This is a genomic window from Pediococcus parvulus, assembly GCF_007990205.1.
GTDB classification, from domain to species: domain Bacteria; phylum Bacillota; class Bacilli; order Lactobacillales; family Lactobacillaceae; genus Pediococcus; species Pediococcus parvulus.
In genome coordinates, this window is record NZ_BJWE01000010.1 from 1 (window position 1) to 50,046 (window position 50,046).

General features: G+C 38.9%; 45 protein-coding genes and 1 pseudogene. 14 read left to right on the top strand and 32 right to left on the bottom strand.

Annotation, left to right across the window (positions count from 1 at the left end; genetic code table 11):
• Window positions 1–93: 93 nt before the first annotated feature.
• A complete protein-coding gene (locus PPA04_RS09795; protein ID WP_260280944.1) occupies window positions 94–216 on the bottom strand; it encodes a hypothetical protein in 123 nt (40 codons plus the stop codon).
• Window positions 217–267: 51 nt separating this feature from the next.
• Window positions 268–366, bottom strand: a pseudogene (locus PPA04_RS03580) (galactose-6-phosphate isomerase subunit LacB); the annotation flags it as partial.
• Window positions 367–388: 22 nt separating this feature from the next.
• On the opposite strand from PPA04_RS03580, the gene PPA04_RS03585 reads away from it, so the two are divergent.
• Both PPA04_RS03585 and PPA04_RS03590 read left to right on the top strand, forming a co-directional pair.
• Complete coding sequence (locus PPA04_RS03585; protein ID WP_260280945.1) at window positions 389–1,372, top strand: LacI family DNA-binding transcriptional regulator; 984 nt, start codon at window positions 389–391, stop codon at window positions 1,370–1,372.
• A 188-nt stretch (window positions 1,373–1,560) separates the two neighbouring features.
• Window positions 1,561–4,353 (top strand): cation-translocating P-type ATPase, encoded by a 2,793-nt coding sequence (locus PPA04_RS03590; protein WP_186806943.1) that lies wholly within the window; start codon window positions 1,561–1,563, stop codon window positions 4,351–4,353.
• Window positions 4,354–4,405: 52 nt separating this feature from the next.
• Here PPA04_RS03590 and PPA04_RS03595 read toward each other — a convergent pair whose 3' ends face one another.
• The 7 genes from PPA04_RS03595 to PPA04_RS03625 all read right to left on the bottom strand — a co-directional run bounded on the left by PPA04_RS03595 (window position 4,406) and on the right by PPA04_RS03625 (window position 14,288).
• Entirely contained in the window at window positions 4,406–5,365 is a 960-nt protein-coding gene (locus PPA04_RS03595; protein ID WP_147206709.1) for an ABC transporter ATP-binding protein, read from the bottom strand.
• 9 nt (window positions 5,366–5,374) lie between these two features.
• Window positions 5,375–6,502: an ABC transporter ATP-binding protein gene (locus PPA04_RS03600; RefSeq protein ID WP_057784953.1), complete on the bottom strand. Its 1,128-nt coding sequence runs from the start codon at window positions 6,500–6,502 to the stop codon at window positions 5,375–5,377.
• 12 nt (window positions 6,503–6,514) lie between these two features.
• Window positions 6,515–7,537: an ABC transporter permease gene (locus PPA04_RS03605; protein WP_057784952.1), complete on the bottom strand. Its 1,023-nt coding sequence runs from the start codon at window positions 7,535–7,537 to the stop codon at window positions 6,515–6,517.
• Window positions 7,538–7,541: 4 nt separating this feature from the next.
• Window positions 7,542–8,471 (bottom strand): oligopeptide ABC transporter permease, encoded by a 930-nt coding sequence (gene opp3b, locus PPA04_RS03610; RefSeq protein WP_057784951.1) that lies wholly within the window; start codon window positions 8,469–8,471, stop codon window positions 7,542–7,544.
• A gap of 120 nt (window positions 8,472–8,591) precedes the next feature.
• On the bottom strand, window positions 8,592–10,220 hold the full coding sequence (locus tag PPA04_RS03615) for a peptide ABC transporter substrate-binding protein (RefSeq protein WP_147206710.1): 1,629 nt from the start codon (window positions 10,218–10,220) through the stop codon (window positions 8,592–8,594).
• 366 nt (window positions 10,221–10,586) lie between these two features.
• Entirely contained in the window at window positions 10,587–12,218 is a 1,632-nt protein-coding gene (locus PPA04_RS03620; RefSeq protein WP_147206711.1) for a peptide ABC transporter substrate-binding protein, read from the bottom strand.
• 441 nt (window positions 12,219–12,659) lie between these two features.
• Window positions 12,660–14,288: a peptide ABC transporter substrate-binding protein gene (locus PPA04_RS03625; protein WP_057783266.1), complete on the bottom strand. Its 1,629-nt coding sequence runs from the start codon at window positions 14,286–14,288 to the stop codon at window positions 12,660–12,662.
• A gap of 291 nt (window positions 14,289–14,579) precedes the next feature.
• Between PPA04_RS03625 and hflX the strand changes: the two genes are divergently transcribed.
• On the top strand, window positions 14,580–15,857 hold the full coding sequence (hflX, locus tag PPA04_RS03630) for a GTPase HflX (RefSeq protein WP_057783263.1): 1,278 nt from the start codon (window positions 14,580–14,582) through the stop codon (window positions 15,855–15,857).
• Between the two features lie 500 nt (window positions 15,858–16,357).
• Here hflX and PPA04_RS03635 read toward each other — a convergent pair whose 3' ends face one another.
• Complete coding sequence (locus PPA04_RS03635; protein ID WP_307723902.1) at window positions 16,358–17,878, bottom strand: peptide ABC transporter substrate-binding protein; 1,521 nt, start codon at window positions 17,876–17,878, stop codon at window positions 16,358–16,360.
• Between the two features lie 361 nt (window positions 17,879–18,239).
• On the opposite strand from PPA04_RS03635, the gene PPA04_RS03640 reads away from it, so the two are divergent.
• Both PPA04_RS03640 and PPA04_RS03645 read left to right on the top strand, forming a co-directional pair.
• Window positions 18,240–19,574 (top strand): APC family permease, encoded by a 1,335-nt coding sequence (locus tag PPA04_RS03640; RefSeq protein WP_057783261.1) that lies wholly within the window; start codon window positions 18,240–18,242, stop codon window positions 19,572–19,574.
• Window positions 19,575–19,591: 17 nt separating this feature from the next.
• The gene (locus PPA04_RS03645; RefSeq protein ID WP_057783259.1) at window positions 19,592–20,494 is read left to right on the top strand and encodes a magnesium transporter CorA family protein; all 903 of its coding nucleotides are present in this window, start codon (window positions 19,592–19,594) and stop codon (window positions 20,492–20,494) included.
• A gap of 106 nt (window positions 20,495–20,600) precedes the next feature.
• Here PPA04_RS03645 and PPA04_RS03650 read toward each other — a convergent pair whose 3' ends face one another.
• The 13 genes from PPA04_RS03650 to PPA04_RS03710 form a co-directional block, all read right to left on the bottom strand.
• Window positions 20,601–22,367: an oligopeptide ABC transporter substrate-binding protein gene (locus PPA04_RS03650; protein ID WP_057783256.1), complete on the bottom strand. Its 1,767-nt coding sequence runs from the start codon at window positions 22,365–22,367 to the stop codon at window positions 20,601–20,603.
• Between the two features lie 106 nt (window positions 22,368–22,473).
• Window positions 22,474–23,367: an ABC transporter permease gene (locus PPA04_RS03655; RefSeq protein ID WP_057783254.1), complete on the bottom strand. Its 894-nt coding sequence runs from the start codon at window positions 23,365–23,367 to the stop codon at window positions 22,474–22,476.
• A 12-nt stretch (window positions 23,368–23,379) separates the two neighbouring features.
• The gene (opp4B, locus tag PPA04_RS03660) at window positions 23,380–24,339 is read right to left on the bottom strand and encodes an oligopeptide ABC transporter permease (RefSeq protein WP_057783252.1); all 960 of its coding nucleotides are present in this window, start codon (window positions 24,337–24,339) and stop codon (window positions 23,380–23,382) included.
• Window positions 24,340–24,343: 4 nt separating this feature from the next.
• Window positions 24,344–25,291, bottom strand: coding sequence for an ATP-binding cassette domain-containing protein (locus PPA04_RS03665; protein WP_057783250.1), 948 nt, complete (start codon window positions 25,289–25,291; stop codon window positions 24,344–24,346).
• On the bottom strand, window positions 25,291–26,289 hold the full coding sequence (locus tag PPA04_RS03670) for an ABC transporter ATP-binding protein (RefSeq protein ID WP_057783248.1): 999 nt from the start codon (window positions 26,287–26,289) through the stop codon (window positions 25,291–25,293). The genes PPA04_RS03665 and PPA04_RS03670 overlap by 1 nt, the downstream gene beginning before the upstream one ends.
• 250 nt (window positions 26,290–26,539) lie before the next feature.
• Window positions 26,540–27,193, bottom strand: a complete 654-nt coding sequence (locus PPA04_RS03675) for an amino acid ABC transporter permease (protein ID WP_057783246.1) — start codon at window positions 27,191–27,193, stop codon at window positions 26,540–26,542.
• A gap of 13 nt (window positions 27,194–27,206) precedes the next feature.
• Window positions 27,207–27,845: an amino acid ABC transporter permease gene (locus tag PPA04_RS03680; protein WP_057783244.1), complete on the bottom strand. Its 639-nt coding sequence runs from the start codon at window positions 27,843–27,845 to the stop codon at window positions 27,207–27,209.
• The gene (locus tag PPA04_RS03685; RefSeq protein ID WP_057783242.1) at window positions 27,842–28,675 is read right to left on the bottom strand and encodes a transporter substrate-binding domain-containing protein; all 834 of its coding nucleotides are present in this window, start codon (window positions 28,673–28,675) and stop codon (window positions 27,842–27,844) included. Before PPA04_RS03685 ends, PPA04_RS03680 begins: the two co-directional genes overlap by 4 nt.
• Window positions 28,676–28,689: 14 nt before the next feature.
• On the bottom strand, window positions 28,690–29,430 hold the full coding sequence (locus PPA04_RS03690; protein WP_057783240.1) for an amino acid ABC transporter ATP-binding protein: 741 nt from the start codon (window positions 29,428–29,430) through the stop codon (window positions 28,690–28,692).
• Between the two features lie 198 nt (window positions 29,431–29,628).
• A complete protein-coding gene (locus tag PPA04_RS03695) occupies window positions 29,629–30,495 on the bottom strand; it encodes a DUF6681 family protein (protein ID WP_057783238.1) in 867 nt (288 codons plus the stop codon).
• A gap of 19 nt (window positions 30,496–30,514) precedes the next feature.
• On the bottom strand, window positions 30,515–30,997 hold the full coding sequence (locus PPA04_RS03700) for a hypothetical protein (protein ID WP_057783236.1): 483 nt from the start codon (window positions 30,995–30,997) through the stop codon (window positions 30,515–30,517).
• A 112-nt stretch (window positions 30,998–31,109) separates the two neighbouring features.
• A complete protein-coding gene (locus PPA04_RS03705; protein ID WP_057783234.1) occupies window positions 31,110–31,550 on the bottom strand; it encodes a Fur family transcriptional regulator in 441 nt (146 codons plus the stop codon).
• 74 nt (window positions 31,551–31,624) lie between these two features.
• Entirely contained in the window at window positions 31,625–32,197 is a 573-nt protein-coding gene (locus tag PPA04_RS03710; RefSeq protein WP_057783232.1) for a guanylate kinase, read from the bottom strand.
• 139 nt (window positions 32,198–32,336) lie between these two features.
• Here PPA04_RS03710 and PPA04_RS03715 point away from each other — a divergent pair, with 139 nt between their 5' ends.
• Complete coding sequence (locus PPA04_RS03715; RefSeq protein ID WP_057783230.1) at window positions 32,337–32,516, top strand: hypothetical protein; 180 nt, start codon at window positions 32,337–32,339, stop codon at window positions 32,514–32,516.
• A gap of 85 nt (window positions 32,517–32,601) precedes the next feature.
• On the opposite strand, the gene PPA04_RS03720 is transcribed toward PPA04_RS03715, so the two are convergent.
• Entirely contained in the window at window positions 32,602–33,153 is a 552-nt protein-coding gene (locus PPA04_RS03720) for an ECF transporter S component (RefSeq protein WP_057783227.1), read from the bottom strand.
• A gap of 4 nt (window positions 33,154–33,157) precedes the next feature.
• Window positions 33,158–33,919 carry a bifunctional hydroxymethylpyrimidine kinase/phosphomethylpyrimidine kinase gene (locus tag PPA04_RS03725; protein WP_147206712.1) on the bottom strand — a complete coding sequence of 254 codons (762 nt, stop codon included), beginning with the start codon at window positions 33,917–33,919 and terminating at the stop codon, window positions 33,158–33,160.
• A gap of 475 nt (window positions 33,920–34,394) precedes the next feature.
• Between PPA04_RS03725 and PPA04_RS03730 the strand changes: the two genes are divergently transcribed.
• From PPA04_RS03730 to PPA04_RS03740, 3 genes are all read left to right on the top strand, one after another.
• On the top strand, window positions 34,395–35,798 hold the full coding sequence (locus PPA04_RS03730) for an APC family permease (protein ID WP_057783223.1): 1,404 nt from the start codon (window positions 34,395–34,397) through the stop codon (window positions 35,796–35,798).
• A gap of 84 nt (window positions 35,799–35,882) precedes the next feature.
• Entirely contained in the window at window positions 35,883–36,542 is a 660-nt protein-coding gene (locus PPA04_RS03735) for a GNAT family N-acetyltransferase (RefSeq protein WP_057783221.1), read from the top strand.
• A 76-nt stretch (window positions 36,543–36,618) separates the two neighbouring features.
• Entirely contained in the window at window positions 36,619–39,057 is a 2,439-nt protein-coding gene (locus tag PPA04_RS03740) for a Xaa-Pro dipeptidyl-peptidase (protein ID WP_057783219.1), read from the top strand.
• Between the two features lie 100 nt (window positions 39,058–39,157).
• On the opposite strand, the gene PPA04_RS03745 is transcribed toward PPA04_RS03740, so the two are convergent.
• Window positions 39,158–40,051, bottom strand: coding sequence for a biotin--[acetyl-CoA-carboxylase] ligase (locus tag PPA04_RS03745; RefSeq protein ID WP_057783217.1), 894 nt, complete (start codon window positions 40,049–40,051; stop codon window positions 39,158–39,160).
• A 61-nt stretch (window positions 40,052–40,112) separates the two neighbouring features.
• Here PPA04_RS03745 and PPA04_RS03750 point away from each other — a divergent pair, with 61 nt between their 5' ends.
• The 4 genes from PPA04_RS03750 (at window position 40,113) to PPA04_RS03765 (ending at window position 42,993) form a co-directional block, all read left to right on the top strand.
• On the top strand, window positions 40,113–40,673 hold the full coding sequence (locus PPA04_RS03750) for a DUF5698 domain-containing protein (RefSeq protein ID WP_147206713.1): 561 nt from the start codon (window positions 40,113–40,115) through the stop codon (window positions 40,671–40,673).
• Window positions 40,674–40,726: 53 nt separating this feature from the next.
• A complete protein-coding gene (locus PPA04_RS03755) occupies window positions 40,727–41,635 on the top strand; it encodes a proline-specific peptidase family protein (RefSeq protein WP_057783213.1) in 909 nt (302 codons plus the stop codon).
• A 174-nt stretch (window positions 41,636–41,809) separates the two neighbouring features.
• Window positions 41,810–42,193, top strand: a complete 384-nt coding sequence (locus PPA04_RS03760) for a hypothetical protein (RefSeq protein ID WP_057783211.1) — start codon at window positions 41,810–41,812, stop codon at window positions 42,191–42,193.
• 188 nt (window positions 42,194–42,381) lie between these two features.
• Window positions 42,382–42,993, top strand: a complete 612-nt coding sequence (locus PPA04_RS03765) for a hypothetical protein (RefSeq protein ID WP_147206714.1) — start codon at window positions 42,382–42,384, stop codon at window positions 42,991–42,993.
• Here PPA04_RS03765 and PPA04_RS03770 read toward each other — a convergent pair.
• Window positions 42,936–44,483: an ABC-F family ATP-binding cassette domain-containing protein gene (locus PPA04_RS03770; protein WP_057783208.1), complete on the bottom strand. Its 1,548-nt coding sequence runs from the start codon at window positions 44,481–44,483 to the stop codon at window positions 42,936–42,938. The two genes, PPA04_RS03765 and PPA04_RS03770, sit on opposite strands and share 58 nt — an antisense overlap.
• A gap of 228 nt (window positions 44,484–44,711) precedes the next feature.
• Between PPA04_RS03770 and PPA04_RS03775 the strand changes: the two genes are divergently transcribed.
• The gene (locus PPA04_RS03775; protein ID WP_057783206.1) at window positions 44,712–45,089 is read left to right on the top strand and encodes a VOC family protein; all 378 of its coding nucleotides are present in this window, start codon (window positions 44,712–44,714) and stop codon (window positions 45,087–45,089) included.
• A gap of 59 nt (window positions 45,090–45,148) precedes the next feature.
• Here PPA04_RS03775 and PPA04_RS03780 read toward each other — a convergent pair whose 3' ends face one another.
• The 5 genes from PPA04_RS03780 to trxA form a co-directional block, all read right to left on the bottom strand.
• The gene (locus PPA04_RS03780; RefSeq protein ID WP_057783204.1) at window positions 45,149–46,345 is read right to left on the bottom strand and encodes a glutamate-5-semialdehyde dehydrogenase; all 1,197 of its coding nucleotides are present in this window, start codon (window positions 46,343–46,345) and stop codon (window positions 45,149–45,151) included.
• Complete coding sequence (proB, locus tag PPA04_RS03785; protein WP_057783202.1) at window positions 46,342–47,172, bottom strand: glutamate 5-kinase; 831 nt, start codon at window positions 47,170–47,172, stop codon at window positions 46,342–46,344. Before proB ends, PPA04_RS03780 begins: the two co-directional genes overlap by 4 nt.
• 545 nt (window positions 47,173–47,717) lie before the next feature.
• Window positions 47,718–48,536, bottom strand: a complete 819-nt coding sequence (map, locus tag PPA04_RS03790; RefSeq protein ID WP_057783197.1) for a type I methionyl aminopeptidase — start codon at window positions 48,534–48,536, stop codon at window positions 47,718–47,720.
• Window positions 48,537–48,634: 98 nt separating this feature from the next.
• Window positions 48,635–49,516 (bottom strand): DegV family protein, encoded by an 882-nt coding sequence (locus PPA04_RS03795; RefSeq protein WP_057783196.1) that lies wholly within the window; start codon window positions 49,514–49,516, stop codon window positions 48,635–48,637.
• Between the two features lie 4 nt (window positions 49,517–49,520).
• Window positions 49,521–49,841: a thioredoxin gene (gene trxA, locus PPA04_RS03800; RefSeq protein WP_057783194.1), complete on the bottom strand. Its 321-nt coding sequence runs from the start codon at window positions 49,839–49,841 to the stop codon at window positions 49,521–49,523.
• Window positions 49,842–50,046: the final 205 nt, after the last annotated feature.

Consider the following 50,046-nt stretch of genomic DNA (forward strand, 5'->3'; position numbering starts at 1 on the left):
AGCATTTTATCTAATTTTGCTGCCATGAACATTTTCGTATCAAGCAACAAGATAAGTTTTTGTAGTTTCAACCTTTAGCTTGTAACAGCTACATTAGGCTCTAGTAACTGGAAATTCGGCCAATTGCTCTTTGATCATTTGTTGGTGTAATTCTTCAGCTGTATCGATATCGTTCTTTTTTTCTGTGGATAATGTTTTCTTTTCTATATCAGCCATGTTATTTTCTCCTCGTTTCTATTAATCGTGATAAACGCCTTCCGCCCATTTTTAAGTTTCTTCATCAAAGAAATGAGGGTTATCTTTTTGATCTGGATTTGGTGTCGCGATATGATCAATTTTATCGATTAATTTTTTATTCTCAGGTGATCTTATCGCAACAATCAATGATATTGCTAGACTAGCTGGCGTTTCTAAATCTACTGTTTCAAGAGTTTTAAATGGCGATTCAACCTTGGCAGTCAGTCAAAACACCCGGAAAAATATTTTTGAAGCGGCCGAACAGTTATCCTACGATAAATATAAAACGAAACATAAAACAAACGGGACAATTGCCGTGGTTCTCTCTTACAAAGAATCCGAGGAACTTGATGATGCATATTTTATGTCCGTACGAATTGCAATTGATAATCGCTTAACGGACAGTAATTATCGATTTAAACATTTTTTTCAAGGTGATTATGAATCTAAGAATCTTGAATCCCAATCGTATATTGGTATCATTGCAGTGGGCTTTTTTGGAAAGAAAACCATTCAGGCTTTAAAAAACTTACAAAAACCAATTGTGTTTGTGAGCACTGATACCCTCTTAGATAATTTGGACTGTGTCGTCACCGATTTTACTTCTTCCGTAGCTAGAACAACCAACCACTTATTAGATAAGGGAATTAGTGAAATCGGTATTTTAGTGGCCAAACGTTCCCATCATCATTTGATCACCTATGAAAATGATCCCCAACGGTTCTTAGTAAAGAGTTTCCTAGAATGCGAAGAAGTCTTCAATCCGGATTACTTCTTTTTTGCCGAAGAATACACGGCTAAGTCCGGCTATCAGGCAATGCGAGAAATTATCCATACTTTAGGTTCAAAGTTGCCTAAGGCCTTTTTAATCGGCTCAGATGCGATTGCAATTGGTGCGATGCGGGCTTTATCTGAACAAAAAATTGCAGTTCCAGAGCAAGTATCAATTATTGGCTTTAATGATATTACATCTGCAAAATACGTAAATCCGAGTTTAAGTACGGTTCATATTTCTCGCTACGGCATGGCAAAGGCCGCTTTTGACCTTTTAAATGAACAATTTCAAAAACGTGATATGGTACCCCGTAAAGTGACCATTGGCACTTCACTAATTATCCGTGATAGTAGCGTTTAAAAATAAGTAAGAGTAGGAAAAAGCGCATTAGATTCTGAGCATAGCATGTTCAAAATCTAATGCGCTTTTTTACTCTCGTTTTTGCTAACCCGTTTCAGTTGACGAACCGTTCTTTTTCCTGGAATAATGGCAACAGGATAACCATTTCGTTACAGAACTGCACGCAGATACATTACCCAAGGAGGCATGTGCCCATGTATTCACAGAAACGCAAAGATGTTGTCAAACAGCTTGAAACTTCACGTCATGATGGTTTGACAACTGAATCGGTAGAGGCCAGATTAACTAAATATGGCCCCAACAAAATACAGCAAGAAAAACATGAGTCCGCTTTAAAAGTTTATTTACAGTCTTTAACAGAACCGATCATCATCATTCTTTGGATCGCAATTGGACTGACTTTAATCAGTGCAAGCTATGATTTTTTTGCGAAGAACGATCCTGCCCATGCACTTTCCTCAGTTTATGAAGGCATTGTTATTTTGGTCGTCATTTTAATCAATTCTGGTCTAACTTACTGGCAAAAGTTAAGTGCGAAAAAATCATTAGACGCTTTAAGTTCGGCTTCCCAACATCAAGCAAACGTCTTACGCGACCAAAGCTGGCAAAAAATTGACGCAAGCCAACTTGTCCCCGGCGACATTGTCGATGTTAAGATGGGAGACTTCATCGAAGCTGATCTACGGTGGCTTTCAGTAAATGAACTCCAAGTTAATGAATCGCATTTAACTGGTGAATCTGATGCCGTTGAAAAAGACTCCAAAGTCCTTCCTAAAAATACCGACCTCGCTGACCGAACTAACATGGGCTTTTCTGGATCAACCGTTGTTAACGGCAGTGGTCTGGGTGTCGTAACCGCAACCGGCACCCACACAGAACTCGGAAAAATTGCCGATCTGCTCCAACAAAACAAAACACAAAAAACGCCGATCGAACAAAATATTACTCAGTTGACCAAGCGTTTAATGATTGCCGCAATTGGTGTTGTGGTCATTGCGATCACCTATGATTTAGTAAAAGAATACCTTAATACCGGTACAATTCCTATTACAGCTTTGATGGATAGCGTTTCTGGGGCCATCGCGTTAGCCGTTGCAGCTATCCCAGATTCCATGCCGGTCGTCCTTTCTATTGTTTTAACAATCGGTGCACGGGTACTAGCTCGTAATCGGGGTTTAATAAAGTCTCTTAGTAGTGTTGAAACATTAGGAGCCACAACTTTTATAGCTTCTGATAAAACTGGTACCCTCACCAAAAATGAAATGACAGTTACCCGTTTCTTTGCAAATGGGATTAATTTCGCGGTGGATGGCAACGGCTATGATCCAGTTGGTGAAATCACCTCGATTGAAGATGGTGAAATAGGCCAAGAATCAGATTATATTTCTTTTATCAAAGGTGCCATTTTAGATAATGAATCTCAAATTCAACGTAATGAGAAAGGTCACTACGAACCATTAGGCAACCCAACCGATGTTTCCTTAGTTGTTCTGGGTCATAAAGCTAAAATTTTGCGTGCCAACCTGCTCAGTCAAATCGGCGACCAAGATTATGATATTCTGCGCGTTTTTCCGTTTGAAAGTGAACGTAAAATGATGAGCACAGTCGTTAAAATTGGCAATAACTATAAATTATTTACTAAAGGTGCTCCCGATGTCATTATGCAACACACAACCGACGTCATTTTGGACAGTAAATCTGTTCCAATCAAGGAAGCTCAAGCAACCTTAGAAGAACAGGTTTTAAACTATGCGAATGATGCGCTGCGCACCATTGCCGTGGCCGGTAGAACCTTGACCAAAGAAGAAGCGCTTAATGCCACACAAACGGAACTGGAAGATCAACTCACCTTTCTTGGGATTGCAGGTATTATTGATCCCCCAAGACCAGAAGCTCGAAAATCAATTGCGACCTTGCATAAAGCCTCTGTTGAAGTTGTTATGATTACCGGTGATCATCCAGCAACTGCTCGCGCTATTGCTTATCGTCTTGGCATTATTAAGGACAAACAAGCCCGCGTCATTGAAGGACAAGAAATAGAAAAAATGTCTGATGAGCAACTATTTGAAGTGGTCCCAAACATTCGGGTTTATGCGCGTGTTTCACCAGAACATAAACAACGAATTATTAAAGCTCTGCAAAAACACGATCAAGTTGTCGCTATGACTGGTGACGGAGTGAATGACGCACCTGCCTTACGTGCTGCAGACATTGGCATTGCGATGGGAATCAACGGTACCGAGGTCACTAAAGACTCCGCTGATCTCATTTTACTGGATGATCAATTTACCACAATTGAAAACTCAGTTGCTGCTGGACGGACTATTTTTGCAAACATTAAAAATTTCATGCGTCAGGAACTCACTACTAACGTTGCGGAAGTCCTGTCAATTTTGTTGGGCACGTTTTTCATAACCCATTCAATTGGCCACATTTCCGAATTAACTCCCACCCTAACTGCGATCATGGTGCTGTGGGTAAATATGATTAGTGATTCTCTGCCATCATTTGCACTGGGCTATGATGATTCTGAACATGATGTCATGGCTGTAAAACCACGTAATGTCCATGAATCCCTGTTGGCTAATCACCTGTTATCAAGAGTGATGATTCGCGGCGTGGTAATGGGGTTGTCCGTTTTTATTGCCTTCTATTGGGCCGCTAAATCTGGCATGCAGGTCAATGAAGCACAAACCGTGGCATTCTTAACCCTAGTTTTTGGTCAATTATGGCATGTGTTTGACGCTCGAAGTACCCACACATTATTCCGCCGAAATCCATTCAGTAACCCCTATTTATTGGCCGCTGTATTGTTTGCAGGAATCTCCTCACTGGCAATTACGATGCTTCCATTTTTCAACACATTTATGGGGACCAGTATGCTTAACTGGCAAATCTACATCGCGGTGATTTTCTTACCCGCGATCCCGACCCTAGTGCTGTCTGGTCTAAAAGAACTTTTTAAAATCAAAATATGGTAAAAAAAACGAGGTCAGGCAAAAATTATGTTTTTGCCTGACCTCGTATTTGTATTTAGATAAGTGGTTTCAACCCTGCATCTGTTGCTCGTTTGCGATAAGTATCTAACTCATCTTCACTAGCACGAACAAAATGTTCAGGGGTGATTTCTACCATTTGGCGCTTCTTACCATCAAACTCTGGTGTTGAATCGTAAACAACCTGACGGCGATTACGTTCAAACTCAGGATCTGGCTGAGGAACAGCCGAAACCAAACTCTCCGTGTAAAGATGAAGTGGATTGTTATAGACTTCTTCAGCAGGTCCAATTTCAAGTAATTTACCATAATGCATAACACCAATTCGATCACTGATATATTTAACCATTGATAAATCATGTGCAATGAACAAGTAAGTTAACCCTTTTTGTTCTTGCAATTCCTTCATCAAGTTAACAACCTGAGCCTGAATGGAAACATCCAAAGCAGAGATTGGTTCATCAGCAATGATGAAATCAGGTTGAACCGCTAACGCTCGGGCAATTCCGATCCGTTGACGCTGACCACCAGAAAACTCATTTGGATAACGACTAGAGTGATCCCGGTTCAAACCAACAGTTTCAAGCAAATCTTCTACCTGGTTAGTTCGGTCTTTATCATTTTTAGCTAAATGATGAATATCAATTCCTTCTGCCACAATATCCTTAACCTTCATACGAGGATTTAAGGAAGCATATGGATCTTGGAAAATCATTTGCATTTCACGACGAAAGGCCATCATATCAGATTTACTCTTCAATGAAGCCACATCACGACCATTAAATAAGACCTGACCATCAGTAGGATCCAACAAACGGATAATGGCACGACCAGTAGTGGTTTTACCTGAACCAGATTCACCAACCAACCCGAAAGTTTCACCTTTGTAGATATCAAAGGAAACATCATCAACGGCACGTACTTCATCTTTTTTTCCAACATTAAAGTATTGCTTTAAATGTTTTACTTCTAGAATTTTTTCTCGTGTATCCATGATTAGCCTCCTTTACTCGCCAATTGCGTCATCATCATCGGTTCCAAAAGTTGTATTACCTGTGGAATGAATATGACCTTGGTTGATCGTACCTTCCTGTAATCGCTCCTTGTAAACCTCTTGACGACGTTTAATTTCTACTGGAGGCTCAACATGTGGTGCATCTGGATGCAAGAGCCAAGTTGCTGCATAATGCGTATCCGAAACTTTGAAAAATGGTGGTTCTTTTTCTTCATCAATTTTCATAGCATAAGGATTACGAGCAGCAAATGGGTCACCTGCTGGTGGATCCAACAAATCTGGAGGTGTTCCTGGAATAGATTCCAGTTTTCCTTTGGCAGTATCCAAGGTAGGCATTGAGTTTAGTAGGCCCCATGTATATGGATGTTGGGGATTATAGAAGATTTCATCAACCGTCCCATATTCCACAATTTTTCCAGCATACATAACAGCTACACGATCAGCCATACCGGCAACAACCCCTAAATCATGGGTAATAAAGATAATTGAAGTCGAAATTTTTTCCTGCAATTCCTTCATTAAATCCAAGATTTGAGCCTGAATCGTCACATCCAAAGCAGTAGTAGGTTCATCAGCAATCAGAATTTCTGGGTAACAGACAAGCGCAATCGCAATCACGATTCGCTGACGCATACCACCTGAAAATTGATGCGGATAATCATTAATTCGTTCTTCAGCATTAGTGATCCCAACTAACTTAAGCATTTCAAGAGCTTGTTTGTTAGCTTTTTCACGACTATAGCCTTTATGAATACGTAATGGTTCGGCAATCTGCTTACCGATTCTCATTGTGGGATCCAATGAAGTCATGGGGTCCTGGAAAATTTCCGCAATATCTTTCCCACGAATATCTTCCAATTCTTTTTGGGACATTTTTAAAATGTCTTTCCCACGAAACTTCACAGTACCTTCAACCACTTCAGCATTGTTGGCTAGTAATCCCATAACTGTTTTGGTGGTAACTGTTTTACCAGAACCAGACTCGCCAACGATCGCTAAAGTCTCTCCTTTTTTTAAATGGAAAGAAACGTCACGAATCGCCTTAACCGTACCTGCATAGGTATGGAAGTCAATGGTTAAGTCTTTTACTTCCAGAATATTTTCATCTGCATTTTCCATTGTATCTTCCTCCTATCTACGAGCTGTCCGAGGGTCAAACGCATCACGCAAACCATCGGCGAGAATATTAAACGCAATCATAATAATTGAAAGCATAATCGCGGGGTACCACATTTGATATGGTAAGAACTGGAAGTTCTTTTGACCATCACTAATCAACGTTCCTAGCGAAGCAGTTGGAGCTTGAATACCAATCCCAATATAACTTAGGAAAGCTTCGAAGAAAATAGCTGATGGAATGGTGAACATTGTTTGAATAATAATGACACTTGAAAGGTTGGGCAATAAATGTTTGACCGCAATTTTAAAGGTTGATTCACCTAGCGTTCGTGCCGCTAACACATACTCTTGTGACTTTAACTGTAGCGTTTGTGCACGTGTGAGTCGGGCCATTGTGGTCCACCCATTAAAGGCGATTGCCAAAATAATTGGTAACATACCACCCTTTAAAACAAGCATTAACAAGACCATGATAACAATATTTGGTACAGATGAAATAACTTCAATAATCCGTTGCAGGATAATATCCGTTATCCCACCTTTCCAGGCCGAGACAACCCCGTACCCAACACCCACAATCAAATCAATTAGGGTAGCAAATAAACCGATTAATAATGAAACCAAAGTCCCTCGTAAAATACGTTCTGCAAGAGAACGACCTAAGTAGTCAGTTCCCAAAGTATAATGAATTTTACTTGGCACATTATTTTGTTTGTAGGCATCAACTCGCTTACCGGCAACCATTGTCGTTCCGTTCAAACCGTTAATATTCACACCAGGAATCTTAGGTGGTAAATTAGCGTAGTTTGGATGAGACACATTTGGGTGTGAAGCTGTAATCGGTGAAGTAAAGGCAATTAACCCAATTACAACAAGGATCCATAAACAAACGTAAGAAGCCTTATTTTGACGAAGACGCCGCCAAGCATCCTGAATAAAAGTCCGAGAAGGGGCAACAATTTTTTCATCATCTAGTTCATCTTTTTTGGAAACCGGCTCAAATGCGTCCGGTGCTAAGTTCATTTTTTCTTCCATTTATTTATTCCCCTTTCCCAGTAATTCGGATTCGTGGATCAATAATTCCATAAACCAAATCAGTTAAAAGCAAGATCGCACATAGCAATGCTGAATAGAGCAATGTCACACCCATGATGGTTGGATAATCATTAACCAAGATAGACTTAACAAACTGTTCACCAATACCAGGTACAGAGAAGATGTTTTCAACAACCATGGAACCAGTCATGATAGCAGCTGTCAAAGGACCGATAACTGTAACCAATGGAATTAAACTGTTTCGTAACGCATGGTGCCAAACAATTCCCATTCGACTGAGACCTTTTGCACGAGCAAGTTCAATATAGTCGCTCCCCAAAACATCGACCATTTCTGTTCGAACAAATCGTGAAGTTTCAGCAAATGGTGAAGCCGCAAGGGCTAACGTTGGTAATACCGTGTATGAGAAACCGCCCCAATCGGCAATTGGAAAAAGCTGTAATTTCAGTCCTAAATAGTACTGAAGTAAAATAGCTAACACGAAACTTGGGATTGAAATTCCTAAAATAGAAATGAATGTTGAAGTTCCATCAATCCATGTGTTTTTACGGATAGCACTCAATGAGCCAACCACGATTCCGACAACGACACCAACTACCATTGCTTGACCACCTAACTGCATGGATGGTCCAATTCGGCTTGAGATCAAATAAGATACAGGTTGATCACTAAATTGGAATGATAATCCGAAGTTACCATGAGCAGCATCCACGATGTAACTGACATACTGCTGCCAAACCGGCTTGTTCAAACCGTAATGCTCATAAATCACTTTGATTTGTTGTGGTGTTAGTTTTGCCTGGTTATTCAACGGTGTTCCGGGCATCAGCTTCATTAAGAAGAAGGTGATACTTGCAATCAAAAACAGCGTTAAAGCCAGATAAAAGATTCGTCTTGCTAAATATCTTGCCATTTATATTCCTCCCTATCTTTTCCTATCTCAAACCAACATTGCCTTTATAACAAAGAGGTAAGAGTCAGCAGTTACGCGAACCCTTACCCTTCGTCCAAAATTAACGCTTAATTTTACGCCTTATTTTGTCAGATTCAAATTCTTGTAGTCAAAGTTAACACCGGCACTGTTATAAACAACACCCTTTAACTTAGAACTCCAAAGCTGTGATTGTGCTTGCTGGAAGACTGGTGCAATTCCTTGTTCGTTCATCAAGATCTTTTCTGCCTTAACCATGTCATCCCAACGCTTCTCAGGATTGGTAGAATCAGTAGTGTTTGAGGCCTTGATCAACTTATCATATTGCGCGTTGCTGAAACCACCGTTGTTTTGAGCGTTTCCGGTAACAAACAACTGTAAGAAGGAAATTGGGTCAGAGAAATCAGCACCCCAAGCAGAAAGAACAACATCGAACTTACCATCTGATGAGTTTGTCAAACGGGTCTTAAATGGCACGTTTTGAAGACTAACTTTCACATTTGGTAGTTTTTCAATTTGTGACTGGAGGTATTCAGTGATTTGCTTAGTAGAAGCTGTATCATCACCAAGAAGTGTAAATGACAAACTTGACTTGCCTTCTTCTTTAAGTCCCTCAGCCATTAATTTCTTAGCTTCTGTCAGGTTTTGGTTAACTGCTGATTTGACTTCTGCTTCAGAAGCGAAATCTTCGCCAGTCTTAGGATTACTTGCTAAACCAGTTGAAACAAGACCTTTAGGATTACCAGAACCATCAGCTAAAACTTTGCTAGTCAACTGTTTACGGTTGATTGCCATGGAAATAGCTTTTCGGATCTTAGCATTACGGAATACTTTTTCTTTCTTCATATTGTATTGAAGATAGAACATTGAGGATTGCTTACGCAAAACGTAATCTTTGTTGTTCTTGTATTGGGCAACTTGGTTACCAGTGATGTTTGCAACGTCAAGTTTTTTACTATTGTAAAGATTCAAACCAGTGCTGGCATCTTTTACAACTTGGTAATTGATGGTATCCATCTTGACATCTTTTTTATCCCAGTAATTGTTGTTTTTAACAAGTTTCCAACTCAAGTTAGTTCCTGTCCAACCAGTTTGCTTGTATGGACCATCGTAGACGAGCTTATCAGATGATGTTCCGTACTTAGAACCATACTTTTCAACAACTTTTTGGTCCTGTGGATAGAATGTTGGGAAGCCCATCAACAACTTGAAGTAAGGGATTGGGCGATCTAAGCTAACAACCAACTTGTAGTTGCCATCTGCCTTAATGCCCAATGTCTTATAACTTGCTTTGCCAGCAGCAATCTTGTCGGCATTTTTGATTCCTGAGAATAAGTAAGCATATTCGGAAGCTGTCTTTGGATTGACTGTCCGTTGCCAAGCATAAACGAAATCTTTGGCAGTTACAGGATCGCCATTACTCCACTTAGCGTCTTTACGAATTGTAAAGGTCCAAGTCTTGCCATCCTTTGATTCTTTCGTACCCGTAGCAAGTGCATTGTTGACTTTACTTTTAACACCTAACCGGTAAAGTCCTTCTTGCGTATTTCCTAACTGAGTAAACCCAACAACATCTGTAACCTTCGACTGATCCATAGTAGCAATTTCAGCACTTTCTTCAAAGTTGACTGATTCTTTTGACGAACTACTATTCTTGGATCCACACGCAGCTAGTACGAATGTTGAAGCTAGCGCGACCGCCCCAACCTTCACAGCTGATCTGACATTCATAATTTTTCCAACCCCTTTGTGAAATCTTAACTGACTTCATTGTATGTACTTTCTTAACAAAAGTTGTTCTCATTATATATTAGAAGAAGATTAAATTCAATTGCTTGTTCTAATTATATTAAGAATAACGGACCTTTTTGCCAATAATTGTCCATCATGAAAGCTTGTTATCTTTGAATGTATGCGCTTTTTGTTACATTTTTAAAATTGCTCATTTTCACCTCATGGAATTTCTTATAAAGTTGAAACTTTCGGCAATTTTACCCACACAATTCTTAGAGAGATCACATCTAGGAAAAATTAAGGAGAAGAGCGACTAAAAGCACGCCCTTCCCCTCAGTTTTTTAATTAAGTTGTTAATTTGAACTATTTTGTAAGATTAAGACCCGAGTAATCGAAGTTAATACCAGCACTATTGTAAACTTCACCCTTCAACTTCGTGTTCCACAATTGTGAAGCAGCCTGTTGATAAATTGGTACGATACCTTGTTCTTGCATCAAGATCTTTTCAGCTTTAACCATATCGTCCCAACGCTTTTCTTCGTTGTTGGCATCAGTTGTGCTTGAAGCCTTGATCAACTTATCGTATTCCTTGTTACTCCAACTTCCGTTATTGTTTGAATTTCCAGTAACAAAGAGTTGCAAGAAGGAAATTGGATCAGCGAAGTCAGCACCCCAACCAGTAACTACAGCATCGAATTTACCATTTGTCGAGTTTGTCAAACGAGTCTTGAATGGAATGTTTTGAACAGTAACTTTGACGTTGCTACCCAATTTTTCGATTTGTGATTGTAAGAATTCGTTGGTTGCTTTCCCAGCAGGTGTATCATCAGCCATTAAAGTAAACTTAAGGCTAGACATCCCTTCTTCTTTCAAACCTTCCTTTAATAACTTCTTAGCTTGAGTGAGGTTTTGGGTAACAGCCGATTTAACTTGTGCTTCTTTAGCAAAATCTTGGCCTGTCTTAGGGTTCTCAGCTAATCCAGCTGAAACGTAACCCAAAGGATTTTGTGACCCATCAGCAAGTACTTTAGATGTTAACTGATTACGGTCAATTGACATTGAAACAGCTTGACGAATCTTCTTGTTCTTAAAGTAGCTCCGTTTTTCATTCAATTGTAGGTAGAATGTTGAAGCTTCTTTACGTAACTTGTAAGCCTTGTTGTTCTTGTATTGGGCAACTTGGCTACCAGTAATCGTTGTCACGTCAAGTTTCTTACTATTATATAAGTTCAAAGCAGTTGATGAATCTTTAACTACTTGATAATTAATAGTGTCCATCTTGATGTGCTTCTTGTTCCAGTACTGAGGGTTTTTCACTAACTTCCATTTCAAGTTAGTTCCGGTCCAACCAACAGACTTGTATGGTCCGTTATAAACCAGCTTGTTTGAAGCTGTCCCGTATTTTGAACCATATTTTTCAACAGCTTTTTGGTTTTGTGGGAAGAAGAGTGCAAATCCCATCAATAACTTAAAGTAAGGTACTGGACGATCAAGGGTAACCGTTAATTTGTAATCGCCATCGGCTTTGATCCCCAATGTCTTGTAATTAGCTTTACCTGCTGCAATCTTGTCAGCATTCTTGATGCCAGAGAACAAATAAGCATACTCGGAAGCAGTCTTAGGATTTACAGTACGTTGCCAAGAATAAACGAAATCTTTAGCGGTAACTTTATCCCCATTACTCCATTTAGCATTCTTGCGTAATGTAAATGTGTAAGTCTTTTTATCTTTGGAAACAACTGTCTTTGTTGCTAATGCATTATGAACGGAACTGTTTTTACCTAAACGATAAAGTCCTTCTTCAGTATTGGCTAACTGAGTTAAACCAATTGTGTCGGTTACTTTAGAGGTATCCATAGTAGGGATTTCAGATGCCACCATAAAGTTTACAGATTGTTTCTTTGCACTATCACTTGTTTTAGATCCACAAGCGGCTAATACAAAAGTTGAAGCTAACGCAACCGCGCCAAGCTTAACTGCGGATTTGATTTGCATACACTAACACTCCTTTTCTAATTAACTACTTAACATCATTTTTACTTTCGTTTTCAAAAGTTGTTATCATTGTACATTAAAATAAGATTAAATACAACTAAGAATTTATAATTTTATTTAATTGATTTTTAATTCACAAATAATAGCAACTATTACTGTTCCTGGACCTACTCTACGTCACACTCAATTGCTAATAAAGCGGTTCATATTTTCTTATAAAATTTTTTTCTAGTTGATTAATATCTTATTTTTCTAGTTAAACAGTTTCATAAGTTCAACCGGGTTAGGCAATTCACTCATCTTTGTTTAATCTATATAATACTAATTTACCGGTTATATTTTCGAAAAATCAAAGTTGAAAATTAACAAGATTTTCCACTAAAAAAGGTTATCAAAACCTTTTGCAGTTTCAATAACCTTAAAAATTATTTTTTTATTAACCTATTTTACATAAAGTTTTGAATAGTTAAAGTTATTACCAGCAGTGTTGTAAATTACACCCTTAACTTTGCTGCTCCACAATTGTGACGTTGCTTGTTGATAAATTGGGACAATTGCTTGATCGTTCATCAAGATCTTTTCAGCTTTAACCATATCACTCCAACGTTTTGTAGGATTTGTGGCATCAGTGGTGTTAGAAGCCTTGATCAACTTGTCGTACTCTTTATTGCTCCAGTCGCCGTTGTTTTGAGCGTTGCCTGTTACAAATAATTGTAAGAATGAAATTGGATCAGAGAAATCAGCGCCCCAACCAGTAACAACGGCATCAAACTTACCATTGCTAGAATCTGTTAAACGAGTCTTAAATGGAATGTTTTGAACGGTAACCTTAACATTGCTACCCAATTTTTCGATTTGTGATTGTAAAAATTCATTGGTTGTCTTACCAGCAGCTGTATCATCAGCCATCAAAGTAAACTTAAGACTAGACATACCCTCTTCTTTCAAGCCTTCCTTTAATAACTTCTTAGCTTCAGTCAAGTTCTGCGTAACCGCTGATTTAACTTCGGCCTCTTTGGCAAAGTCTTGACCAGTCTTAGGATTCTTAGCTAAATCAGTTGAAACATAACCTAAAGGATTTTGCGAACCATCTGCCAAAACTTTAGATGTTAACTGATTACGATCAATTGACATTGAAACAGCCTGGCGAATCTTTTTGTTCTTAAAGAACTTGTCTTTCTTTTGGTTCAACTGGAGATAGAATGTGGAAGCTTCCTTACGAAGAACGTAATTCTTGTTGTTCTTATACTGAGCAACTTGGCTACCAGTGATAGTTGTCACATCAAGTTTCTTACTATTGTAAAGGTTTAATGCAGTGGAGGAATCCTTCACAACTTGATAATTGATGGTGTCCATCTTAACGTTCTTCTTATTCCAGTACTGCGGGTTTTTAACAAGTTTCCATTTCAAGTTTGTTCCAGTCCAACCAACTTGTTTGTATGGACCATCATAAACTAACTTGTTAGAAGCAGTTCCGTATTTAGAACCGTACTTTTCAACAACTTTTTGATCTTGTGGGAAGAAAATACAAAAGCCCATTAATAACTTAAAGTATGGAATTGGTCGATCCAAAGTAACCGTCAACTTGTACTTACCATCAGCTTTAATTCCTAAGGTCTTGTAATTAGCCTTTCCTGCTGAAATCTTATCAGCATTCTTAATTCCTGAGAACAAGTATGCATATTCAGAAGCAGTCTTTGGATTAACTGTTCGCTGCCATGAATAAACAAAATCTTGAGCGGTAACTTTGTCGCCATTACTCCACTTTGCATTTTTACGAAGTGTAAATGTCCAAGTTTTACCGTCTTTAGATTCTTTCGTGCTCGTTGCTAAAGCATTATGTACAGAACTGTTTTTACCCAGACGATAAATTCCCTCTTCAGAGTTGGACAATTGTGTCATCCCAACAACATCAGTAACTTTCGATGTATCCATAGTTGGAATTTCAGATGATTCCATAAAGTTTACTGTTGATTTCTTGGCACTACTTGTTTTAGATCCACAGGCAGCTAATACAAAAGTCGAAGCTAACGCAACTGCTCCTAGCTTAACAGCCGATTTTACTTTCATAACCTATTACCCTTTTTATTTATATATATGTACTTCTTCTCAAAAGCCGACCTCGTTATAGGTTAAACGAATATTAAATACAATAGAATTTACTAATTTATTTTTAATAATATTAACGTGTCTCTATTTTTTCTCGTCAAATTGCTGGCAACCCAGTTTTCGTAAAAAAGGGCTCTCTCATTCTTTACACATTATAGAGAAACTTATTAACGGGTAGAATAGGACGTATTCCCTTATAAACCCCGGCAGCTATGCTATACTTGGGGTATTAAAGAATTTGAGGTGTTAGTTATGACCGAAAAAGTTATTATCGCCAGCCTAGAGCTGCCTAATCAAGACTTGGATTATGCCATGCAGGAATTAGCAGCTTTGGTTGAAGCAAACAATATGGAAGCAACCGAAAAAGTCATTCAAAAATTAGACCGTCCCAATCCAGCTACCTATTTTGGTAGTGGGAAAGTCGTTGAACTTCATGAATTAGGTACCAGCATTGATGTACAAACATTGGTCGTAAATGCGGAACTTTCTCCCAGCCAAATTCGTAATTTGGAACAAGAATCTAAGCTTTCTGTAATTGACCGTACTGGTTTAATTTTGGAAATCTTCGCTAACCGTGCAAAATCACGCGAAGCAAAACTCCAAGTAGAAATTGCCAAACTCAATTATCAGATGCCAAGATTACGAACTAGTTCGTCACAAAGGCTTGATCAACAATCAGCGGGTGATGCTGGTGGCGGTTATACCAACCGTGGTGCTGGTGAAACAAAACTCGAAATGAACCGGCGAACCATTCAGCAACGGATTAACAATTTAAATCACGAGTTGAAAGAAATGACAACTTCGTCCGCTGTTCAACGGCAAAAACGAGATCAAACTGGTTTACCCAGCGTCGCTTTAGTTGGTTACACAAATGCTGGTAAGTCCACCACCATGAATGGGTTAGTTCGGATGTATGGTGAAAGTGATGAGAAACAAGTTTTCGAAAAGAATATGCTCTTTGCAACTTTGGATACAAGTGTCCGAAAACTTACTTTTCCAGATCAAAAACAACTTTTACTTAGTGACACAGTTGGATTTGTGAGTCATCTTCCTCATCAATTGATTAAAGCATTCCGTTCCACTTTGGCAGAAGCAGCTCAAGCAGATCTTTTGGTCCAAGTGGTTGACGTTTCTGATCCCCATTTCAGAGAGATGATTCAGACCACGAACGATACTTTGCAAGAAATTGGTGTGACAAAGGCACCAATGATTGTGGCATTCAACAAAGCCGACATGGCGGGCGTAGATTTTCCAACCCTAGAAGGTAATGAAGAAATTACTTATTCTGCAAAGGATAAACGATCGCTAGTGATGTTAACCAACATGATTAAACAAAAAGTCTTTACTGGTTATCGTGAAGCCACCTTTCTAATTCCATTTGATAAAGGACAAGTTGTGGATTATCTTAATCAGCACACTAACGTTTTAAAAACAGACTACAAGGCTGAGGGGACCGAAATTACTGCGGAGTTAAGCAGTGAGGATTACCAACGGTTCCATGATTATTTGGTGGCCGAAGTCGAAGAATAAGTTCTAATACAACTACTGCAGAAAACTGTGGTAGTTGTTTTTTTGAACAAGTAACTAAAGTTTGAATGTATCAAAATCACTTCAATAACTAGTATTAAACGACTTGGTTCAAAAGCAGTAGTTTAATTGCCGTCCTGCGGCTCACTTGGTCTGGAACGGGGTGCGAGTTCTTGCGGCTGATTTTTGCCACAAGAATCGACATCGTATGAAACATTGAAGTTTTCGGCACGAAAACTAACCCTTATGTGTAATAGTGGGCACGATTTGAAGCCAAGAGGAACACTTGTCTTTAAACTCGGCCTTATCCTAAGTAATGAATTACTAAGGATAATTTCCCCCTTGAGACCAATCACCTCCGGATTAAAAACGTTTGCTGCTTTAATAATGCGCAGCAACAAGATAAGTTTTTGTGGTTTCAACCTTTAGACAAATAAAAATCGTTAACTTTGAATTTGGTAAAAATACCGCGAATACCAAACTAAATAGCTAACGATTTTTTATTACTTCGTGACATTGAGGTTCTTATAATCATAGTAAATGCCTGCCGAGTTGTGCACAAGGCCCTTCACATTCTGATTCCACAGTTGTGCTTGCGTACTCTGATAGATCGGGGCTACTCCTTGATCCTGCATCAAAATTTTCTCAGCTTGAATCATATCCTTAAATCGTTTCTCAGGATTAGTGGCATCGGTAGTATCAGCTTTTTCAATTGCCTTATCAAAAGCTACATTCTTCCAGCTCCCATTATTCTGCGCATTATCAGAAGTTAGAATTTGGAGAAATGAAATTGGATCGGAAAAGTCAGCCGCCCAACCTGACAGAGCTAGATCAAACTTCTTGTTGGCTTCATCAGTTAAAAATGACTTGTACGGGATATTCGTCAAAGTGATTTTAACCCCCGGCAATTTTTCCCAGTCAGATTGTAAAAACTCAGATGCTTTTTTACCCACGTCACTATCATTATTCAGTAAGTCTAAAGTTAAAGTCTTTTTGTTTTCTTCCTTCAGACCCTCTGCCATGAGTTTTTTTGCTTTCTGCAGATTATATGAAACACCTGAAGGTACGGAAGCTTCTGCAGCAAAATCTTTTCCGTTGTTGAGGTCAGTCATCAAACCGCTTGAAACAAAACCTGTTGCGGAGACAGAGCCATCAGCAAGCACCTTTCCAGTAAGTTGATCTCGGTCAATCGCCAAAGATAGTGCTTGACGAATTTTCTTATTCTTCAAAACTGTATTTTTGCTTTGGTTAAATTCAATGTATGATGTCTGTGCTAATTTACGACTCACAAAGTTTTTGTTGTTCTTATATTGGGCAACTTGACTTCCAGACAACGTTGTTTCATCCAACTTCTTGCTGTTATACAAATTCAGGCCTGTAGTTGTATCTTTAATTACCTGAAAATTCATTTGCGTGAGTTTGACACTGGTCTTATCCCAGTAATTAGGATTTTTAATCATCTTCCAACTCAAATTACTACCTGTCCACCCTTTTTGTATAAATGGTCCGTCGTAAACCATATCCTTGGAACTTGATCCGTATTTACTACCATACTTTTCAACCACTTTTTGATTTTGTGGGAAGAAACTTGGAAATCCCATCAAGAGTTTAAAATACGGAATCGGTGTATCTAAAGTAACAGTCAATTTGTACTTGCCAGTGGCTTTGATGCCTAGCGTTTTAACTGACGCTTTCTCTGCCGAAATTTTATCGGCGTTATGAATTCCTGAGTACAGGTAAGCAAACTCAGATGCCGTCTTCGGATTTACTGTTCGCTGCCAAGCATACACAAAGTCTTGCGCCGTAACTTTATCACCATTACTCCACTTTGCATCTTTTCTCAGAGTAAATATATATTTTTTTCCATTCTTCGATTCCGTTACCTGTTTCGCAATCCCTGGTAAAATCTTACTTTTGTTTCCTATCCGGTATAGTCCCTCATTAAAATTGGAAATTTGGGTTAAACTCGTGTCATCAATCGCTTTTGACGAATCAAGCGTTGTGATTTCCGTCCCCGTTGACATATTCACAACTTCTGTTTAACTGGCCTTTTTACTTCCACAACCCGCTAATGTGAGTGCGATTAAAACCCCAATTGCCGAAATTTTTAAATTATTTTGTTTTTTCATACGTTTTAACTCCCCTGTTTTTATTAACAGGATTTATTATATACACGTTTTTTGGATATTTCAACTAATATCTGAATATTTATTCATATTTTTATATTAATATGAAAATATACTCATTTCGGCGTACTAATCAGCTTCACGGGCGCATTGTTTTTGTGACCTGCAGTAAGCTTGAACGCAGCGGTCTACCAACTTGTGACTAATTCACATTTAAGTTACAATATTACTTAAATCAAATTTTAAGGAGGTTTTCTTAATGAACAATGAAAAAGACGAAGTAACCCTTAACCGGTCACTCGGCCTTTGGTCCGCACTCGCACTTGTTATCGGAACGATCATTGGTTCTGGCGTGTTTGTCCGCCAGGCCGCCGTTTTGGATGATGCAGGTTCCACCACAAATGCCATGTTAGCTTGGCTTGCAGGTGGTATCATCACCTTGACTGCTGGCCTTACCATTGCTGAGATTGCCTCCCAAATGCCTAAAACTGGTGGTCTTTACTACTATATGGAAAAAATTTACGGGAAGGTTTGGGGATTTCTCTCTGGCTGGATGCAAATCATTATCTATGGTCCGGCCATGATTGCTTCACTAGCGGCTTACCTTGGCATTCTCCTCGTTGATTTCTTTGACATGCCGCAAAACTGGACGGTGCCAATTGCACTAATTGCGGTTGTTCTCGTTGCTGGCCTTAATCTTCTTTCCAACCGATACGGTGCCACTTTTGCCATTGTCACAACAATTTGCAAATTAGTTCCTGTTATTGCACTTATTTGGTTTGGTTTATTCTATGGTAAAGAAGACGCCTTTGCACAAACTTTCTCCAGTGTTCATCAATCAGCTGGAAATTTCGGTGTGGCAATTCTGGCCACACTATTTGCTTTTGATGGCTGGATTTTGGTTGCTAACCTAGGTGATGAAATCAAGAATCCAGAAAAGCGCCTACCTCAAGCCATTACGTTAGGAATTGTATTGGTCCTTGGAATTTACATGTTAGTAAGCTTCGGCGTTTTTCGGAGCATGCCTGCCACTCAAATTCACAAACTAGGAATTGGTGCAATTCCTTATATGGCAGAAAAAGACTTTGGTGCGATTGGCGGAAAAATATTGAGTATTGGGATCATCATTTCCATTGTGGGTTGTATGAACGGCAAAATTATGACGTTTCCGCGAATTATGTATGCCATGGCCCGCGATCATGAGTTACCCTTTGCAAAACAACTTTCATACCTCAACCGAAATACTCAGACACCGATTATCTCTGTTTTGACTACGGTCTCAATTTCGGCCATCATGATTCTCTTTTTCAACGCTGACCGGCTATCTGAATTGTGTATTTTTACCGTTTATTGTTTCTATGTCATGACCTTTGTTGGTGCGTTCCTTCTTCGCAAACGTAACCCAGATTTAAAGCGACCATTTAGCACACCACTATTTCCGTTTACACCAATTGTGGCTATTCTTGGCTCTTTGTTTGTTATTGTCAGCGAAATTCAATCTGACATTGTTGGTGTCCTCTTCTCCTTTGTATTTGTTTTAGTTGGTTTTCCAGTATATTATTACTGTAAGCATCATTATCGAAATCAAGTCTAACACTGGAGGTTCTCACATTGCTCAATAGCTATTCAGCAGATCAAAAACATAAATTTGATTTAACTTACGTTCAAGATTGTAGTGAATCGGAAAAGCAGCAAATAATAGATAAATTTGGTGTTCCCGCACCTCTGCTTGAATATGTGGATGATAAGGACGAACCGGCACGCATCGAAATTGGCACGGAAAATAATTATGTCCTCATGGTTTTCTGGGCACCTATAAAAGGTTCGTCTCATTCTGAGCCAGTTTCTGTAATCTTTTATGATCATAAACTTTTTATTTTTACCAGTTCAGAAATGGAAGTCATCAATGAAACCATTGAATCGTTGTGGCAACAAAGTTATGAAAAGCGGATGGCTTTCCTTTTAGATCTTATTTTACCGATCGTGCGAAAGTATATCGGTCGTGTTTCAAAACTGGAATACCAAGCCGACCAAATTCAAAGTCATTTAAGTGCAAGAAGTAAAATGAAACATCTTGATGATTTAACTTTGATTAATCAAGATGCTGTGTACCTTCGCTCGGCTATCCAGGAAAATGCCAGTTGCTTTGAAGAAATTAAATCAATTCCACAAGGTACGGATGTCCCGTTTGATAAAAAATGTAATCGTAAATTGCATAACGTACAGTTGGAAACTAATCAAGCCGATCGAATGATTGGGCTGATTTCTGAAAGTGTCGAACAATTAAGTGACACCTTTGATCGCTTGATCAATAATAATTTGAACGAAATTATGCGATTCCTGACAATTTGGTCGCTCTTATTGGCCGTTCCCCCTATTGTCAGTGGCTTTTACGGGATGAACATGCATTTACCACTCGCCAATGGTTCATTAGCCTGGTTGGCGTCCTTAGTTCTCACTGGCATTTTGATGCTGGCCTTGCTTATTTATTTGCATAATCATCATTCCGTATAAAATTCGTATTTATTATCAAAAAAATAACCTGCCGGAGATCAAGTTAATCTCTGGTAGGTTATTTATTTTTCATCTAACAGCTGTGTCATTCAGGGGTTGGCTAAACTTATTTCGATAAGCTGTTAGATGTGACTTCAACTTTGGCCCAGTTGGAGTCCTTAGTCGCATTACTCAAACTGAAGTTCTTAACACGGTTATTAACTGCGTAAGATTGAACAACTTCAGTTTCGGGAACGTAAGCAGCTTCTTTATTCATGTAATCTTGCCATTTCTTGAAGGCATTAACACGATAGCTTGTGTTAAAGGCTTTTTGTGAATCGATATCGTTCAAAAGCTTTGTATTTTCTTTTGAAACAAAACGACCCATGTTAAATGGTGCATTTTCACTATACAAGTCCATTGGTGATGGCTCGCTTGAAAGACCCCAAGCAGCTTCGAACATATCAACATCACTTGAGTTGGCTTGAACTTTTTCATAGAAGTTATTCATATCCAAGAGACGGCCGTCAGTCAATTTGACGCGAAGGCCAACCTTCTTCCATTGTTGAATATAGTTCTTAACAATAGCTTGAGTGTTAGAATTCCCCTGCATTTCAGCAAGGTGAATCGTTAACTTCTTACCTTTAGGATCAGTCCGGTAACCATCCTTACCCTTCTTATATCCAGCTTTATTCAAAAGTGCATTGGCTTTCTTAATGTTTAGAGGAAATCCTTTAGCACTCTTATCTTGATACTTAGAGAAAGCAGATGGAATGAGGGTTGTCAATCGACTACCTAAACCATAGCTAAATTTCTTCTCAACAGCATCAATATTCATAGCATAAGCAATAGCTTTACGAAGACTTGGATCAGCCATCTTTGAGTTCTTGTTCATCACATTTTTACCAGTCTTAGCATCATATTTGCCTAAGTTGAAACCAAGGTAATCATAAGATAATGCCTGTTTTCCAGTAAATGTATACCCAGAGGTGTTCTTAACCTTCCCATATGTCGAGGAGCCAAGTCCATAAGTAACATCATACTTATGTGCTTTTAAAGCAGCCGCAATAGAATCAGGTGAAACAACCTGCATATCAATTTCCTTCAACTTAGGAGTACCCTTGTAGTAGTAAGTATTTGGTACCCACTTAACAGATTCACCAGAAACTTCTTTTGCAAGTTTAAATGGTCCGAAGAACAAAGGATGTTTACGAATCTGGTCAGAACTTGCCAATTTCTTAAATGGTACATTCTTGATATAGTGATATGGTTCCGCATTTTCCCAGAAATAACCATTTCCAGAAGTCTTCATTCCAGGTTTCATGACTTTAAAGTGGATAACTACAGTGCGCTTGTTTTTAATCTGAACACCAGAAATATCTTTTGCTTTACCAGCGTGATAAGCAGCAATTCCTTTAATATTTGCAATACTCCCAGTATAATATTGAGAAGCAGTCCCTTTATTAGCTAAAACTTTATAGGCATAAGCCACATCCTGGGCAACTAAAGGCTTGCCATCTGACCATTTAACTTTTGGATTAATCTTAATAGTTGCCGTCTTAGCTTTTGGGTTAAGTTTTAAGTTAGCAGCACCACCATTAACAATCTTAAAGTTTTTATCTGTCGCAAAAAGACTTTCATTCCCATACTGCATCATGTCCGCATCTTCAACATTAGTGGTTAAAGCATTGTCCCAGATTCCTTTAAATGCGGCTGTGTTAACTTCAGCGACCTTCAAAGTACCACCCTTAATTGCTGATTTCTTTGATGAATAGCTAAGTGGCAATGTTGGTTTGCTTGAACTTGTACTTGAGGCTGACTTGCTATTTCCACAAGCTGCCAAAGTGAGTGCTGCCAATACAGCAACTGCACATACGCTCCATTTTTTACTCATACGTATCTCCCCTTTTATGTAATTTTTTACATCATTCCTCTAGTAAAACGAATAACTCTTTTATCTCTTTAATTTGAGCATCCCTTCTCTCAGTGAATTTACAAACCTAACCACGCCGCTGCTGAGCATCGCCTGCCCGTCTTAAGGCTTGACCAATGTAACTGATACTTAGTGTCAAAACTAAAATAATAACAGCCGCCGGTAACCACACCCAAGGCTTACTACCAATGACATCTGGATCCTGCGCGTAACTAATTAAAGTTCCTAAACTAGGTGTACTGTCAGGCAGCCCAAATCCTAAGAAACTTAATCCTGTTTCAATTCCGATATTTCCTGCAAAACTTAGGGTCGTATCAACGATAATAATGGAACTTAAATTAGGTAAGACCTCCCGAAACAAAATTTTAAAATCACTGGTACCTGACGTTCGCGAAGCCGAAACATAATCACGTTTTGATTCAGCTAACGCCTTACTCCGAATTAATCGGGCGGTGCTTAGCCACATAAAGCAAGACATGATGATAATAAATGTCCAAGAATTATATTTTGGGACGATTGTGACTAACACAATGATGATCATGATTTCCGGTAAGATATTGATGAAATCGTAAATTCTCATCATCCCGTTATCCAACCAACCACCATAAAAGCCTGAAATCATACCGTAAATAATTCCAAAAAGTGATGAAATAACTGTAACTGCAAAACCAATCATAATTGAGTTTCGAGCTCCAATAACTAACATTTTCAGGCCATCACGGCCACCCTCATCAGCACCGAGAAGAAAACCATCCTGTCCAGGTTTATCATACTGGGCAAAGATATTAACATTCGTCACTTTTTCAAGATTCAAACTTGCTGCATAGATAAAAATACCTAAAATCAACACAATTGTGAAAACCAGTGAAAACATAGCCACACGATCATGGCGAAATTCTTGCCAAATCACCTTCATCGTTGAGGGAGTTTTGACAGCTTGTGTTTCCTTTGAATTTGTCATATTAGCTCCCTCCTATTTAATCCGAATTCTTGGATCAACAATACTCATAATGATGTCTGACAACAAAGTTCCAAATAATGCCAAGATTCCATAAATCATAACTAAGGCCGTGATCACTGAAAAATCACGATTACTGATTGAGTTTAGGAATAGCTGTCCCATCCCGGGATATACGAAGATCTGTTCAACGAAGACAGAACCGCCTAACAAGCCTGTAATGGAATATCCCATAAATGCAGCAATTGGCAAAAGCGAATTTCTTAGAATATGACGTGAAAACACTTTTCGCTCGGGAACACCCTTTGCTCGAGCCGTTGCAACCATATCTTGATGCTTTTGATCTACAATTTCACTTCTAAGGTATTGAACGGTACTTGTCGTTGATAGTAAGGCTGTCAAAACACCAGGTAAAATCATATGATAAAGTCGACTTAGTGCATTTCCGAAAAATCCATTAGCACTCAGTGAAATGGAACCACCACTTGGAAACCACCCTAACACATAGCCAAACAACCAAAGGCCCAGAACCAAGAAAACAAACAGTGGAATGGCATACGTCACATAGTTAAAAAACATGATTCCCCGATCCAAATTTGTATCTTCGTAACGTCCCGCTAGTAATCCTAGTGGGATGGCAATTAGATAAGTTAGGATAACTGTGAATAATGACAGCCATAAGGTATTAACCGCACGACCACCAATTACGGCCATGACCGGTTCTTTGAATTGATAACTTGTTCCAAAGTCACCATGGAACATATTTACCACCCAATGAACATACTGGGTGTACCAAGGATCATACAGTCCTGCTTGAACCTTCAGCGCATGTAACTGAGAAGCATCGGTTTGCGGTGTGATGGATCCAGTAAACGGATCACCAGGCATGAACTTAGCTAGAATGAATACCAACAAACTCAAAATGACAATTTGCGGAATCATAATTACAACCCGTCGTAAAATCGTTTTCCACATAAGCTCACTCCCCCTTCACTTGATCTTCTGGCAGAGCTACCGAATGTGTTTCTGAAATCTGTTGCAATGGTAAAACTCGTCCGTTCTTGTCATAGTACCTACTTTGTTCCGTATCAAACACCTTTTCAACTTCTTTTCGATGTTTACGATGAACCTCACGTTGGTCCACGTTGATATCCGGAATTGCTGCTAACAAGCGTTTGGTATAAATATGTTGTGGATGATTATAAATATCATCCCGCGTTCCTAACTCAACGAAACGGCCACGATGCATAATCGCCATGCTGTCACACATGTGACGCACAACCCCTAAATCATGGGAAATAAACAAATAGCTAATATTGAATTGCTTTTGAATTTCTTGCATGTAATTCAAAACCTGTGCTTGAACCGAAAGATCCAACGCAGAAACAGGTTCATCAGCAATGACTAACTTAGGATTGGTACTAATTGCTCTGGCGACCCCAATTCGTTGTCGTTGACCACCTGAAAATTCAAATGGATATTTGAAAAGGTCGTCATCTCCCAAACCAACTGTATCTAGTAATTCACGAACACGATGCTTTTCTTCTGTATCACTTAATTTTTCGAAATTTCGCAAAGGTTCTGCAATAATATCGTAAATTCGTTTTTTAGGATTCAAACTTGATAAAGAATCTTGGAAAATCATTTGCACATCGCGATTGTAATGAACGGCTTTTCGTTCTCGTTTAGTCGAAACATCTTTTCCATTAAATAAAATCTGACCGGATGTTATTTTTTCCAAACCGATTATGGAACGACCAATCGTCGTTTTCCCGGATCCCGTTTCGCCGATTAATCCGTACGTTTGCCCCGGTTCAATTTCAAAATTGACACCATCAACCGCATATACATAGTCATGAATACGATTAAAAAAACCGGAACGAATTGGATAATGAACTTTTAAATCTTTAATTTCAACTAAACTCATTAGACGGCCTCCCCATTCTCAAATTTAAAACTTTGATAACAGGTACACAAAACATAGTGACCCTCTTCTGGTTCATGCATTGTTGGCTTTTTTTCATGAGCACTCTCAGGAACCCATGGAATTCTTGGTGCAAAACGACAACCATCATGTGGCATCTTTGTTAATGGTGGTACTGAGCCTTCAATCGCATACAAGCGATCTCCTGGATGATCTGCTTGTGGAATTGATTTCAGTAATGAGCGCGTATATGGATGCAATGGATGATTAAAAATTTGAGAAACACTTCCTCGTTCAACCACCTGGCCCGCATACATGACGACAACTTCATCTGCTGTATCAGCCACAACTCCAAGATCATGGGTAATTAAAATGATACCTGCATGGTTTTGTGTCTGAATCGTTCGAAGTAGATCCAAAATTTGAGCCTGTATCGTCACATCCAAAGCTGTAGTTGGTTCATCAGCAATAATTAATTCAGGTTTGCACGCAATTGCAATCGCAATAATAATCCGTTGACGCATCCCACCAGATAGCTCATGGGGAAATTGACGAGCAACACGTTCTGGATTCTCCAATCCAACTTGGTCTAATAACTCCAACACAATTTTGTGTTTCTTTTCTGCAGAATAATTTGTATGATAATCCAGCACTTCACGCACCTGATCTTCAACACGCATTAAGGGGTTCAACGCAGCTAATGGATCTTGAAAAATCATCCCCATCTCACTACCGCGTAATTTATCGAACTTTGCAGGTGAAGCACCAACTAGTTCTTCATTTTCAAACCCGATATGTCCAGAAATTTTTGTTCTTTTTAAATCATGTAGTCCAATAATACTTTTAGCCAGGGTTGTTTTTCCACAACCTGATTCACCGACAATTGCCAGAATTTCATCTTTATGTATTTTTAATGAAACATCATCGACAGCATCATAATATTCAGTCCCATGTTTGAACGCTGTGTGTAAATGATCGATCGTTAAAAGTTCTTCTCCCATACTTCGCTGACTCCTCCTTCTAGCAATTAATTAGAAAACAATTAATAAAATTAAGATTTGATAATATTATAGTTCTTCTAAATGAAAATTCAACCTTTATTTTGTATTTAACAATCAACTATGCCTTATATAAATTCGCCAAAATCCCGTTAACAATAGGAAATTTCAAATGATTAGATACAACAAAAAGACTCATAATAAATTAATATTATGAGTCTTGTTACAAAAATATGATAATATTTTTAAATTTTTACGCCAAACGTTTCTCCAAATAGTGTGACAAAATCGAAAGGAGATAACAGACCACAAAATACATCACTGCCAAGGCTAAAAACATTGGCAAAATGTAATTACTGTTTTGCCCATAGATAATCTGCGCGTGATACATCAAATCTGGCAAAACGATGATTGTTGCCAATGACGTATCCTTAATCAGCGAAATAAACTGACTTACAATCGTTGGAATCATTTTTTTCTGAGCCTGAGGTAACACAATATGCCACATAGCTTGCCAATAAGTTAATCCATTGGCACGAGCACCCTCCATTTGGCCTGAATCTACAGCGCCAATACCACTTCGAATAATTTCCGCTAACATTGCAGACTCGAAAATACTCATTGCCAAAATGGACGACCAAATTGGATTTAAACGAATGCCAATGTTTGGTAACCCAAAGTAGGTGAAGAAGATGATCAACAGCAGTGGCAAATTTCGGATTAAATCAATGATAAAGCCGACAATGGCAGATAAGTATTTCACCTTAATGTACCGAATCAACCCCAGAATAGCACCTAAAATATAGCTAAACACAATCGAGATGACCGAAACTTCAATTGTAATCCACAGACCCTCTAATAAATAACGGAGGTCAACCCAAGAATACGCATTAATAAAGTTTTGCATTTTTCTTCACCCCCTAATCCAATCGTTTTTCGAGATAGCGCATGTAATAACTTAACGGCATGGTGATGATTAAATACAAAACACCCACCACAAAATACGCGTTTAACGTATCAAAACTTGTAGAAGCAATTGTATTGCCTTGATACATCAAATCAAAACCAGCTACGAAGGCAAGTACAGAAGAATTCTTCACCAGATTAATAAACTGATTACCCAATGGTGGAATGACAATTCTAAATGCTTGTGGTAAAACAATGTAACGCATAGCTTGAGTGAATGTCATCCCGTTTGCGCGAGAGCCTTCCATTTGTCCAGAGTCCACGGATTGAATCCCTGAACGCACCGTTTCTGCAATAAATGCCGAAGTGTAAATGGTTAGCCCAATTGTTCCGGCAGTGAACCCATTTACCTTCACAAAAAACATGGGAATGACCACGTAAAAGAACATGGTAATAACCAATAAAGGAATGTTCCGGAAAACTTCAATATAAATTCTGGCGATCACCCGTAAAGTTTTACTTGGCACCACTTCAAAAATAGCGAAAAACGATCCGATGATCAAACTAAAAAATAGGGCTAAAATACTACACAATAGGGTTTGGCCTAAACCATACAGAAGATCTTGCCAATGATTTGCGATTATACTAATCATTTTTCTGCCTCCTTATAGTCAAATCCAGCGATATTACCAAACCACTTTTTAACAATTTTGTTATACTGCCCGTTTTTACGAAGTTCTTTCAAAGCCACATTAATTTGGTTAACAAAGGATTTTTGCCCCTTATTAACTGCAATTCCATATGGCTCTTTTGTAAAGGCACCACCGACAACTTTATACCCAGGATTTTCAACTGCCATCCCTAGCAATATGCCGTTATCCGTAGTTAATGCCTTCCCTTGCCCAGATTTCAATGCCTGTAAGGCTTGGGCATAATCTTGTAATTCCAGAACCTTAGCTTTAGGCGCTACTTTTTCAAAATTAGCTACAGAATTAGCGCCAGTTACCGCCAGAACTTGGGTACCCGATACATTTAAATCTTTGACACTTTTGATTGAACTTCCCTTTTTGACCAACAATGACTGGCCGGCATTGAAATAGTGATTAGAAAAATCAACCACCTTTTCCCGATCTGGGGTAATGGTCATGGTTGCAATTACGGCATCAATATTACCGTTTTTTAACAGAGGAATTCGAGTTTGACTAGATACCTGAATAAAGCTGGCTTTACCTGAAGGTCCCAAAATTTGTTTGGTAATTGCTTTGGCCATGTCAACATCAAAACCCTTAATTTGAGAATCCTGAACATCCATCAGTCCAAACAATTTGGTATCTGCTTTAACTCCCCAGACAATCGTGTTTGTTTGCTTGGCGCGGCTCAAAACACTTTGGTTAGCAGCTTTTTTCGTCCCACAACTACTAAGTACTAAAACTAGTAAGCACAGTGAGGTGAGCAAGACTAAATAACGTATTAATTTTTTCATGCTTAATGCCCCCTCTAGTGCTTAATAATTTTGCTAAGGAACTGACGGGCACGCTCATTTGTTGGCTGGCCATCAAAGAAACTTTCTTTAGAGTCATCTTCCAAAATCCGACCATCAGCCATAAAAATAACACGGTCTCCCACTTCACGGGCAAATCCCATTTCATGCGTAACCACCAACATGGTCATACTGGAATCGCGAGCAATATCCTTCATAACATTCAAAACATCATCAATCATTTCAGGATCCAGTGCGGACGTTGGCTCATCAAATAAAATACACTTAGGATGCATAGCTAAACTTCTCGCAATCGCAATTCGTTGTGATTGTCCACCAGATAGTTGTGCAGGATAGCTATCCGCTTTATCCGCCAAACCAACCTGATCTAAAAGCTCCATTGCCACTTTTTTATTCTCAGTTTCATTACGTTTCAAGACAATTCGCGGTGCAATCATGATGTTTTCAAGCACCGTCTTATTTTGATAGAGGTTAAAATGCTGGAAAACCATCCCGACATTTTTCCGAATCTTGTTCATATCCGTTTTTCTGTCGGCTAAATCAAAGCCATCAACGATTAATTGCCCACTATTAATAAGTTCCAGACCATTAACTGTTCGAATCAAAGTACTTTTACCTGAACCAGAAGGACCGATTAAAACCACAGTTTCTCCCGCTTCAATCGTTAAATTAATATTATGCAGTGCGTGAAATTTTCCATAGTACTTTTCGACATCGTGAAATTCGATCATTGACATTAGTCTTACCTCTTTTTCTTTCTATGTATTACGTTAGCACTCTGCGGTTGGAATACCAGAAAATTTGTGTTCATCCCCAGATTACATACTGTAATACATACTTCCATTATATCAATTTTAAAGTACAAAAAAGAACCTGTCAAAATTTTGGTCAATTCAACAGATTTCCTTTTTTATTTATCAAACAATAACCAAAATCTAGTACGATCTACGTCTTGTTTGAGTTCCATTATTATCTCGTTTTTGATACGCCATTTGAATTTTTGCAGCATATGGTGACTCCTCGGTCATCAAGGTTGAGCGCCCGGCAAATTTACGTTGACCGCCAATCAAAACGGCCTGTGCCAGATAAAGCTGATACTGTTTTTTCGCATCAAAATAATTAGACAATCCTACACTAGCAACGTGACCGATCCGGTATAAATTCATTTGATTCATACCTGCATAAATATTTGCCTCGCCGTTTTCTTCACGGAGCTCAAAATATGGAAACGGAATTCCTTCGCCAATTGCATAAACTGCTGAATCATTTGAATCCTGCAGATGCGTAATAATTTCATCATCCGAAAGGCCTTCATAATCTGCCATTGCAAAATTATTTTGAATCATTTGTTCAGCCAACTGATTAATATTGTATACTTCGCGTTGCGTCGACTTAATTGTCGCAGGTAAAATTGTGTTTTTTTCAAAGATACCAGTTGATGGCACAATTGCGCGACGACCACGTTCATGTTGATGCAAACGTTGACGTAACTCTTCATTTTCTGAAACTTCACGTGGTTTTCCACCTAATAATTTTTCGATTTTAGGCGAAATATCAAATGGCGGTGCCTTTTTTGTGAAATAAAAAAAGATATTCATGATCAGGAAATATAGAAAAATCAGAAAAATCGCAATAAATCCTAAACCTCGCACCCAACGACCATTTTCGAAGAAACGGAAAGCCAGGTACAACATATAGAAATTACCAACAAATCCGATAATTGTATAAATCCGGTTTTTTAGTTTTAAGTTGACATTAATATACCCTAAATAGTGGTTAATCATATCAATGACTGTAAACAATTTCCATCACTCCTTCCAATTAATCGTCTGTATTATCCTGCGTTGTAGTTGTGGGGGTGCTACTACTTGACGAACTTGCTTTAGTGGTTGAACTAGCAGCACTAGACGACTGGGTAGCCGCTGAACTACTTGCCTTTTTTGCTGTAGACGCACTGCTTGAATAAGTGCTTGAAGCAGAATTTGCGGATGAACTATCCGTCGAACTACTTTGCGTCGCATCAGAGCTTGACGAACTAGACGAACTACTTGGATCAGAAGAGCTACTGGAACTATCCTCGCTGGAACTACTTTCTTTGCTACTATCTGAACTTTCCTTTTTTGAAGAATCTTTATTACTCTTGCTTGATGATGAAGCCTTATTGACTGATTCTGTTTGCGCACTCACAGCTCCACCGTCTGTTGTGCCAGTCACCTTATTTACCACAACATTAGTGGCACTCAGTGCAATCAAAATACTTACAATTGCAAATGGTGTAATAAATGGTGGCGTTCGATATGCCATAGCCTCTTCTCCTCCCCTTTTTAAATGGTTAGTTAAACTTTAACAAATTCACTGTCATTTTAAAGACTAAACATTAAATCCATATTAATTCTTTAAATTTGTAAACAAAGCCTTAAACAGTCCCAATTTTTTTTGCACAATCTGCACATAAGCCGTAAAGTTCGAAGCGATGACCAGAAATTTGGTAACCCGGTAGTTGACGCTCAAAAAAATCTAAAGGACACATTTCAACTTCTTCAACCTTGCCGCAGTTGGTACAGATAAAATGATGATGATGTTGATGCGTCACATCACACTGGTATTTTACCTGAGCGTGTTCACCTTTAATAATTTGTTCCACTAAACCAATCTGTTCGAATTCCTTCAAATTACGATAAACCGTATTATGACTCATCTTCGGATAATTGGATCGCATTTGTTCATCCACTTGGGTCACATCCACATAATGATTTTCATGTTGTGCCATAATTTCAATAAGTGTCTGTCGCTGTTTCGTTATTTTAAAATGGTTTTGTTGTAAAATTTCAATGGCTTGTGCTACTTTTGTATCCATGTTTGTTCCCCTAACTTTAAATAGTAATAATTACTCTTTAGAAAGCTTATCATAATTAGCCCAAACATGACAGATTATTGATTGGCTACCGAATTTGTTAATTCTTGCATAATCACATCAATCTGTTTGCGTGCGTTTTCCCAATGATCATTTAGTATCACATGGGCTTTTCCTTTTAATTCCTGTGGCAATTGCAAATCACGCTGATATTCTTCACTTGCAATTCGTTTTTGCACCATTTCAGTATCATCGCCTCGTTTTTTCAGTCGATTGACCAAATTAGTATGATTGGAAACAGTTAAATACAAAACAACGACTTGCTCACCCAACTGTTGCTCATAAGTCACGGCACCTTTGGTATCGAGAACGATACTGACTAGCGGATTTCGTTGCCAACCAATCTCCAATCCTTCATAAGAAGAACCATAATGATAACCCGAATACACGACGTTTTCAAGATAATGGTTATCAAAAAAACTGCGATCTGTTTCAAAATAATAATCTTTTCCGTTCACTTCGCCCTTACGCGCCGGTCGCGTCGTATGCGTAATGACTTGTGGCACGCGATAATAGGTTTTTAAATAGTCACTAACTGTTGTTTTACCAGTCCCAGTTGCACCAGTAATTACAATGATTTTATTAGTCAATTTTTTCACTCCATAAGTATATGTGTTGTCTTTTATTGTAACATGCTGTAGAATAAAAAAATAAAGTTTGATGTAAGCGATTTCTTGATTTTCTGAAATCTTTTCAACTAAAAAAATAAAACTAAGGAGGGTTATTATTATGACCTTTGAAAAATACAGTAACAATTGGTTCACCATCGCACTCGACACTGAAAAACAAGTTTTTATCGCCAACGATAAGACCAACCCCAATTTTGAAGCAACCGGAATTACCATTGAATCTGCTGTGCAAAACTTGAAAACTATCATGGCTATTCAAGGTAATTTACAAGATGCATAAATCGGCAATAGCTAACGCCAAAATAAAATTAGAACAATAACTTTGGTACCTTCATGAAAGATACCGCGTTATTGTTCTAATTTTTTTACAATAATCCAGAACGATTTAAAATTTTCTTTAATGGATAGTATAGAATCATCACTAACACAAACGTCGTAATTGAATTAACGATGGTGGCTGGCTCACTTGCAATCGCGCCAACAACTGCCGCGTGCCACTGCATACCTTGATACGCCACACCCTCAATCAACGAGTTGCCGAACGAAGTAAAAATCTTCGTTAAGCCGGCCACAAATGCCACAATGACAATATGCCACTTTTTTGTATCATCCCGGCGGAATAACCGAAATACCAGTGTCACTACCACGGCCACAATAACGACCTCGAGGATCGTCAGATAGGCAGTACTGGCATAGCCATGGGTCACATCAAACAATCCTAAACCGATGGCACCAGCCAAAGTTCCGTAACCAAAACCAAGAAACATGATGGCTAATGCGGTTAATGCATTGCCAAAATGTACGAATGGCCTCCCGATTAAGGCCGGAATTGGAATTTGAAAAACAGAAATCCCAATGAAGATAATCGCGGCAAATAACGCCGTCACAACAATTTTTCTTAATTGATTATTATGCATAACTCTAACTCCCCTTATACGTTAATATCTTTGATAAAACTGATGGTATAACAATTCCTATCCGTGAATCTCGTGAAAACTGTTTGATAGTATCTGTTACTGCCGCACTTGTCCATTGGTTCGCCAATTTTAGTGCCATTAAAAAAGTATCACCACTTAAAAGAAACCCAAACACTAAACTTGAAAAAAGGTCCCCGGTCCCAAAAAAGTTTCCGCTGATTTTTGCTGAAGATACATAGGTGAAGCTTTTGTCACTTAAAAATGCTGTGCCAATTTGATTGTTTAGTTCAACGCCAGTAATGCCAACATCGGCTACCCCAGTTTTTTGACTCAATTTTTCTAATATAATCCTTAGGTGTTGTTCATCTATAGTGATGGGAACAGTTTGACCAATTAAAAAGCAGGCTTCAGTCAAATTGGGTAGTAGCACTTGTGCATGTCGGCAAAGTAGCAAATAGTCATCCACCACGCCTTGTGCCATGCCAGAATATAATTTGCCATGATCCGCAAAAGCTGGATCAAGGACCACCAACTTCGAAGCATTTTCCGCCAATAGCAAATGAATCTCTTCATAAACTTGCGTTTCACTTCCGAGATAACCAACTAATATATTCTCAAAGCCTACGTCTGCTTGATGCCAGTGTTTTTGAAATTTAGACAAGTTTTTCGCCACAGACAGCGTTGCAGGTTTACCAAAACCACCGGTGTGTGTTGATAGAATCATAGATGGCAAAATACTTGGCTGGATGCCAAATGCCGTTATCACTGGAATCGCTATGCTTAATGAAACTGATCCTACAGATGATAAATCCTCAATTAATAACGTTTGCTTGATCTTGATCCCCTCCCATCAAAACAATTTTTTACATTATACCATGATTAGTACTCAAGGCCTGTTCACTAACTATTACTTGCAGAAACATCGATCCTCGTTGAGCCTTAGGACAACTCAGAAGAACAGCCAGAAGTTTCTAAGCATAATTCCTGCGGGATTACGATCCCGCCTCCACCCATCCTTCACTCTCTTTTTCCGCTGAGCCTTAGGACAACTCCGCAAATCAGGTTTAGATAGTTAAGCAGGGTTCCCGCGGGATTGCGATCCCGCTTCCACCCTGCTTAACTATCTAAACCTATCGATTTGCTTCGTTCACTTTCTTTTTCTCATTGACTTTTAATCTTTTACTAGATATAGTCTAATAAGTTAACTAAATTTGATCATCTATATCTAGGGAGTGTTGTTTATGTCATTACGAGGACGCCTTTTCCGCAAAGAAAGTCGTGATCGTTACATTGAACGCGACAATCGTTTTGAAAAAACCATTTCCGGTGGCGATTTAATCGCCCTCGGAATCGGTGCCGTCATTGGTACCGGAATCTTTATCCTGCCCGGAACCGTCGCCGCAACCAAAGCTGGTCCTGCCATTATTCTTTCTTTCGTGGTTGCTGCCATCGTCTGTTCCGTCGCTGCCATGTGCTACGCTGAATTTTCTTCCGCCCTTCCCGTTGCCGGTAGTGCTTACTCCTACGGTAACGTCATCTTCGGAGAATTAATTGGTTGGATTCTTGGTTGGGCCTTAATCTTGGAATATGTCCTGGCCGTTGCAGCTGTATCCACAGGCTGGTCTGCCTACTTTAGTTCCTTCATTTCAGGATTCGGTATTCACATTCCTCAGGCTTTATCTGGTCCATTTGATCCTGCTCATGGAACTTACATCAACATTGTGGCCGTTATTATCGTATGTTTGATTGCCTTTTTCTTATCTAAAGGATTAAAATCTTCCATTCGAATCAATAACATCATGGTTGTTGTGAAAATTGCCATTATTGTGCTTTTCCTTATTGTAGGTGCTTTTTACGTCAAACCAACAAACTGGCATCCTTTCCTACCTTTTGGTGTAAAGGGAATGTTCCAGGGTGCTTCAACTGTGTTCTTTGCCTATCTTGGTTTTGATGCTGTTTCCTCTTCTGCGGCAGAAGTTAAGAATCCCGATCGTAACATGCCATTTGGTATCATCGGTACTTTAATTATTGCCACTATTTTGTACATCGGCGTTTCTATTGTTTTGACAGGAATGATTCCTTTCACAAAATTAAACGTTGCTGATCCAGTTGCCTTTGCTTTACAGTCAGTTAATCAGAACTGGATGGCCGGTTTACTTTCACTAGGTGCCCTTGCAGGGATGACTACCATGATGGTCACCATGATTTACAGTAGCTCACGATTAGTGTACTCAACTGGACGTGATGGCCTTCTACCAAAAACACTTGGCGAAGTTAGTGCAAAAAATCACTCACCACTGCATGCCATGACGATTGTTACGATTGTAATTGCCATTCTGGGTGGTTTAGTTCCCTTAGATCAATTAACCAACCTAGTTAATATCGGAACTTTAATCGCCTTTACCGTTGTTTCATTTGGAATCATTCCACTACGAAAACGTAAGGATATTCCTAACCATGGATTTAAAGTTCCCTTTTATCCAGTGTTACCTATTATTTCTGGACTATTATGTATCTTTCTAATGACAACCCTTTCCGCTGAAACTTGGATTGCATCCCTTGTCTGGTTTGCATTTGGTTTATTAATTTACTTTACCTATGGTATTCATCATAGTCAATTAGCACAAAAAGATGACTCTCAATAATTATAGACACAAAAGGTTTGGAAATAATTTTCCAGCCTTATTTTTTAACTTTATTCTTGAAAACTGAGAAAGAAGGTAATCTTCATGGCTGAAATCATAATTACATTGTTTCAACCGAGCATGCTAGAAAGCTGGCTACGTTGTCGGGCGTTAGCATATATGAGAAGTGCATTTAACGATGAAATCACTGGTGAAAAAGAAGCCGCTCCAGATAACAAATCTTTGTCATTAGTTGCACTAATAAACGGAAAGGTAATTGGAATTGCCGATATTATTTTATTAAAGGATAGTTTAAAACGAACAAAGGAATACAATCTACAACCACATACCCCATTAGCAACCCTAGACACAATGGCGGTTCACCCAGATTATCAAGGACAAGGTATCGCAAAACGGTTACTGAGGGAGGCACAAAAACAACTAAAGTCTTATGGTGGAAAATTAATCATCTACACGTTAAGCGATAAGTCAGCCAATAGATTGTATCAATCAGTTGGCGCAAAACTATGCTTTGGCGGATATATTGTTTACGGCTCAAGTCCCAAAAACTTAGTACCAACTTTTTCTCGAACTCAAATCAAAAAACAGTGCGAAGTAGCCCTTTTTTCAAAATTTAATCAAGAAATACCTTACGCCAAAAACGGAGACGAAAATTACTACGTAGGACAAAAGAAAAATATTGCACTTCTTCAAAACGTAACTAAAGTGGTTCAAGAACATATTTACCTACTAGATTTAAATTAGTTTTCAGACATGTCACCAGTTCACTTATATTGGCGTATAATTGGTGCCATACAACTTTTCGGAGGTTTTTTATATTATGAAAAATAATCAATTCGCTATTGAAACAGTGGATCCCGCAACCGAACTCAAAGAATTACGAGCTATTCACTTTATCGATGATTCTGTTGATAAGTTAGAGAGCCCAATCGCAGTTTGGAAAGTTCTCTTACACAAAACTATTTTAGAAGCCAAAAGTGAAACGGTTTTTAAACAAAAATTAGATAATTATTTAGCTACTCCCACCACAACACTGGGAGATTTTTTGGAAAACACCCAACCAATCACTAATGAAGTCTTTTACTGTGTTGCTTTGCAGCTTTTGCAGTTCGATGTTGACACTGATTTTGAGCTTGACGAACCTTTGCAGGCTATGAAACGGATTCAACTACCGACTGTTTCTGACTTGATCCAGTCCAAAGCCGACCTGTTACACGCGTGGTATTTGCTTTTATGTACGCACACAAAAAATGGTCAAACTTATTTAGATAAATTAACGCAAGATGGCTATTTTGTGCCATTTTATGAGCAAGCCACAGAACCCCTCTTCTTTAACGGCAAGGCACAGGCTGTATTTGATCCCCATCAGTTAATTCGCGATGTTGTTTATGTGGAAGCCCCTTTGGATACCGATGAAGATGGCAAACGAGATTTACTCAAGGTAGAAATTCTTCGACCTCGTCAAACTGAACAGGGCTTTAAGGCACCTGTTTTATACACCGCTAGTCCTTATAATCAAGGAATCAACGATGAAGCCGGTAGCGCAATGATGCACAACGTGGATGTGCCGCTGGAGGAAAAAGAACCAAATGAGCTGACCTATGAAGATATTCACTATCAAGACGAACCAAAGCCCTTGCCAGCGAAACGTCAAATTGCAGGCGAACAAAAGGAAGCTGACGAGACCTTTGCGATGGAAGCTCCTTATACTTTAAACGACTACTTTCTCACACGTGGTTTCGCAGTTGTTTATGCCGCTGGAATTGGAACTAAAGACTCAGACGGGATTCGCGATACCGGAGCCGTCTCTGAAACTGTTTCGACAATTGCCGTTATCGAATGGCTAGCTGGCAATCGCACGGCTTTCACCAATAGAACCGATAATATTGCGATTAAAGCTTGGTGGTCGAATGGCAAAATTGCAATGACCGGTCGTTCTTACCTTGGTACCTTGGCCACTGCCGCTGCTACGACCGGAGTAGCTGGATTGAAAACTGCAATTTCTGAAGCCGCAATTTCAAGTTGGTACGATTACTACCGAGATGGCGGTTTAGTCGCTGCCCCAAATACCTTCCAAGGTGAAGATATGGATGTACTCGCAACTGAAGTCTTTAGTCGCATGCAAAAACCTGGTGACTATCTTAAGATCAAAGCCTTTTTTGATCAAGTTTTAGCCGCCATGACGAAAGATCAGGATCGCACGACTGGTAATTACAGTCACTACTGGGATACACGGAACTATCTGAACAACGTTAAAAACATCAAAGCTGACATAGTGATGGTCCACGGTTTAAATGACTGGAACGTCAAGCCTCGTAATGTGGGCAATCTTTGGAACGCACTTCGTGATGTACCTGTTGCTAAGAAATTAATCTTGCATCAGGGCCAACACATTTACATTAATGCCTTTCGTTCACTGGATTTCACTGATATGATGAATCTTTGGTTTAGTCATGAACTGTTTGGAATTGAAAATCATGCCAAAGAGTTACTTCCAGACGTTTTAATTCAAGATAACGTTGAACCAGAAACTTGGAACACGTATGAAGACTGGCAATCACCAAAGGATAACCACCAAATCTTCAATTTTGAAGCCAAAGAATTAGTTCCTGAAACAGTGCCAGTCCGAACCGCTGCCGCTTCATTCAGTGATCACCTAGATCCTGATACGTTTGACTTCTATAAGAAGCATCTTGATGTTTGGGAACGCGATTTATTAACCACCAACCACGATACAACTGGTGAGAACCGTTTGCGTGATAATCGCTTAATTTTCAAAACTAGTCAATATGATCAAGATACTTATATTGACGGTCGTGTTCAATTACAAATTCGGGTGGCAGTTAACGAACCATTTGGCATGTTGAGCTTCCAGTTGGTTGATTTTGGGGATGCCAAACGACTAACTGTCAATCCAACCATTTTGGCTTCTAAAACTTTAAGTGGTACTTATGATTGGCGACGTGATAATCTTCGCGAGTTCACTTTGCAAAAAGAAGCCACACCTTGGAAGATGATTACGAATGGACATATTAATTTACAAAACCGCAAAAATAACTATAAAGTTGACGAACTGAAGGCCAATGATTTTTACGACTTGACGGTTGAATTGCAGCCTACTTTCTATCACTTGTTGGCAGGCCATCAACTTGGTTTAGTTGTGTATGCCACTGATTTTGGTACCACAGTTCGTGGTAACCAAGAACTGCAGTACTCGTTACAAATTAACAAGTGCAAAATGAGTTTACCAATTAAATAGTTGACAGTTTGCGTTTTGAATCGTTTAGTTATCGTAGCTAAACGGGTTTCAGAACCTAAAAACAGGCTGGAGGATTTTCCTTCAGCCTGTTTTCTTGTCCTTATTCATTTATTGGCCGCACGTGAATGATCTCGCCACTGGTAATTTTCAATTTCTGATTGTCCGTTTTCAATAGCAACGCACCGTCATCATCAATATCTGAAACGACACCTGTCACTGTGTTATTTTGAAACTGTACGCGAACATGATGTCCAATTACGGAAGACTTTTTTCGATATTGGGTCATGAAATCACCAGTTTGATAGGTTTCTAAATGGTTAAAAAAGTTAGTAATAAAGTCATTTACAAAAGCCGTTTGATCCTTGGCATCTGGCCGATTGCTGAGTGAAATAGCAACTTTTTGAAGCTCATCCGGAAAATTAGTTGTGCTTAAATTTACGCCAATTCCAATGACAACTCCTATAATTTGGTTAGTTACTGGATTTGTGATCGCTTCGGCAAGAATTCCACCCACTTTTCGATTTGCCAAAATCAAATCATTAACCCATTTAATTTGTAACCGGACCGAGAAATGTTTTTCAATGGCTTCCACACTAGCCACGGCAGTCATTGTAGTCAACAGCCCTGGGTTAAAGTTTTCAGCCGCGATTGGGATTAAAAAACTCACATACAGACCGCTATCTTTTGGTGAATAAAAATCGCGATTTAAACGCCCATAGCCACCGGTTTGATGATTCGCAATAAATACCTGCGGCTGCGTGATTCTGCCTGTTTGTTGACCCACACGTTTTGCTTCAGCATTGGTGGAATCAATCTGATCAAACGTATGCAATTGGATGGCTAACCCAGCTTGAATTAAGTTTTGTTCAACCATTTTTGAATCGAATTTGATAGCAACCGTCCCCTGTCTGCAATTTTGAGTTAATTCTACCAATTGATTGCCATTAGAACAAGAACTTAGGCAATCGAAAAACAAGGCAAAATATTTTTCCACCTTGCCGGGTTCCCATTATTTTTGTTATACTGCACCATATTAATCCTCAAAGAAAGAAGGCATCTTCATGAATTATGGTTTAATCGCACTTATTTTCGTTTTGAGTTTTGCATACATCACAATGAATACTATCCGCACACTATTGGAAATGAAGGGATATAAATTCTGGGCGTCCCTGCTATCAATTGCCGAAATTGTGACCTACGTTGTGGGTTTAAGCTTAGTATTAAGCAAACTCAACAATGTATTGAATATTGCTGCTTATGCCCTTGGTTACGCGGCCGGTATTTACTTTGGCACCTGGCTAGAAGATAAATTGCGCTTAGGGTTGTTGGACGTTAATGTGATTCTACCAAAAACTGATGAAAGTAAGCAATTTGCAGAAACCATTCGTGCTGAAGGCTATGGCGTCACCGTTAAAAATGCCCAGGGTCGTGAAGGAGCTCGCCTTGAGTTTGAAATTTTAACTCCCCGAAAACGGGAACAACATCTTTACAGTTTTATTGAGGATAATAATCCCGACGCGTTTATTATTTCCTACGAACCAAAATTCATCAAAGGTGGATTTTGGCGAAAAACAATGCGAAAACGGGCCCAAAATCGGAACCGAAATATTGAGTAGTTGCGGTTCTTTTGCTAGAATAAGGGTTAACTAAAACGAAATAGGGTGATCTGGTGAAACAAGGAACAAAAATTATCACATTGGATAACGGTTATCATTTGTGGACACATACAGACGGTGAAGATAGCAAAATTCATTTGCTAGCCTTACATGGTGGCCCCGGTGGCAATCATGAATACTGGGAAAACTTTCATGATGAACTCCAGAAACAAGGGTTAAATGTTCAGGTACACTATTATGACCAATTAGGGTCATGGTATTCTGATCAACCTGATTATTCAGATCCTAAAATAGCTGATAAGTATTTGACTTATGACTATTTCTTGAGTGAAGTTGAAGAAGTTCGTCAAAAACTCGGCATTGATCATTTTTATTTAATTGGTCAATCCTGGGGTGGCGCTTTAACCATGCTCTATGCGTTGAAATACGGCAGTCATTTGAAGGGTGCCATTATTTCCAGCATGGTTGATAATATTGATGAATATCTCGAACATCAAGATGCCATTCGTGACGAGGCACTCTCACCTAAAGACGCTCAGTTCATGCGCGATTGTGAAAAGAATGGCGACTGGCATAATGCCCGTTACCAAGAACTTGTTGAAGTTTTAAATAAGGGCTATGTGGATCGCAAACAGCCACCAGCAATTTCACATTTGGTGGATACAATGGCTGTTCCAGTTTACAACGCTTTCCAAGGTGACAATGAATTTGTTGTGACTGGAAAACTTAAAGAATGGGATATCCGCGATCAAATCCACAAGATCAAAGTGCCAACTTTGTTAACTTTTGGTGAACATGAAACCATGCCATTGAAATCTGCACAACGGATGGCACAAGCAATTCCTAATTCTCGTTTAGTCACAACACCAAACGGTGGCCATCATCACATGATTGATAACGCACCTGTTTACTTCAAACACCTTGCTGATTATCTTCGTGATGTTGAAAGTGGCAAATTCTAAATATCAAATTAAAAATCTGGAATTAAGTTACATTCGGAAATGACTCGGATGATAATCTTAATTTCAGATTTTTTGTGTTTTTAATAGTATTCCCCAATTTAGTTGAAAATTGTAGACAAAAGTGTGCTAAGCTTTTAACAGCTTACAATTCAAGCAAAGTGACGGTCTCACCTTATGTGGACAAAATTAAAACAAGAGTTTATCTATGCCCTATGTTTTCTGTTTGCCATTTTTGGGTTATCTTTATGCCAGGATAATTTTCAAAATGTGCATCCTGTTGGCACAAAAACGATTGATCAAATTACAGTCGTTCAAAACAGGTACGGAAAGATAACCGGTTATCAAGGAGAAACAAGCGATGATAAGCATATTATACTAACTAAGAATGACTACCAAGCCTGGGCTAAGTCCGAAAATCTGGCCATTACAAGAACAATTTATCACCGCTATGATGATCGTTTAGCAGTCAAATCTTTAAAAGTTGATTGGCGATCTTTACCCCTCTTTCTTGGTGGTTCGCTCTTAGTTACCATAAGTTATTTAATTCGTCTTATTTAAAAGGAATTACCCATTTCAAATTGGGAAATCCAACTGTGCTATATAACTTGGTACATCTAGATCTTTTAATCACAGTACTTTTAGTATTGATAGGTTTAACCCAATGGAGCTACACTAACTATTTTGAGCCCTTAGCCTTTGACTTTTTTCAATCGTCAACTTATACCATTCCAACTAAGGCTAAAATCGTGAAAAAAAAGCAAACTAACATTAAAACCAGAACCCGTTATGGACAAGCTTCTTACACTACAAACAATCTTACCCTGAAATTTCAAAACGATTTGGGAATTGATCAAAGAGTTATCCGGGATGTGCCCACCTACTTTTATAATCAGCAAAAAGTAGGGAATTCAATGACAGTTCTCCCTTATGCAAACAATTCCGGTGGGATCAAAATTTCTTCGGTTTTGGTTACTTTGCCAAATGTGCTGCAATTTTTACTTATTGCTTTTGATCTCATTTTGATTTGGTATCTCCCAAACTTCTTTGTCAATTTATGGCATACGTCTAAACTAACGGTTAACCAGTCTCCGCCAAAAAAGTCTAAACATCCCGTATTTAGTGGATTGCTCATCTTATTGCTCGTTGTTTGTGCTATTGGCCAAGGTTTCATACAGACACGGCTTACAGTATCAGAATCGACCCCTAATTCGATTATCCAGACCCACCTAACCAAATCTCAAAATGAACTAAAAAGCGGAACAGAGAAAAATTTCTCTGTTCCGTTTTACGTTTCTGGTCCTTATTTATCAATCCGTAATTTCTCAACATTTAATTCTTTATCAATCCAGTTGGTATAAAAACCGTCCTCATGACTGACAACGATCAAATTACCCTTGAATTTTTGTAAGGCTTCACTCAAAGCAGCTTTCGTTTCGTCATCCAAATGGTTCGTCGGTTCATCCATCACTAAAAAGTTAGACTCAACTAATTCCAACAAACAAAGCTTAACCTTTGTTTGCTCACCACCACTTAAAATGTGCATTGGCTTTTGGGTATCAGCCGCATTGATTCCGCATTTTGCAAGTTTGGTTCGAATAGTTTTGGGTAACATTGTGGGATACTTTTCTTGAATTGTTTCCAAAGGATTCAATTCAGGGTTATCCCAGATTAACTCTTGGCTGAAATAATTCACTTTAGAAGATGGAGAAAAGACTGTTGTGCCACTTAAAGCCGGAATTCTTCCTAAAATTGATTTAATTAAGGTTGATTTACCAGCTCCATTAAATCCAGAAAAGGCAATCTTTTCGCCGGCCGTCAAGCTAAAGGTAACTGGTTCAAGTAATTGACGTTTTCCATAACCCACAGCCAACTTTTTAACAGCGACGGCATTTTGTGAACCTGTTTCCAGATAGGGAAAATCAAAGTGTGAACGCAAATTCTCACTTGGTGGATCAATCCGATCTAGATGTGACAACATCTTTTCTCGAGACTTCGCCATTGTCGAATGAGAACCGGCCTTGTTCTTTCGAATAAATTTTTCAGCTTTTTCAATCACAACCTGTTGCTTCTCGAAAGCCTTCAATTGGGCCTCTTTTCGGGCATCCTTTTGTTTCATTGCGGCTTTGAAATTACCACGATATTTCGTGATTTTTCCAAACGCTACGTCACAAATACAGTTCGTAATTTCAGTCAAAAAGTCGTAATCATGGGAAATAACAATAAAGGCTCCCGTAAAGTTGGTTAAATAATTTTCTAGCCAGTCAATATGTGCAGTATCCAAGTAGTTGGTCGGTTCATCCAAAAGTAACACATCAGGATTCTGCAAAAGGAGTTTCGCCAAGATAATCTTTGACCGCTGTCCGCCACTCATTTCACTGACAATGTGATCACGACCAATATCGTCCAAACCCAGACCTGTCATGACACGAGCAATTTCCGTATCAATATCATAAAAGTTATTGGCTTCCAAGGTTTCTTGAATTCGGCCAGCTTTTTCTAATAGGTCATCATCTAAATTTTCAGCATAATCCGCATAGCACTTGTCCATTTTATCTTTCAAGGCAAATAAATGGGCATACGCCGTAGTCAAAAATTGATAAAGGGTATCGCCATCTGGAATATCCGCATACTGATCCAAATAACCATAAGTGACCTTATTTTGCCACTTCACACTGCCTTCATCAGGTAAAATTGTACCTGTTAAAATTTTAATTAAGGTACTTTTCCCTGCCCCGTTTTGACCAACAATCCCCATATGATCTTGTTTGTTCAGTTCAAAACCGGCATCGTCATATAATTTTTTATCCGCAAATCCATGGGATAAGTTTGCTACTGATAATATACTCATAATTCTCACTTTCTATCCGTTCCTAAAACAACTAATAACAACCGTATCACAAAGGTCTAAACACCGTCAACTAAGGCAATTCACCAGCCAATCACACTTTTTAAAAAGATAGTGCTTACAATTTCATCAGGGATAGCTTTTAACTGGTGCTCAAATTATTTTCAAATATAGATTATGCTATACTATTGTTATTAAATTAATCATACCTTAGTAAGGAAGTTTTCTATCATGAACGTTCGTGAAATTGATCACCTTGTTTTAACAGTTACTGACATCGAAAAAAGTCTGCGTTTCTATCATGAAGTTTTCGACATGCCAATCTTAACGTTTGATGCCGATCGAAAAGCCGTTCTTTGTGGCAAACAAAAAATTAACTTTCAGCTTGTCGACGAACCACATGAACCCGTTGCTGATAAACCAACACCGGGTTCTGCTGACCTTTGCATTGTGGTTAAAGACAAACTTCCCGAAGTGATTAACCATCTCGAGAGTTATTATGTCGACATTATTGAAGGACCAGTTCAAAAAACTGGCGCTCACGGCAAACTCACTTCCGTCTATGTCCGTGACCCAGACGCCAATTTAATCGAAATTAGTAACTACTAGTTTCACTTAAAAAAGCTTTTGGCAAAGTTAGCTAATTCTAACCAGCCAAAAGCTTTTTTCTATTTTCGTACTTGTCCGTTTCCACGAATCACATATTTAGTTGACGTGATTTCATTAAGGCCCATTGGTCCACGGGCATGCAATTTTTGAGTACTAATGCCGATTTCAGCACCAAATCCAAATTCATAGCCATCCGTAAACCGGGTCGATGCATTCACATAGACAACCGCTGCATCAATTTCTTTGGTAAATTGCTCGCTGTGTGCATAGTTGTTTGTAATAATGGCTTCACTATGCTTGGTATTATAACGATTTATATGGTCGATTGCCTGATCCAAATCATCAACCACTTTTATAGCCATAATATAATCGTTGTATTCTGTTCCCCAATCTTCTTCAGTTGCCAAACTAATATCGGGTAAAATTGACTTTGCCCGTTCATCCCCGCGTAAATCAACATTAAACGGCTTTAAGGCTTTAGCAACCATTGGTAATAGCTCCTCAGCCACTGCCTCATTTACCACCAATTTTTCCATGGCATTACATACCGAAGGGCGTTGTGTTTTGGCATTCACAATAATATTTGTGGCCATTTGTAAATCAGCCACCTCGTCGACATAAACATGACAATTACCTGCCCCTGTCTTGATTACCGGGACTTTAGCCTTTTGAACAACCATTTGAATAAACTTGGCACTTCCTCGAGGAATTAACACATCCAAATAGGCTGTCAGTTGCATTAAAGCGGTCGCCGTTTCATGGGAAGTATCGGTAATAAGTTGAATACTATCCTCTGCAATTGTTTCGGTCTTTAAGGCAGTTCGTAGCGCCGTCACAAGCGCCTGATTAGAATGAATGGCCTCTTTACCGCCACGTAAAATGACCGCATTCCCGGATTTAAACGTCAATCCAGCTGCATCAACCGTTACGTTTGGCCGTGCTTCATAGATCATACCAATCACACCTAATGGTACCCGAACTTGGGAAATATCCAATCCCGCAACTTCTTCCAAGCCATCTGCCATGCTAGCAATACGGTCATCATCAAGTTTTAAACGATCCAACATAACTTTTTTAACACCATTTTTTTCGGCATCTTGCATGTCAATTGCATTTGCTTTTAAAATAGCATCTGAACTTTTTCGTATTTCTCGTGCCATAGCCTTCAAAACTTGATTTTTTTTGATTGTTGATAATTGGGAAAGCTGTTGTTCTGCATTTTTTGCATTTTGACCCATCTGCGTTAATGTGATCATGCTAGTCCTTCTTTCGTGACAACTTCTTTTGGTTCAAAAAGGGTTCCAACTGGATCGCCCGCCAAAATATTATAGATAATTCGTGGATTCTTGCCATTTGCCAGTATCATTTTTTGATGATTTTTCAAAATTCGTTTGGCAGCCTTTAGTTTCGTAACCATTCCGCCTGTTCCAAACTTTGTGCCCACACCGCCGGCAGCCTGAATAATCGACCCATCAATGTTTGTAATCGTGTGGTACAACTCAGCGTTTGGATTAGACAAAGGATTTCCTGAATAAAAGCCATCAATATCAGACAACATGATCAACAAATCAGCATCAATTAAATTTGCAACAATGGCAGACAACTGATCATTATCACCAAACTTGGTTTTGTGATCCAATTCATCAACTGAAACTGTATCGTTTTCGTTTACTATTGGGATCACATTCATTTTTAATAACTCTTGAAAAGCGTTGAACACATTCTTTTTACTTTGGGGATACACTAGTACATCCCGTGTCAGTAGCATTTGGGCTACTGATTTACCATAGTGCTGAAATTCACGCCCATAAATGCCTAATAACTCGCCTTGTCCCACAGAAGCAACTGCCTGTTGAGCTGGAATTGTATCTGGTCTTTTTGACAAACCCAGTCGTCCCATCCCCACACCAATTGCACCTGAAGAAACTAAAACGACCTCCTTGCCTTGGTTTTTTAAGTCGCTCAATACAAACGCGAGACGCTCAATTGAACGCAAATTTAATTTACTGGTGTCTTGATACAACAGCGAACTAGTTCCAATTTTAATTACAATTCTCTTTGCATCTAAATTTCGTTTATTCATGCTGCCACCATTTCATTTTAAAAGTTTCATTTCGTTATTAATCTACACGCGTACTATCATACCGGAATTCACGAATTTGTCCAAGTATTCGTCTTCGCTTGTATGTATCAAAATTAGTGGATAGTGCTCTAACTAGTTAAAGCCTAATTTTTTTGATCATTATTTACCGTTCCGATGTTGACGTGGGGCCGTGTGAGGTCGCTTGCGAACCGTCCGTTAAGACTACTACCCGTAGACGGGCATCTGCAAAATTTATCCATGCTTTGCCTAAAACATCTGAAATCAATGCCTGGTATTGAATCATTAAATTCTTTTCCACATCACATAAATCGTGACTCTCCTTTAAAACTTCCATAATTTCTATGCCGTTACCTCCTAAATTTTTGACTCTTATACCTAATTAGAAGGTTATCGGCCTTCTCTTTATCTGAAAAGATTTACTTTCGCTTTTCTACTCAAACTTTACATTAATACTTCGTTTTATCCGGAATACAAAAAAGTTGGCTACTTAAAAGTAAACCAACTTTTGATTTGTTCCAAAATACTTAGATTAATAATTTTTTTGCATCAAAATCGGGCTCCAACAAATACTTAGCATCAAATTCAGGATCCTGTGAAGTTAAGATCTTGGGACCATCATTTGTAACAACTAAAGTGTGTTCGTACTGACAACTTAAACTGCCGTCCATAGTTGTGACAGTCCAACCATCAGGAGCAGAAGTATCACAACGCCAATCACCTGTATTAACCATAGGCTCGATTGTGATCGTCATGCCAGCCTTTAAACGTAAGCCACGGCCTGCATCACCGTAGCCAGGAACCATTGGATCTTCATGCATTGTTGGCTGAATACCATGACCAACGAATTCACGAACATCACCGTAACCATTTTCGTCTTCAATGTAATGTTGCATTGCATGACCAATGTCACCAATTCGATTGCCAGGAACGGCTTGATCAATACCAAGATACAACGCTTTTTTAGTGACATCCATTAAATTCTTAACTTCATCACTCACATTGCCAACCGCATAAGCCCAACAAGAATCAGACATATACCCATCCACACTAACCACAGTATCAACTTTAACCAAGTCACCATCTTTAATTAAAAGATCTTTTCGTGGAAAACCATGGCAAACTTCATTGTTAACACTGACACAAGTAGCATATTCATAGCCTTCAAACCCTTTTTCTTCAGGTTTAGCATTGTTTTCAGCTAAATAACGTAACGCAAATTTTTCAATATCCCAACTTGAAATTCCGGGTTTAATAATCTTTCGTAACCCAATATGCATGCCAGCCAAAACGGCACCAGACTTTTGCATTCCTTTAATTTCTCGTTCTGATTTTAATGTGATCATTTCACTATCTCCCAATTTTTTAATTCATCAATTCTATCTTAGCACAAGTCAAACGTTTGGTTCAGTTGAAGCCGTTGTTCACAAACAATTATGCTTTGCTAGTGCACGTCGCTACCAAGAAAATCTTGCCAATCTGGCGCCCAAACGATGCCCATTGACTTTTCACCCGTATGGACACCCATAAATGGGCCAATCTCACCAGTTTCAATTGTGGCCGTTTGATATTGGTTTCTTATTTCCGATTGCCATTCCTGATTCAATTCACTATTGTTGGCATCTAGTACACTAATTCTTTGCTTAACTGAACTGTTCAATAGTTTTTCATCCATCATTAATTTCACTTTTTTAAACGCATTATCCATATGATGGGCATTCGTCACAAGGGCCAATCTCCCGGCTTTATTAAACGTTAGGATTGTACGTGTGCCCAAAATTGCTCCAATCAATGGAGAACGGCTCATAATACGGCCTGTTTTGGATAACGCACGCATATTATAAACAACAAGCAGAAAATGGGTTGCTTCTTGTAACTTCTTAACTTGTTTTAAAATATCATGAACTGAATAGTTTTGATCAACAAGGGCCGCGGCAAGTAAGGCAAGGTTACCTTCTGCAGCGCATGCCATCATTGAATCAATGGCATAAACGTCTAAGTCCTTGACGGAAGGTGCGAAAGCCTTCAAATTGGTAATAAACCCGCTAAGCCCACCAGAAACACCCACACAGATTGCGGCCTCATACCCTTGATGGGCAAGGTCGGTAAAGACGCCTTGCATTTCACTCATGGCAACTTGTGAGGCGGTGGGAACTGTTTTATCATTTCTGAGTCTTTTATAGAATTCAGAAGATGATAAATCAACTCCTTCTCGATAAAGATGATTACCAAAAAGAATGGGTTGATTGATCACGATTAAATGATACTGACGAACTAATTTTTCAGGAATATTAGCGGAACTATCGACAACAACCGCAATTTTCATTTTGTCACCTAGTCTCCACTTTGGAATCCAAATATTTTGTTAACTTGTCTTGAGGGTAAAAGCCGGTGACTTTTTCAACGGCCTTCCCATCACGAAATAAAACTAGTGCTGGAATACTCATGATTTTATACTTTTCGGCAATTTCTTGTTGATGGTCAACGTTGAGTTTACCGAATTTAATTTTACCTTTGTAGTTAGGTTCAAGCTGATCAAGGACAGGTTCAAGCATTTTGCAAGGCCCGCACCAAGGGGCCCAAAAGTCAACAAGAACAAGCCCGTCAGCCGTTTCTTCATCAATATTGTAACTTGTAATGGTAACAGCCATGTCATTTCCTCCGTTTGTGAAGCTTATGAATGAATTATAGCATAATGAAAAAAAAGTGAGCGGATTGCAGCGTTTGGCTTACCAATATAATTGTGCCGCTAGCGGGATCGTGATCCTGCGGTTAGGCATGATTATATTGGTAAGTCTGCTGCAAGGAGCTGTCCTAAAAAAGTGAGCGGATTGTGGCGTTTAGTCCTATCGAGAT

Coding starts and splice junctions, on each gene's coding strand:
- PPA04_RS09795 (WP_260280944.1), bottom strand. CDS start 216: ATGGCTGATATAGAAAAGAAAACATTATCCACAGAAAAAAAGAACGAT.
- PPA04_RS03600 (WP_057784953.1), bottom strand. CDS start 6,502: ATGGAAAATGCAGATGAAAATATTCTGGAAGTAAAAGACTTAACCATT.
- PPA04_RS03605 (WP_057784952.1), bottom strand. CDS start 7,537: ATGGAAGAAAAAATGAACTTAGCACCGGACGCATTTGAGCCGGTTTCC.
- opp3b (WP_057784951.1), bottom strand. CDS start 8,471: ATGGCAAGATATTTAGCAAGACGAATCTTTTATCTGGCTTTAACGCTG.
- PPA04_RS03615 (WP_147206710.1), bottom strand. CDS start 10,220: ATGAATGTCAGATCAGCTGTGAAGGTTGGGGCGGTCGCGCTAGCTTCA.
- PPA04_RS03620 (WP_147206711.1), bottom strand. CDS start 12,218: ATGCAAATCAAATCCGCAGTTAAGCTTGGCGCGGTTGCGTTAGCTTCA.
- PPA04_RS03625 (WP_057783266.1), bottom strand. CDS start 14,288: ATGAAAGTAAAATCGGCTGTTAAGCTAGGAGCAGTTGCGTTAGCTTCG.
- hflX (WP_057783263.1), top strand. CDS start 14,580: ATGACCGAAAAAGTTATTATCGCCAGCCTAGAGCTGCCTAATCAAGAC.
- PPA04_RS03635 (WP_307723902.1), bottom strand. CDS start 17,878: ATGTCAACGGGGACGGAAATCACAACGCTTGATTCGTCAAAAGCGATT.
- PPA04_RS03640 (WP_057783261.1), top strand. CDS start 18,240: ATGAACAATGAAAAAGACGAAGTAACCCTTAACCGGTCACTCGGCCTT.
- PPA04_RS03650 (WP_057783256.1), bottom strand. CDS start 22,367: ATGAGTAAAAAATGGAGCGTATGTGCAGTTGCTGTATTGGCAGCACTC.
- PPA04_RS03655 (WP_057783254.1), bottom strand. CDS start 23,367: ATGACAAATTCAAAGGAAACACAAGCTGTCAAAACTCCCTCAACGATG.
- opp4B (WP_057783252.1), bottom strand. CDS start 24,339: ATGTGGAAAACGATTTTACGACGGGTTGTAATTATGATTCCGCAAATT.
- PPA04_RS03665 (WP_057783250.1), bottom strand. CDS start 25,291: ATGAGTTTAGTTGAAATTAAAGATTTAAAAGTTCATTATCCAATTCGT.
- PPA04_RS03670 (WP_057783248.1), bottom strand. CDS start 26,289: ATGGGAGAAGAACTTTTAACGATCGATCATTTACACACAGCGTTCAAA.
- PPA04_RS03675 (WP_057783246.1), bottom strand. CDS start 27,193: ATGCAAAACTTTATTAATGCGTATTCTTGGGTTGACCTCCGTTATTTA.
- PPA04_RS03680 (WP_057783244.1), bottom strand. CDS start 27,845: ATGATTAGTATAATCGCAAATCATTGGCAAGATCTTCTGTATGGTTTA.
- PPA04_RS03685 (WP_057783242.1), bottom strand. CDS start 28,675: ATGAAAAAATTAATACGTTATTTAGTCTTGCTCACCTCACTGTGCTTA.
- PPA04_RS03690 (WP_057783240.1), bottom strand. CDS start 29,430: ATGTCAATGATCGAATTTCACGATGTCGAAAAGTACTATGGAAAATTT.
- PPA04_RS03700 (WP_057783236.1), bottom strand. CDS start 30,997: ATGGCATATCGAACGCCACCATTTATTACACCATTTGCAATTGTAAGT.
- PPA04_RS03705 (WP_057783234.1), bottom strand. CDS start 31,550: ATGGATACAAAAGTAGCACAAGCCATTGAAATTTTACAACAAAACCAT.
- PPA04_RS03715 (WP_057783230.1), top strand. CDS start 32,337: ATGACCTTTGAAAAATACAGTAACAATTGGTTCACCATCGCACTCGAC.
- PPA04_RS03720 (WP_057783227.1), bottom strand. CDS start 33,153: ATGCATAATAATCAATTAAGAAAAATTGTTGTGACGGCGTTATTTGCC.
- PPA04_RS03730 (WP_057783223.1), top strand. CDS start 34,395: ATGTCATTACGAGGACGCCTTTTCCGCAAAGAAAGTCGTGATCGTTAC.
- PPA04_RS03735 (WP_057783221.1), top strand. CDS start 35,883: ATGGCTGAAATCATAATTACATTGTTTCAACCGAGCATGCTAGAAAGC.
- PPA04_RS03740 (WP_057783219.1), top strand. CDS start 36,619: ATGAAAAATAATCAATTCGCTATTGAAACAGTGGATCCCGCAACCGAA.
- PPA04_RS03760 (WP_057783211.1), top strand. CDS start 41,810: ATGTGGACAAAATTAAAACAAGAGTTTATCTATGCCCTATGTTTTCTG.
- PPA04_RS03770 (WP_057783208.1), bottom strand. CDS start 44,483: ATGAGTATATTATCAGTAGCAAACTTATCCCATGGATTTGCGGATAAA.
- PPA04_RS03775 (WP_057783206.1), top strand. CDS start 44,712: ATGAACGTTCGTGAAATTGATCACCTTGTTTTAACAGTTACTGACATC.
- PPA04_RS03780 (WP_057783204.1), bottom strand. CDS start 46,345: ATGATCACATTAACGCAGATGGGTCAAAATGCAAAAAATGCAGAACAA.
- proB (WP_057783202.1), bottom strand. CDS start 47,172: ATGAATAAACGAAATTTAGATGCAAAGAGAATTGTAATTAAAATTGGA.
- map (WP_057783197.1), bottom strand. CDS start 48,536: ATGATCACATTAAAATCAGAACGAGAAATTAAAGGAATGCAAAAGTCT.
- PPA04_RS03795 (WP_057783196.1), bottom strand. CDS start 49,516: ATGAAAATTGCGGTTGTTGTCGATAGTTCCGCTAATATTCCTGAAAAA.
- trxA (WP_057783194.1), bottom strand. CDS start 49,841: ATGGCTGTTACCATTACAAGTTACAATATTGATGAAGAAACGGCTGAC.